The 54,721-nt window shown below is 56.6% G+C and carries 54 protein-coding genes and 3 tRNA genes; 35 read left to right on the top strand and 22 right to left on the bottom strand.

The annotated features are described in order from the left end of the window. Nucleotides 1-6,174, bottom strand: a 6,174-nt coding sequence (locus LN415_02875; protein ID MCJ2556034.1) for a DUF11 domain-containing protein, incomplete at its 3' end; no start/stop codon positions are given. Nucleotides 6,175-6,579: 405 nt separating this feature from the next. On the opposite strand from LN415_02875, the gene LN415_02870 reads away from it, so the two are divergent. The 8 genes from LN415_02870 to LN415_02835 all read left to right on the top strand — a co-directional run bounded on the left by LN415_02870 (nucleotide 6,580) and on the right by LN415_02835 (nucleotide 14,238). Beyond that, nucleotides 6,580-7,494, top strand: coding sequence for a dihydroorotate dehydrogenase (locus LN415_02870; GenBank protein ID MCJ2556033.1), 915 nt, complete (start codon nucleotides 6,580-6,582; stop codon nucleotides 7,492-7,494). Then, a complete protein-coding gene (locus tag LN415_02865) occupies nucleotides 7,481-8,263 on the top strand; it encodes a dihydroorotate dehydrogenase electron transfer subunit (protein MCJ2556032.1) in 783 nt (260 codons plus the stop codon). Before LN415_02870 ends, LN415_02865 begins: the two co-directional genes overlap by 14 nt. Beyond that, nucleotides 8,260-9,894: a DUF885 domain-containing protein gene (locus LN415_02860; GenBank protein ID MCJ2556031.1), complete on the top strand. Its 1,635-nt coding sequence runs from the start codon at nucleotides 8,260-8,262 to the stop codon at nucleotides 9,892-9,894. The genes LN415_02865 and LN415_02860 overlap by 4 nt, the downstream gene beginning before the upstream one ends. A 53-nt stretch (nucleotides 9,895-9,947) precedes the next feature. Next, on the top strand, nucleotides 9,948-10,544 hold the full coding sequence (locus tag LN415_02855; protein MCJ2556030.1) for an orotate phosphoribosyltransferase-like protein: 597 nt from the start codon (nucleotides 9,948-9,950) through the stop codon (nucleotides 10,542-10,544). Between the two features lie 4 nt (nucleotides 10,545-10,548). Beyond that, nucleotides 10,549-12,138 (top strand): lysine--tRNA ligase, encoded by a 1,590-nt coding sequence (lysS, locus tag LN415_02850; GenBank protein ID MCJ2556029.1) that lies wholly within the window; start codon nucleotides 10,549-10,551, stop codon nucleotides 12,136-12,138. Between the two features lie 73 nt (nucleotides 12,139-12,211). Continuing rightward, a tRNA-Gln gene (locus LN415_02845) sits at nucleotides 12,212-12,282 on the top strand. 81 nt (nucleotides 12,283-12,363) lie between these two features. Continuing rightward, entirely contained in the window at nucleotides 12,364-14,052 is a 1,689-nt protein-coding gene (locus tag LN415_02840) for a glutamine--tRNA ligase/YqeY domain fusion protein (protein ID MCJ2556028.1), read from the top strand. An 84-nt stretch (nucleotides 14,053-14,136) separates the two neighbouring features. Beyond that, nucleotides 14,137-14,238: transfer RNA gene (locus LN415_02835), tRNA-Gln, on the top strand. Nucleotides 14,239-14,290: 52 nt separating this feature from the next. Here the strand turns inward: LN415_02835 and LN415_02830 are convergent. The 4 genes from LN415_02830 to LN415_02815 are packed head-to-tail and all read right to left on the bottom strand — an operon-like array spanning nucleotide 14,291 to nucleotide 16,437. Next, nucleotides 14,291-14,617 (bottom strand): metalloregulator ArsR/SmtB family transcription factor, encoded by a 327-nt coding sequence (locus tag LN415_02830; protein ID MCJ2556027.1) that lies wholly within the window; start codon nucleotides 14,615-14,617, stop codon nucleotides 14,291-14,293. Further along, on the bottom strand, nucleotides 14,618-15,748 hold the full coding sequence (locus tag LN415_02825) for an NAD(P)/FAD-dependent oxidoreductase (GenBank protein MCJ2556026.1): 1,131 nt from the start codon (nucleotides 15,746-15,748) through the stop codon (nucleotides 14,618-14,620). Between the two features lie 24 nt (nucleotides 15,749-15,772). Continuing rightward, nucleotides 15,773-15,997: a sulfurtransferase TusA family protein gene (locus LN415_02820; protein ID MCJ2556025.1), complete on the bottom strand. Its 225-nt coding sequence runs from the start codon at nucleotides 15,995-15,997 to the stop codon at nucleotides 15,773-15,775. A 23-nt stretch (nucleotides 15,998-16,020) separates the two neighbouring features. After that, nucleotides 16,021-16,437, bottom strand: coding sequence for a DsrE/DsrF/DrsH-like family protein (locus LN415_02815; protein MCJ2556024.1), 417 nt, complete (start codon nucleotides 16,435-16,437; stop codon nucleotides 16,021-16,023). Nucleotides 16,438-16,544: 107 nt separating this feature from the next. Between LN415_02815 and LN415_02810 the strand changes: the two genes are divergently transcribed. After that, nucleotides 16,545-17,705 (top strand): formate--phosphoribosylaminoimidazolecarboxamide ligase family protein, encoded by a 1,161-nt coding sequence (locus LN415_02810; protein MCJ2556023.1) that lies wholly within the window; start codon nucleotides 16,545-16,547, stop codon nucleotides 17,703-17,705. On the opposite strand, the gene LN415_02805 is transcribed toward LN415_02810, so the two are convergent. The 3 genes from LN415_02805 to LN415_02795 all read right to left on the bottom strand — a co-directional run bounded on the left by LN415_02805 (nucleotide 17,702) and on the right by LN415_02795 (nucleotide 20,100). After that, nucleotides 17,702-18,433, bottom strand: a complete 732-nt coding sequence (locus LN415_02805; protein ID MCJ2556022.1) for an RDD family protein — start codon at nucleotides 18,431-18,433, stop codon at nucleotides 17,702-17,704. The two genes, LN415_02810 and LN415_02805, sit on opposite strands and share 4 nt — an antisense overlap. An 84-nt stretch (nucleotides 18,434-18,517) precedes the next feature. Beyond that, complete coding sequence (locus tag LN415_02800; GenBank protein ID MCJ2556021.1) at nucleotides 18,518-19,192, bottom strand: RNA 2'-phosphotransferase; 675 nt, start codon at nucleotides 19,190-19,192, stop codon at nucleotides 18,518-18,520. A 95-nt stretch (nucleotides 19,193-19,287) separates the two neighbouring features. Beyond that, on the bottom strand, nucleotides 19,288-20,100 hold the full coding sequence (locus tag LN415_02795) for a transposase (GenBank protein MCJ2556020.1): 813 nt from the start codon (nucleotides 20,098-20,100) through the stop codon (nucleotides 19,288-19,290). Nucleotides 20,101-20,260: 160 nt separating this feature from the next. Here LN415_02795 and LN415_02790 point away from each other — a divergent pair, with 160 nt between their 5' ends. Continuing rightward, nucleotides 20,261-20,743 carry a redoxin domain-containing protein gene (locus LN415_02790; protein ID MCJ2556019.1) on the top strand — a complete coding sequence of 161 codons (483 nt, stop codon included), beginning with the start codon at nucleotides 20,261-20,263 and terminating at the stop codon, nucleotides 20,741-20,743. Nucleotides 20,744-20,755: 12 nt separating this feature from the next. On the opposite strand, the gene LN415_02785 is transcribed toward LN415_02790, so the two are convergent. Both LN415_02785 and LN415_02780 read right to left on the bottom strand, forming a co-directional pair. Continuing rightward, entirely contained in the window at nucleotides 20,756-21,598 is an 843-nt protein-coding gene (locus tag LN415_02785) for a thiamine pyrophosphate-dependent enzyme (GenBank protein ID MCJ2556018.1), read from the bottom strand. Beyond that, nucleotides 21,595-23,259 (bottom strand): 2-oxoacid:acceptor oxidoreductase subunit alpha, encoded by a 1,665-nt coding sequence (locus tag LN415_02780; protein MCJ2556017.1) that lies wholly within the window; start codon nucleotides 23,257-23,259, stop codon nucleotides 21,595-21,597. Before LN415_02780 ends, LN415_02785 begins: the two co-directional genes overlap by 4 nt. Before the next feature lie 151 nt (nucleotides 23,260-23,410). Here LN415_02780 and LN415_02775 point away from each other — a divergent pair, with 151 nt between their 5' ends. From LN415_02775 to LN415_02720, 12 genes are all read left to right on the top strand, one after another. Continuing rightward, complete coding sequence (locus tag LN415_02775; protein ID MCJ2556016.1) at nucleotides 23,411-25,690, top strand: ABC transporter permease subunit; 2,280 nt, start codon at nucleotides 23,411-23,413, stop codon at nucleotides 25,688-25,690. Continuing rightward, nucleotides 25,683-26,792: an ABC transporter ATP-binding protein gene (locus LN415_02770; GenBank protein MCJ2556015.1), complete on the top strand. Its 1,110-nt coding sequence runs from the start codon at nucleotides 25,683-25,685 to the stop codon at nucleotides 26,790-26,792. The genes LN415_02775 and LN415_02770 overlap by 8 nt, the downstream gene beginning before the upstream one ends. Further along, a complete protein-coding gene (locus tag LN415_02765; protein MCJ2556014.1) occupies nucleotides 26,792-27,892 on the top strand; it encodes an ABC transporter ATP-binding protein in 1,101 nt (366 codons plus the stop codon). Before LN415_02770 ends, LN415_02765 begins: the two co-directional genes overlap by 1 nt. 7 nt (nucleotides 27,893-27,899) lie before the next feature. Beyond that, nucleotides 27,900-28,556 (top strand): DUF47 family protein, encoded by a 657-nt coding sequence (locus tag LN415_02760; protein ID MCJ2556013.1) that lies wholly within the window; start codon nucleotides 27,900-27,902, stop codon nucleotides 28,554-28,556. Between the two features lie 401 nt (nucleotides 28,557-28,957). Continuing rightward, entirely contained in the window at nucleotides 28,958-30,691 is a 1,734-nt protein-coding gene (gene polX, locus LN415_02755; protein ID MCJ2556012.1) for a DNA polymerase/3'-5' exonuclease PolX, read from the top strand. 41 nt (nucleotides 30,692-30,732) lie between these two features. Next, on the top strand, nucleotides 30,733-30,936 hold the full coding sequence (locus LN415_02750; GenBank protein ID MCJ2556011.1) for a dodecin family protein: 204 nt from the start codon (nucleotides 30,733-30,735) through the stop codon (nucleotides 30,934-30,936). A gap of 1 nt (nucleotide 30,937) precedes the next feature. Then, the gene (locus tag LN415_02745) at nucleotides 30,938-31,402 is read left to right on the top strand and encodes an Hsp20/alpha crystallin family protein (protein ID MCJ2556010.1); all 465 of its coding nucleotides are present in this window, start codon (nucleotides 30,938-30,940) and stop codon (nucleotides 31,400-31,402) included. Nucleotides 31,403-31,411: 9 nt separating this feature from the next. Then, nucleotides 31,412-32,407, top strand: a complete 996-nt coding sequence (locus tag LN415_02740) for an NUDIX domain-containing protein (protein MCJ2556009.1) — start codon at nucleotides 31,412-31,414, stop codon at nucleotides 32,405-32,407. Between the two features lie 133 nt (nucleotides 32,408-32,540). Further along, nucleotides 32,541-34,055 carry a hypothetical protein gene (locus tag LN415_02735; protein MCJ2556008.1) on the top strand — a complete coding sequence of 505 codons (1,515 nt, stop codon included), beginning with the start codon at nucleotides 32,541-32,543 and terminating at the stop codon, nucleotides 34,053-34,055. 81 nt (nucleotides 34,056-34,136) lie between these two features. Continuing rightward, nucleotides 34,137-34,478 carry a helix-turn-helix domain-containing protein gene (locus LN415_02730; protein ID MCJ2556007.1) on the top strand — a complete coding sequence of 114 codons (342 nt, stop codon included), beginning with the start codon at nucleotides 34,137-34,139 and terminating at the stop codon, nucleotides 34,476-34,478. A 127-nt stretch (nucleotides 34,479-34,605) separates the two neighbouring features. Then, nucleotides 34,606-34,950 carry a helix-turn-helix domain-containing protein gene (locus LN415_02725; protein ID MCJ2556006.1) on the top strand — a complete coding sequence of 115 codons (345 nt, stop codon included), beginning with the start codon at nucleotides 34,606-34,608 and terminating at the stop codon, nucleotides 34,948-34,950. A 72-nt stretch (nucleotides 34,951-35,022) separates the two neighbouring features. After that, nucleotides 35,023-35,361: a hypothetical protein gene (locus tag LN415_02720; GenBank protein MCJ2556005.1), complete on the top strand. Its 339-nt coding sequence runs from the start codon at nucleotides 35,023-35,025 to the stop codon at nucleotides 35,359-35,361. A 409-nt stretch (nucleotides 35,362-35,770) separates the two neighbouring features. Here the strand turns inward: LN415_02720 and LN415_02715 are convergent, their stop codons facing one another. The 5 genes from LN415_02715 to LN415_02695 all read right to left on the bottom strand — a co-directional run bounded on the left by LN415_02715 (nucleotide 35,771) and on the right by LN415_02695 (nucleotide 39,813). Continuing rightward, the gene (locus LN415_02715; GenBank protein ID MCJ2556004.1) at nucleotides 35,771-36,454 is read right to left on the bottom strand and encodes a KaiA-binding protein; all 684 of its coding nucleotides are present in this window, start codon (nucleotides 36,452-36,454) and stop codon (nucleotides 35,771-35,773) included. Next, entirely contained in the window at nucleotides 36,447-37,142 is a 696-nt protein-coding gene (locus tag LN415_02710; GenBank protein MCJ2556003.1) for a hypothetical protein, read from the bottom strand. The genes LN415_02715 and LN415_02710 overlap by 8 nt, the downstream gene beginning before the upstream one ends. A gap of 123 nt (nucleotides 37,143-37,265) precedes the next feature. After that, nucleotides 37,266-37,826 (bottom strand): purine phosphoribosyltransferase family protein, encoded by a 561-nt coding sequence (locus tag LN415_02705; protein MCJ2556002.1) that lies wholly within the window; start codon nucleotides 37,824-37,826, stop codon nucleotides 37,266-37,268. Nucleotides 37,827-37,837: 11 nt separating this feature from the next. Then, a complete protein-coding gene (locus LN415_02700) occupies nucleotides 37,838-39,094 on the bottom strand; it encodes an amidohydrolase (GenBank protein ID MCJ2556001.1) in 1,257 nt (418 codons plus the stop codon). Beyond that, a complete protein-coding gene (locus LN415_02695; GenBank protein ID MCJ2556000.1) occupies nucleotides 39,091-39,813 on the bottom strand; it encodes an MTAP family purine nucleoside phosphorylase in 723 nt (240 codons plus the stop codon). The genes LN415_02700 and LN415_02695 overlap by 4 nt, the downstream gene beginning before the upstream one ends. A gap of 605 nt (nucleotides 39,814-40,418) precedes the next feature. Here LN415_02695 and LN415_02690 point away from each other — a divergent pair. After that, nucleotides 40,419-40,895 carry a hypothetical protein gene (locus LN415_02690; GenBank protein ID MCJ2555999.1) on the top strand — a complete coding sequence of 159 codons (477 nt, stop codon included), beginning with the start codon at nucleotides 40,419-40,421 and terminating at the stop codon, nucleotides 40,893-40,895. On the opposite strand, the gene LN415_02685 is transcribed toward LN415_02690, so the two are convergent. After that, on the bottom strand, nucleotides 40,896-42,233 hold the full coding sequence (locus LN415_02685) for a tetratricopeptide repeat protein (protein MCJ2555998.1): 1,338 nt from the start codon (nucleotides 42,231-42,233) through the stop codon (nucleotides 40,896-40,898). It lies immediately after the preceding gene. Between the two features lie 147 nt (nucleotides 42,234-42,380). Between LN415_02685 and LN415_02680 the strand changes: the two genes are divergently transcribed. From LN415_02680 to LN415_02645, 8 genes are all read left to right on the top strand, one after another. Next, entirely contained in the window at nucleotides 42,381-42,917 is a 537-nt protein-coding gene (locus tag LN415_02680; protein MCJ2555997.1) for a DUF835 domain-containing protein, read from the top strand. Between the two features lie 93 nt (nucleotides 42,918-43,010). Then, nucleotides 43,011-43,358 (top strand): helix-turn-helix domain-containing protein, encoded by a 348-nt coding sequence (locus LN415_02675; protein ID MCJ2555996.1) that lies wholly within the window; start codon nucleotides 43,011-43,013, stop codon nucleotides 43,356-43,358. A gap of 151 nt (nucleotides 43,359-43,509) precedes the next feature. Beyond that, nucleotides 43,510-43,701: a hypothetical protein gene (locus tag LN415_02670; GenBank protein MCJ2555995.1), complete on the top strand. Its 192-nt coding sequence runs from the start codon at nucleotides 43,510-43,512 to the stop codon at nucleotides 43,699-43,701. Between the two features lie 54 nt (nucleotides 43,702-43,755). Continuing rightward, nucleotides 43,756-44,685, top strand: a complete 930-nt coding sequence (gene pyrB / locus LN415_02665) for an aspartate carbamoyltransferase (GenBank protein ID MCJ2555994.1) — start codon at nucleotides 43,756-43,758, stop codon at nucleotides 44,683-44,685. Then, nucleotides 44,682-45,140, top strand: coding sequence for an aspartate carbamoyltransferase regulatory subunit (pyrI, locus tag LN415_02660; protein MCJ2555993.1), 459 nt, complete (start codon nucleotides 44,682-44,684; stop codon nucleotides 45,138-45,140). Before pyrB ends, pyrI begins: the two co-directional genes overlap by 4 nt. A 48-nt stretch (nucleotides 45,141-45,188) precedes the next feature. Then, nucleotides 45,189-45,419: a hypothetical protein gene (locus LN415_02655; protein MCJ2555992.1), complete on the top strand. Its 231-nt coding sequence runs from the start codon at nucleotides 45,189-45,191 to the stop codon at nucleotides 45,417-45,419. 32 nt (nucleotides 45,420-45,451) lie between these two features. Beyond that, the gene (gene fen, locus LN415_02650) at nucleotides 45,452-46,462 is read left to right on the top strand and encodes a flap endonuclease-1 (protein MCJ2555991.1); all 1,011 of its coding nucleotides are present in this window, start codon (nucleotides 45,452-45,454) and stop codon (nucleotides 46,460-46,462) included. 138 nt (nucleotides 46,463-46,600) lie between these two features. After that, nucleotides 46,601-47,398: a DUF92 domain-containing protein gene (locus LN415_02645; GenBank protein MCJ2555990.1), complete on the top strand. Its 798-nt coding sequence runs from the start codon at nucleotides 46,601-46,603 to the stop codon at nucleotides 47,396-47,398. Here LN415_02645 and glmM read toward each other — a convergent pair. The 3 genes from glmM to LN415_02630 are packed head-to-tail and all read right to left on the bottom strand — an operon-like array spanning nucleotide 47,379 to nucleotide 50,021. Beyond that, nucleotides 47,379-48,749, bottom strand: a complete 1,371-nt coding sequence (glmM, locus tag LN415_02640; protein ID MCJ2555989.1) for a phosphoglucosamine mutase — start codon at nucleotides 48,747-48,749, stop codon at nucleotides 47,379-47,381. The genes LN415_02645 and glmM overlap by 20 nt on opposite strands. Continuing rightward, nucleotides 48,746-49,798, bottom strand: coding sequence for an NDP-sugar synthase (locus LN415_02635; GenBank protein MCJ2555988.1), 1,053 nt, complete (start codon nucleotides 49,796-49,798; stop codon nucleotides 48,746-48,748). The genes glmM and LN415_02635 overlap by 4 nt, the downstream gene beginning before the upstream one ends. Before the next feature lie 7 nt (nucleotides 49,799-49,805). Beyond that, the gene (locus LN415_02630; GenBank protein ID MCJ2555987.1) at nucleotides 49,806-50,021 is read right to left on the bottom strand and encodes an RNA-binding protein; all 216 of its coding nucleotides are present in this window, start codon (nucleotides 50,019-50,021) and stop codon (nucleotides 49,806-49,808) included. A gap of 258 nt (nucleotides 50,022-50,279) precedes the next feature. Between LN415_02630 and LN415_02625 the strand changes: the two genes are divergently transcribed. Together LN415_02625 and LN415_02620 are read left to right on the top strand one after the other, a co-directional pair. After that, a complete protein-coding gene (locus LN415_02625) occupies nucleotides 50,280-50,642 on the top strand; it encodes a hypothetical protein (protein ID MCJ2555986.1) in 363 nt (120 codons plus the stop codon). Nucleotides 50,643-50,682: 40 nt separating this feature from the next. Continuing rightward, the gene (locus LN415_02620) at nucleotides 50,683-50,943 is read left to right on the top strand and encodes a translation elongation factor-like protein (GenBank protein MCJ2555985.1); all 261 of its coding nucleotides are present in this window, start codon (nucleotides 50,683-50,685) and stop codon (nucleotides 50,941-50,943) included. A gap of 81 nt (nucleotides 50,944-51,024) precedes the next feature. Here LN415_02620 and LN415_02615 read toward each other — a convergent pair. The 3 genes from LN415_02615 to LN415_02605 form a co-directional block, all read right to left on the bottom strand. Beyond that, a tRNA-Met gene (locus LN415_02615) sits at nucleotides 51,025-51,126 on the bottom strand. A gap of 1 nt (nucleotide 51,127) precedes the next feature. Then, entirely contained in the window at nucleotides 51,128-52,024 is an 897-nt protein-coding gene (locus LN415_02610) for a 30S ribosomal protein S3ae (GenBank protein ID MCJ2555984.1), read from the bottom strand. 76 nt (nucleotides 52,025-52,100) lie between these two features. Next, entirely contained in the window at nucleotides 52,101-52,868 is a 768-nt protein-coding gene (locus tag LN415_02605) for a PAC2 family protein (protein MCJ2555983.1), read from the bottom strand. A gap of 97 nt (nucleotides 52,869-52,965) precedes the next feature. On the opposite strand from LN415_02605, the gene LN415_02600 reads away from it, so the two are divergent. After that, nucleotides 52,966-53,901 carry an ABC transporter ATP-binding protein gene (locus LN415_02600; protein MCJ2555982.1) on the top strand — a complete coding sequence of 312 codons (936 nt, stop codon included), beginning with the start codon at nucleotides 52,966-52,968 and terminating at the stop codon, nucleotides 53,899-53,901. Nucleotide 53,902: 1 nt separating this feature from the next. Next, a partial coding sequence (locus tag LN415_02595; protein MCJ2555981.1) for an ABC transporter permease occupies nucleotides 53,903-54,721 on the top strand: 819 nt, incomplete at its 3' end.

The following is a 54,721-nucleotide window of genomic DNA, read 5'->3' as shown; positions in this document are numbered from 1 at the left end:
TGTTCCGACATCGACCTCAACCACAATGGTAATCGTTATTGAAGTTCCGCTCTCGACGAGATCGTAGTGCCACATGTACGTGTCACCATCACTGGAATCGTAGGACGGTGTTGTGCTCACAAGAGTCGTATCCGAAGGAATCGTGTCATTTATCCAGACGTTCGTTGCGTTGCCCGTGCCAGTATTCTCGAACACAATCGTGTAGGTTATCTCATCGCCGGGATCGGCCGTGGATACATCCGCTGTCTTCGTGACATTCAGGATGGGTGCTGTGACCGTAACATCCGCATAATCCGAGAGCTGAGGATACGGGTTACCGTTCGCGTCATCGTAGTCGAGTGTGGCTTCGTTATGGAGCAGCGTTCCATCGTCCGTTCCAGCGTCCACGGTTACGGTTATCGTTACCGTTCCGCTCGAATAGGCTCCCACGATTCCGATGTTCCACGTGTAGGTGTCTCCGCTCACGTCGTCGTAGGCTGGATTGGAACTCACGAACGTTGTATCGGCGGGTATTGTATCTGTCACGACGGCGTCTGTCGCCACACCGCTTCCACTGTTGATGTACGTCAGAGTGTACACGATGGTGTCGCTGGGATCGGCTGAGGTGACATCCGCGGTCTTGCTGAATGTCATGACAGGAGCTGTGACAGTGACGTCCGCGTGATCAGTGAGCTGATCATATGGGTTACCGTTGGCGTCATCATAGTCGAAAGTGGCGGTGTTATGCAGGAGTGTTCCATCAGCAACGCCGACATCTACTGTGACCGTTACCGTGATGGTTCCGCTGGTGTAGGCTCCCAAGGTCCCGATGTTCCACGTGTAGGTGTCACCGGAGACGCTGTCATAGGACGGGTCGGAGCTGACGAACGTTGTGTCTGCTGGGATCGTGTCCGTGACGACAACATCCGTGGCGATACCGCTTCCCGCGTTCTCGTATTCGAGAGTGTACACGATGGTGTCGCTGGGATCGGCTGAGGTGACATCCGCGGTCTTGCTGAATGTCATCACTGGAGCAGTGCATGTCACATCGGCATAGTCAGTCTCCTCATCCTGAGGATTGCCATTTGTATCATCATAGTTCAGCGTCACAACATTGTGAAGAAGCGTGCCATCGGGAGTGCCCACGTCAACGGTCACTGTCAGTGTTATCGTTCCACTTGACTCCCCTGCTACGGTCCCAATGTTCCATGTGAAGACATCCCCGATCTGCTGATCAGGAGAGGGGCTCGCGCTAACGAACGTAGTGTCTGCAGGAATCGTATCCTGCACAACCACATCGGTAGCATCGCCGCTTCCAATGTTCTCATAGGTGATTGTGTAGACAATCGTATCGTCTGGGTCAGCACTTGTGACATCGGCGGACTTCTCGATTGTCATCACGGGCCCGGTGACTGTTGTTTCTGCATCGTCACTCAGCTGAGGATAGTAGTTACCGTTTGCATCCGCATAGTCGAGTGTCGCTGTGTTGAGAAGGGTTGTCCCGTCAGGAGTGTAGGCATCCACGGTCACGGTAATCGTTATCGTTCCGCTTGCTCCGGGGCCAAGGCTTCCAACATCCCACGAGTAGAGATCACCGTCGTTGTAATCGTAGCTTGGGTCAGAGCTGACAAAGGTTGTATCCTCGGGTATCGTGTCATTCACGACAATGCCGGTTGTCCAGCCAGTTCCGGTGTTCTCATACGAAAGCGTGTAGACGAGCGTGTCACCAGGATTCGCCTGGCTCTTGTCAACGGACTTGCTGAACGACACTATCGGAGCCGTTACAGTAACATCCACGGAGTCGCTTTCCTGCGGGTACGGGTTCCCATTGGCATCGTCGTAATCCAGCGTCACGCTGTTCGTGAGGACGGTGCCGTCAGCAGTTCCGACATCGACAGTTACAACAACGGTTATCGTTCCGCTGCTGTATGCGTCAACAATGCCGATGTTCCAGGTGTACGTGTCTCCACTCACCTCGTCGTAGGTTGGACTTGAACTGCTGAATGTCGTATCAGCAGGTATCGTGTCCTTGACCACAACACCTGTGGCCTGTCCGCTTCCAGTGTTCTCGTACTCTATCGTGTATGTAATGGAATCGCCTGGGTCGGCGGTACTGACATCCGCGGACTTGCTGATCGTCATTATCGGAGCCGTGACTGTGACATCTACGCTGTCAGACTCCTCCGGAATCGGGTTCCCATTGGCATCGTCATAGTTCATGACGACCGTGTTGGTCAAGACCGTGCCGTCAGCTGTTCCGACATCAACCTGAACGGTGACCGAAATGGTCCCGCTATCACCAGCTCCGACATCGCCGACCTCCCATGTGTAGGTGTCCCCGCTCTGAGACGTGTAGTCGGGATCCGAATCGATGAAGGTGGTCTCCGCCGGAATCGTGTCCACTATCGTCACGTCGGTGGCATCGCCTGTCCCTGTGTTCTCATACGTAATTGTGTACTCTATGTAATCACCGGGATCGGCCGTGGTCACATCCGCAACCTTGTCGATGGTCATGACGGGTGCAGTGACTGTCACGTCCACACTGTCGTCCTCTTCCGGTTGCTCATTGCTGTTGTTGTCCTCATAGTTCAGAACGACGAAGTTGGTCATCACGGTCTGATCTGGAGTTCCTGCGTCCACTGTCACGTTGATGTAGATGTGTCCAGTAACGCCTGGACCTACTGTTCCGATATCCCACGTGTACGTGTCTCCGCTCACGGATGTGTAGGTGGGATTGGAATTCTGGAATGTGGTCTCTGGCGGTATCGTATCCTCGATGACGACGTTGGTGGCAGATCCGGTCCCGGAGTTCGTGTACGTGATGGTGTACATGATGGTATCGCCGGGATCCGCGTATTCCACGTCGGCCACCTTCGTCACGGTCATGATCGGGGCCGTTGTGAACGTTACCGCATAGTCTGAGAGCTGGTCGTAAGGATTCCCGTTTGCGTCGTCATAGTCGAGCGTGACGGTGTTGTTGAGAACTGTCTCATCGGGTGTGAACGCATCAACGGTCACTGTCACTGTTATCGTTCCGCCTGAGTCGGCATCCACGATTCCCACATACCAAGTCAGAACATCGCCGTTCTCGTTATCCGGTGAGGGCGATGCGCTCTGGAAGGTGGTATCGGATGGAATCGTATCCACGATTGTCACATCGGTGGCGACACCAGTGCCATGGTTGTAGTAGGATATCGTGTAGACAATGCTGTCCCCTGGGTCGGCGTACTCCACGTCAGCCTCCTTGGAGAGTGACATTATCGGCGAGGTGACCGTGGTTTCGGCGGTATCGGTTAGTTGAGGCAGGGGGTTCCCATTTGCATCGTCGTAGTCCAGTGTGCCGGTGTTTGTGAGCACTGTCTCGTCAGCAGTTCCCGCATCGACCTCGACGACAAGGGTTATCGAACCTCCTGCACCGGGCTGAACGGTCCCGACGTTCCAAGTATACGTGCGATCACTCACCTGGTCGTAGGTCGGACTGGAGCTCACATAGGTAGTGTGCTCTGGGATCGTATCCGTGACGACGACATCCGTTGCCACGCCAGTCCCAACATTCTCATAGCTCAGAGTATACGTAATCTCGTCGCCTGGGTCCGCGTAGCCGATGTCGACAGTCTTGCTGAACGTCATCACTGGGGCGGTCACGGTGACCGTTGCACTGTCCTCCTCATCGGGCATATCGTTGCCATTGTTGTCCTGGTACTGGAGGAGCACGTAGTTCGTGAGTACGATCTCATCAGATGTTCCCGCATCGACCTCGACGGTGATGGTGACGGTGCCACTGGAACTCGGACCAACATCGCCTATCTCCCAGGTGTAGGTCCTGCCATCGACACTCGTGTACGCTGGGTTGGAACTGATGAATGTCACATGCTCGGGAATGGTGTCCTGTATCACCACATTTGTCGCCCATCCAGTCCCCGTGTTCTCGTAGAAGATCGAATAGACTATCTGGTCTCCCGGGTCAGCGAAGTCGACATTGGCCGTCTTTGTCACGGTCATGACTGGGGCAGTGACGAAGGTAGTCGTGCTATCGTCCAGCTGAGGCTGCGGGTTCCCGTTCGCGTCATCATAGTCCAGGGTTGCGTAGTTAGTGAGCTCAGTGCCATCTGCTGTTCCAGCGTCCACCTGAACCTGAACGGTTATCGTGCCTGAACCTCCAGAGGAGACATCTCCCACTAACCATGTGTACGTGTCACCATCATGCGATGTGTATGAAGGATCGGACGAGATGAACGTCGTGTCTGATGGTATAACATCCACGACCGTGACATCCGTCGCAAGTCCCGTTCCATCGTTCGAGTAGTTGAGCCAATACGTGATTGTGTCCCCCGGATCCGCGTAATCGGCATCGGTTTCCTTCGAGAACGACATAATCGGTGCGGTCACGACAACCGTTGCCGTGTCGCTCTCCATCGGATAGGGGTTACCATTCGCGTCATCGTAGTTGAGCATCACAAGGTTGGTAAGAACTGTCTCATCTGGCGTGAAGGCGTCGACAGTCACCGTTACAGTGATCGTTCCGCCTGAGCCTCCAGGGACTTCTCCGAGTAGCCAGGTAATCGTTGAACCATCGAAGTCGTCGTACATCGGATTGGTCTCAACAAGCGTGGTGTAGCTCGGTATGACGTCCTCGACGACGACATCCGTAGCAGTACCAGTCAGTGTGTTCTCATACGTTATCGTGTAGACGATCGTGTCGCCTGGGTCAGCATATTCCACATCGGCGACCTTCGATACAGTCATAAGTGGAGCGGTCACGGTTACGTTGGCATAGTCATCCAGCTGGTCCTGCGGATTGCCGTTCACGTCATCGAAGTCCATGGTAGCATAGTTGACGAGGAGCGTTCCGTTCTCGGTGTAGGCGTCCACTGTGACATCGATGTAGACATATCCAGTCGTGTACCCTGACCCGGTCCCGATATACCACGTGTATGTGTCTCCGTCCACTTCATCGTACATCGGAGTTGAGTCCACGAATGTGGTCTCTGACGGGATCATGTCGACGATCGTGACATCCGTGGCCGTCCCCGCCCCGACGTTCGAATATGTGAGCGTGTAGGTTATTGTGTCACCAGGATCCGCATACTCAACGTTGGCGGCCTTTGAGAACTCCATTGTGGGTCCCGTTACGAGGACATCCACGCTGTCCCAGACCTCGCCCACGTATCCGCCGGTCGAGTCCGTGAAGTTGAGATAGACATAGTTCGTGAGGATCGTGCCGTCACCTATGTCAGGACCGACCGTCACGTTCAGAAGGATGGTGTGGTTTCCGGGAAGAACGTCCTCGAAGTACCACCTGATGACGCTCCCATCGATTGAGTCCGGAGCAGGGTAGGCGCTCTCGTACGTCGTTCCCGCGGGAATGGTGTCGTTCACCCAGACGTACTTCGATAGGAAGTCTCCCGTGTTGTTGTAATACATAGTATAGTGAATAGTGTCACCCGGGGAGACTATCTCCTCCTGAGCGACCTTCGCAACCGTAAGGTTTGCCGGCTCCCCGAACACGAACTCTCCCATCCAGTCCTTCTGCAGAGGATTCGTCAGCGACGCAGAGGTGCTGAAGAACAGGAGGAAGTACGTATCTTTCCCCATGAGCGGGTCTCCATCGCCGGACTCGAAGGCTGTGACGGGTATCATGTACTCAATCCACCATTGATTATCATCAGGATCTCCGGTGCCATAATCGATGTCCGTGACCCGTGTGTAATGATTCGAGTTCCCACTGGCCTCCTCTCTCCAGATCCAGTCGTTATCCGGATCGTATCTATGCGTGTCCGAATTGTTGTAATAGGTTCCTACTGTGCCGAACTTATAGTGTCCGTTGCCCCCGTTGAGGTCGACGACAAGCTCCTTCCACTCGTCATAGTCGAACTCGAAGAGGATGTCCCAATGGTAGGCCTTGTAGGCGTATTTCCCACCGTGCGTGGGATCACCCGCGACCCGCATCCTGAGAAACATCCAGTCGTCGTCGATGTTTGTGAAGCCGTCGCTGTCACCATACTCATCATAGTAGTAGTACTGGACAGACGTGTACTCACCTGGATTGTTCTCGGGACCACCGCCCGTGGCGTCGACACCAGATGCGATATCCACCGCGTCTGGGTTGACATCAGCGGGACCATGTGTGGGATCTGTCTCGTAGGGTTTGTCCTCCCAATCACGGATCCTCTCTCCATCAAAGGTGTAGTTCACCCAATCGGCTACGTTCCAATTCGGTGGTGATTCCCCTTGCCCTTCCTCTTGTTGCTGTGCAGCCATTACCAGAGTGCCAAGAATAAGGACAACAACAATCGATATAGACCTGGCTCTCCTTGTCTGCTGTAGAATAGCAGTCCATTTCGTCAAACTAACCCACTCCTCTGCGTCGTTTCGTACCCCTTCCCCCCTTCCAAAGAAAAACCGCAATCCTGCAAGTTAGACTCTAGACGGTCCACTGGGGCCTTTAGCTGCAATTGACCTACTGGATATATAAGCGTTGCCGGAAAATCACCCGATTATGTACCATTCACCACACGGTCATACCATTCGTGGGCCAGAGAGTTGGGCTGAGCGCACTCGGAAAAGCCTTTTAACGCTGATAGGAGTTATGCCCGTGCAATGGCCGACCTGAGCGTGGAAATCGCGGGCCTGAGACTGAGGAATCCGGTCATGCTCGCTTCTGGCATTCTTGGGGAAACGGGGAGCTCACTCGTCCGGGTCGCCGAGGCGGGAGCCGGTGCCGTCGTCACCAAATCGATAGGCGCAGAGCCAAGGGAGGGGTATCCCAATCCGACCGTGGTGGAACTGGAGGCGGGGATTATCAACGCCGTGGGGCTTGCAAACCCTGGCATCGCGGCCTATGTGGACGAGCTCAAGGTGGCGGCACAGGCGGAAGTGCCCGTGATCGGGAGCGTTTTCGGAAAGAGCGAGGGGGAGATGAGCGAGATCGCCAGTCTCATGGAGGAGGCGGGAGCGTCGGCGATAGAGCTCAACCTCAGCTGTCCACATGCCCGCAATGTAGGGGCAGAGCTGGGAAAGGATCCTGAGATCGTGGGATCCGTGGTCTCCGCGGTGAAGAAGTCCGTCCATATACCGGTCTTCGCCAAAATCACTCCGAACGTCACGGACATCGTGGATGCCGCCCTGGCGGTGGCGAACTCGCGCGGGGATGGCATAGTCGCGATCAACACTGTGAAGGCGATGGCCATCTGTCCAGAAACTGGCAGACCGGTCCTGTCGAACAGAATCGGAGGTCTTAGCGGGCCCGCCATAAAGCCCATTGGCGTGAGATGCGTCTACGAGCTCTATGAGAGCGTCGATGTCCCTATCATAGGCGTCGGCGGGATTCTCACGGGAAAGGATGCCCTCGAATACCTCATGGCGGGTGCCAAGGCCGTTCAGATAGGAAGCGCCGCGTACTACCGAGGGATCGAGGTCTTCGGGAGAGTCGTGGAGGAGATCGGGGAGTTCTTGGACGAGTACGGGTACGAATCGGTTGGAGATGTTGTTGGGATAGCTCATGACGAGAACTAGGATCGTGAGGGTCGAGAGAACGGATGTCGAGTGCTCCCACACCGTGACCGTCCGCTTCCAGGACGAGAGCTTGGCGAGACCGGGACAGTTCGCCATGGTCTGGATTCCCGGGCTGGACGAGGTCCCTATGAGCTTCTCATACATCGGGGATCTGAAGGGCGTGACCGTTCACAACGTGGGTGAGGCGACTGCGGCCCTTCATGATGCGAGCAGGGGGGACAAGCTCGGCATCCGAGGACCCTTCGGCAGGGACTACAGAATCGAGGGCGAGAGCATCCTCTTCGTGTCGGGCGGAACTGGAGCTGCGTCCCTCATGCCAGCGCTTGAGGTCGCGGTGGGAAGCGGGATCGGATCAACGATCGTGATTGGGGCGAAGACGGCGTCAGAGCTGATCTTTGTAGACAGGGCGATAAGTCTTGGCGCGGACGTGAGGATATCGACGGATGACGGGAGCAAGGAGTACAAGGGATTCGCGTCCGACCTCGCGATGCAGGTTCTCCAGGAGGGTTCCTTCGATAGGGTCCTCACCTGCGGGCCCGAGAGAATGATGAAGACCGTCGTGACCGCCTGCCTGGAGAAAGGCATCCCCGTTCAAGTCTCGCTGGAGAGGTTCATGAGGTGTGGAATGGGAATATGTGATTCCTGTTCATTTGGGGGACTGCACGTCTGCGTGGACGGCCCCGTGTTCGACGGCAAGGACATCATCGAGATTGAGGATTTCGGAGTTTTCAGGCGGTCAGCAGACGGGAGCAAGGAGGTAATCCCGTGAAGTCAGATGCAGATAGGGAGCTAGAGGATATCGTGCAACAGGTCATCGATTGTATGCTTGAGATGTATCCCTCGTGGGGGACGAGTCTCGGTCTCCACGAGTACGACAGTCTCATGCCTGATGGGCGGCGGGAGACGATGCTCCAGCACATCGCGAAGCTTAAGGAATTCAGGGAGGCCTTCCAGTCACTTGATGAAGGCGGGCTTTCCGAGGTCCACAGGACTGACAGGCTTATTGCACTAGCGAGGTCTGACCTGAACATTTTCCAGCTGGAGAAGCTAAGGTTCTGGGAATCGGCGCCTTCGGGTGTGAGCATGGTCGGAAGCCACGTATTGTCCCTTTACATGCGCGATTTCGCGTCAATCGGAGTCCGTCTCAAGAACATCACGAACAGACTGAAGGCTGCCCCCATCTACCTGGAGCGAGTCAGGAGCTTCATAGTCGATCCTGTAAGGATCTGGACAGAGAATCAGATCGAATCGGCAGAGCGATTCCCTGGGTTTCTCAGCCTCGTATCATCGACAGGAGAGGAGGTCCTTGACGAGAACAACCTAAGCGCGCTTGAGGAAGCTATCGCCGCAACTGTAGAATCCGTGCAGGACTACACATCCTGGATGAAGAACCTACTTCCGGACGCGAGAGAGGACTTCGCCATCGGTCCGGAGAAGCTCGAGCGGCTCATGAAACTGTCAAGCATTGAGATGCCCGTCGAGGAAATATACTCCCTCGGCAAGAGATACCTCGAAGAGGAAAAGCGGAAGGTTGAGGGGATAGCGAAGGAGATCAGACCCGACGCGACCCTCGACGAGGTGAAGGAACTCGTCAAGGCAGACCACCCGAAGAACTTCGAGGAGGCCATGGAACTCTACAGGGAGTCGATCGAACAGGTGCGGGAATTCGTCGTGGACGGGGACATAGCGACGATGCCGATCTCCGAAACTCTCAAGATCATCGAAACGCCAGATTTCCTGAGGCACCTGATCCCGCACGCGGCGTATTCACCACCCGGGAAGTTCGAACGGGAGCAACAGGGCGTCTATCTCGTTACGCCGGTCGAGGAGAGAACCGAGATGCTCAAAGAACACAACTACGCGGTGATTGGGAACACGTCGGTCCACGAAGCGTATCCGGGCCATCATCTTCAGCTCGTCTGCTCAAACGCCAATCCCTCAGTCGTGAGAACGATCATTGGCGCGACTGAGACAGTTGAAGGATGGGCCCACTACTGCGAGGAGATGATGAAGGAGCACGGCTATCAGGACAGTCCAGAAGCCAGGTTCATGCAGTCCATCGATCTCATCTGGCGGGCCGCTAGAATCATCGTGGACATCGATCTCAGCACGGGCAAGATGAGTTTCGATGAGGCCGTGAAGTTCCTAATGGACGAGGTCGGAATGGAGGAGCCTTTCGCACTGGCGGAGGTGAAGAGATACACCCAGAGCCAAGGCTACCAGCTGTGCTATCTCCTGGGCAAACATCTGATCCTGGAGCTGAGGGATGAAGTCAAGGAGAGAATGGACGCAGAATATTCGGAGAGGTTCTTCCACGACACTATCCTCTATGCGGGAAGCATTCCCGTCAAGTTCCTCCGCTTGGAGTTCGACAGGCAACTAAAGGAATTGGGACTCTGAGCGTATCTTTATTAGCGAGTATCAAATTGAGGTTCAAATAGCGAGGGAGAGTAATGAAGAGGTTGGATGACCTAGTGAAGAAGGCCCTTGAGTTCAAGAAAAAGGGTCTCAATGAGAAAGAAATCGGGGACGAGCTCCACCTTTCCGTCAACACCGTGACGTGGCTTCTGACGAGAGGGATGAAGGGAGGAGAGCCTCCCAAGGACGTCAAGATCGGATGGAGATCTGTTGGGGTTTACGGCAGCAGGCTCGGTTTCGTGTCCGCAGCAATGGCAGACATCATACTCGAGGAGATGGAGAAGAGCGAGGGGGACTTCGATTCCGTGGCGGGCATCGCGATCAACGGCATCCCATATGCCACAATCATATCGGAGGACCTTGAGCGGGAGCTAATAGTCTACAGGCCCAGTCAGGAGAGGGAACGAGGCGGCGGAGCCTTCAGCTCGAACTACGCGGACCCGAGCGGGAAGAAGGTCGTCATAGTCGATGATGTTGTGAGCTCTGGCGACACCATAAGGTGCACCATAGACGACATACAGGATGCTGGCGGGACCACGGTCCTGTCCGTGGTCTTCGTGAACAAGACAGCCAATGATGATATCCATGGGGTCCCGCTCAGGGCGCTGGTCAGGGCCCGCACGATTGCGTGAAATCATGCACTGGCTTGATGTTCTTCTCCCTCAAATCGAAGAGTTCCTTCGAGGAAAGGATGTTGTTCACAGCTCTGCGGGTCTCTCCGTGAGCGGGCTCCAGCACGTCGGTAGGCTCAGGGGTGAGGTGGTCCTCACGAACTCGGTTTCGAGAGAGCTGAGGGCGGCGGGCAAGGATGTCACGCAGTACCTCGTGCTCTACACGCAGGACCCGTGGAAAGGTACGGAGGGGCAGCTCTCTCAGTTCACCGGAGACGAGGGTACGGATTACGTCAGCTGGCGGTTGAAGGACGTCCCCGATCCCTTCGGGTGTCACTCCTCCTGGGTCGAGCACTATTGGGAGGATTTCGGCGACTACATGGAAGAGTTCGCACCGGACGTGGAACTGGAGAGGACCGGAGATGTCTACGGCAAGAAGGAGATGCGCGAGATCGTCCTCGAACTGGTCAAGAAGAGCGAGACCGTGAGACCGCTGATAAACAAGTACAGAGGGGAGAGGAAGTACCCCGAGGGCTGGATACCCTTCGATGCGTTCTGCACGGAGTGCAACACGATCGGGACGGCCGAGACCACAGGGATGACAGAGGATGGAGACGTCCAATACAAATGCAGGGAAGGGCACGACGGTGTGTCCGGACTGGAGGAGGGGAAGCTGAACTGGCGGCTCGAATGGCCCGCCCTGTGGAGGCTCCTGGAAGTCGACATCGAGGCCTTCGGGAAGGATCACGCTACGCCAGGCGGTTCGAGGGACAGCTGCAAGGAGATCGCCCGTGAGGTCATGGATATGCTCCCTCCGTACGGGATACCCTACGAGTGGGTGGGGATGCAGAGCCAGGGCAAGGACTTGGGCGACATGAGCAGCTCAGGATTCCTCGGGTTCACTCCGAAGGAATGGCTTGAGGTGGGGGAGCCGGAGGTCCTGAGATATGTCTTCCTGTTCAACAGCACGTCAAAGAGGATCGTCCTGGACCTGTCCAAGGTGGACAGCTATCACGATCGATACGATGAGGCGGAAGGACTGTTCTTCGAGGACAAGGACGACGAGAGGGCAAGAGCCTACGAGCTTTCGCGGCTCGATGAAGCTCCCTCGTCCGTGCCATTCCGAGTCCCCTACAGGCATGCCTCCCTCCTAGCCCAGACCGCGCCTCCCGAGGACCCGGTCGATTGGGCCATCGAGAGACTTCGGGACACAGGTGTGCTCGGAACCGAGCTGAGCGACGATGAGAGGGAGCAGGTGGCCAGGAGGCTGACGCTCTCGAAGAACTGGACACGGACGCACGCCCCAGAGGACTTGAGAATCGACGTCTTGAAGGACATCGGCTCGATTGAGGACAGGCTCGAGCGCACGGACCGAGAGGCCCTTGGGATGTTCCGCGAATCGCTCTCTGACATTCGCTGGACCGAGGAGGAGCTGAAGAATGCGATGACCCGCTTGACGAAGAGCGGTGAGCTTCCCGTGAAGACCAGGAGGTTCTTCATGTCCCTGTACCTCGTCTTCCTGGGGAAGGAGAGGGGGCCCAGAGCGGCTCCGTTCCTCTCCGTTTTAGACAGGGACTTCGTCCTCGGGCGGCTCGAAGAGATCTCCTCCCGGTAGAGAACCGCCAGAACGTTTCCGGGAGACACTAGGGAAACAATTAATATCCAATCGTGGCTTATTTCTGCGCACTAGCCCCGTGGTGTAGCGGCAGCATAAGAGGCTCTGGACCTCTTGGCACCGGTTCAAATCCGGTCGGGGCTATCTCCCGCTCCAATCCCAATACATATAACTACACCACTCCCGATTAAGGAGTTCCCACGACAGGGACAGCAAAGGTGATGAATGATGCACTCTGGTGAACCTCCCGCTCGCGACTTCATCCGCCAGATGATCGACGAGGACAACAGAACCGGCAAGCACAAAGGTAGAGTGCATACTCGCTTCCCGCCTGAACCCAACGGCGACCTGCACATCGGACACGCGAAGTCCATCTGTCTCAACTTCGGCATCGCCGAGGAGTACGGGGGATTGTGCAACCTGCGTTTCGATGACACGAACCCGATGAAGGAGGAGGACAAGTACGTGAAGGCCATCATCGAGGACGTCAAGTGGCTCGGGTTCGACTGGGGGGATCGGCTGTACTTCGCCTCGGACTACTTCGACCAGATGTACGAGTACGCGGTGCAGCTCGTGAAGGATGGGAAGGCGTACGTGGACGACCTCTCGGCGGAGGAGATCAGCGAGTACCGGGGGACGCTCACCACACCGGGCAGGGAGAGCCCCCATCGGGACCGGTCCGCGGAGGAGAACCTCGACCTGCTGGAGCGCATGAAGGCAGGTGAGTTCGCGAACGGCGAGAAGGTGCTCCGGGCCAGGATCGACATGACCCACCGGAACATGAACATGAGGGACCCTGTCATGTACAGGATACTCCACGCGCCCCATCACAACACCGGCGACAGGTGGTGCATCTATGCAACGTACGACTGGGCGCACGGCCTTGAGGATTCGATTGAGCGTATAACGCACTCGATCTGCACTCTTGAGTTCGAAGACCACCGCCCGCTCTACGACTGGTACCTGGATGAGCTTGGCGCGTATCACCCGCAGCAAATCGAGTTCGCCCGCCTGAACCTCACCTACACGGTCATGAGCAAGCGGAAACTGCTCGAGCTGGTGGAGGACGGGTACGCGAAGGGATGGGACGACCCCCGGCTCCCCACGATAAGCGGGATGAGGAGGCGTGGCTATTCCCCGGCCGCCATAAGGAGCTTCTGCAAGCGCATAGGTGTTGCTAAGGTCCACAGCACGGTGGACTTCGAGTTCCTGGAGCATTGCATCCGAGAGGACCTGAACAAGACCGCTCCTCGGTTCATGGGCGTCCTTCGCCCGCTCAAGGTCGTACTCGATAACTATCCCGACGACAAGGCGGAGGAGATGGAGCTCATGAGGAACCCCGAGGAGCCCGAAGCGGGCACGAGGAAGGTGCCTTTCTCTCGGGTCGTCTACATCGAGCGGGACGACTTCATGGAGGAACCGCCAAAGAAATTCTACCGACTGGCTCCGGGCAGGGAGGTCCGGTTCCGGAACGCCTACTTGGTCACGTGCAAGGAGGCCGTCAAGGAGAACGGCGAGGTCGTGGAGCTGAGGTGCACCGTGGACCCGGAAACCTGCGGTGGTGATGCCCCGGACGGACGGAAGGTGAGGTCCACTCTCCACTGGGTATCAGCCGCGCACGCCATCGACGCGGAGGTCCGCCTGTACGACCGTTTGTTCACCGTGCCAGATCCCCTGGGCCAGAAGGGCACAGACTTCAAGGAGTTGATCAACCCCGATTCGTTGGTCGTCCTCCGCTCGTGCAAGGTGGAACCCGCCGTGGGGAATCTCGAGCCCTTCGATCAGTTCCAGTTCGAGCGTCTGGGCTATTTCTGCGTTGACCCGGACACAACAGGAGAGAGGCTAGTCCTCAACCGGACCGTTCAATTGCGGGACACTTGGGCCAAGATTCGGAAGCGTCAGGAAGCGAAGTGATCGTCCGCGCGGCTATGTGCTTCCCTTGAACACTCATCTGCGAGGAATACTCATCCAGGGGAGTGTCCTTTGCGGAGTGCGCGCAGCCCCGTAGTGTAGCGGTCAAAGGCCAGGCTCAAAGCCTCAGCCGGCCAATCATAAGAGGTTCTGGATCTCTAGACGGCAGTTCGAATCTGCCCGGGGATATACACTTCCCCGTACGGAGCCACTGCAGATGCCGTGACCGAGCACATATGGACTACGGGCCCTTCATCAGCTTCCCGAGCTCTTCGCTCTGCTCCCGCAGAATCTGTCTGACCAAAGAGCAGGCTTCGACTATCTTCGGGCTTGTCAGAGAGTACAGCATCGTCGTGCCTTCTCTGCGATTCTTGACTATCCCGTTCCCTCGGAGGACTGCCAGATGCTGCGACAGGTTGGACTGCTGCCTTCCCAGTTTCTCTTGCAGGTCGCTGACGCTCGTCTCCCCTTCCTTGAGAATGTCGATTATCATCAGCCTCACCGGATTCGAGAGAGCCTTGCACAGACTTGCCTGCAGTGTGTAAATCCTCTCATCGTTGAGCGGCATCTAGACCCTCGCCTTCGGGATGAGCATCCAGTAGAGCCTGTTTATCATCATCTTTCCGAGGTAATGCCTTCGATTCAGCGGTGGAGGCACTGGCGGGTTCTCGTAGTCGAAGGTCATCATTATCCCTTTGTGGAAGCCCGCATCACAGAAGCACGTGACCTTGCCATCGTAGTTGTCTGGCGGTGATTGTCCTTTCAGTCTGGCGGCGATGTTGTCGCCGACGACCAGGCCCTCGTAGTGAGCGGTCGCGCCTGCCTTTGAGATAGGTATGTCGGTTGCATCACCGACCACATAGATGTCGCCGTGCCCCTTCGCGAGAAGCGAGTGCCTGTCGGTTGGAATCCATCCGCCTCTGTCTCCTAATCCAGAGTCAATCACCACATCCGCCCCGCTGTGGGGTGGGATGGCTATCAGGAGATCGTAGCTGACCGTCTCGCCCTCGAGCGATTCCACCTTTTTGGACTTCGGATCTATCGATTCAATGTTGAAGAAGATCGTGGTCTCGACGTTCTTCTGCTTGAAGACCTCAGTGACCAAGGGATCCAAAGACTCCAGGGGAAAGACGCGGCCGAGAGGAGACAGGAACTTCAGGTTAACCTTGTCCCGGATTCCCCTCTTTGTGAAGTAGTAGTCCAAGAGGCATGCGGACTCGGCAGGGGCGGGAGGGCACTTGTAGGGAACGCCTCCAACGGCGATTACGACGTCCCCGCCGTTGAACTTCATCAGGGCGTTCCTGAGGCCTATCGAACCCTCCAGGCTGTAGAAATGGTGGGCACCTTCGAAGCCAGGGACCTGCTCAGGATGCAGAGTCGAGCCTGTCGCGATCACAAGGTAATCGTAGTCGAGCTTCTTACCGCCCGCGAGATGGACCGTTCTTTCCCCGGCGTCGATCCTCTCGGCCCTCGACGTGACCATGTCCACTCTTCTCTTGAGAAGCGTTCTCTCGTCCCTCATGAGCTTGGCGGGGTTCTGCTTCCCGAGGGTGACATAGAGGAATCCGGGCTGGTACACGTGCTTGCCGTCTTCATCTACCACGGTGATCTTGCAGTCCCCGCGCCTAGACTTCTTGGCAAGGTGATTGGCGACGACGCTTCCTCCGACTCCGCCACCAAGAACGACAACGTTCTGCATTTTTTCCGCCTCAGTATCCCGGGTCTATCTGAGCTTCTTGATCACGAACTCGTTGTACTCTTCCTTCTCGTTGACTGCAAGAAGCTCGTGACCTGCTTTTTCGATCCACAAAGGAATGTCTCTTTGCGAGCCGGCGTCCTTGGACCAAACCGCGATGACCTCTCCGACCTCTCCCTCTTTCACCGCTCGTATCAGTTCCATCAAGGGTCCTGGACAGAAAGTGTCCCTCGCGTCAACCGTCCTGTCGATTTCGTACAGACCTAACCCTCCAGCTACATGAACAGCGTTATCTCGGACTCCCTCGCGAACTCAACGTACTCCGCCACGCCGACGATGTCGTCAACCATCGGGTCGAGGTCCTCCTTCGTCATTCCCATCAGGTCCATGGTGGCCGCGCACGCATGTACCCTGATGGTCCCGAGCTCCTTTGCCTGCTTGAGGGTGTCGTACCAGGAAGGCATGTTCTTCTCCTTCATGAGCTGCATCATCATGGGAGCCATGTCCTCGTACTCCGCGCTCATCTTCGTCACTTGCTGGGGAGCGCCCTGCCTGAAGGCCTGAAGTCCCCAGAAGGTCAGATAGATCTCCACCTCCATCCCCATTGCCACAGCACCGCTTGCGAGTATCCCGACAGGCATGAGCTTGTCGACTGTGCCGGAGAATACTATCAGGGTCATCTTGTTCGCCATGATATCACTCTATATACGCATATTCGAATATAGTAATATACTTTACGATTCCTGTCCACAAATAGCTCTAAATACGCTTACTCCCTTCCCGCCAAAGAGGTGGGGAGTTGATAGAAAGGGAGAAGGTTTTCGAAGTTCTCAGCGGTTATGACAAGAGCAAGATGAAGATCGGATGCATCGCCTCGCACTCGGGCCTGGACGTCTACGATGGCGCGATCGAGGAAGGTTTTCCGACCGTGGCTGTCTGCGAGAAGGGCAGAGAGGAACCGTACACCCGCTACTTCAAGTCGAAACGGGATGCCAACGGGAACGTGATCAGAGGCGTGGTGGACGAGGCCCTCGTCCTCGATAAGTTCAAGGACGCGGTCAAGGCCGAGAACATGGAATGGCTGGCCAAGAACAACGTCATATTCATCCCGAACCGCTCGTTCTTCTCCTATGCGGGCATGGACGCGGTGGAGGACGATTTCGCCATCCCAATGATGGGGAGCCGTAATCTGCTCAGGTCAGAGGAGAGAGGGGACGTTGAGGAGGACTACTACTGGCTTCTGGAGAAGGTCAATCTTCCCGCTCCGGAGAAGATCGAATCGCCCGAAGATATCGATTCACTCGCACTCGTCAAGCTGAAGCACAAGGTCAAGAGACTGGAGAGGGGCTTCTTCACAGCCGCGAGCTACGCGGAGTACCAGGAGAAGTCGGAGGAGCTTCTCAAGAACGACGTTATCACGCAGGAGGACCTGCAGAACGCCAGGATAGAGAGGTACATCATCGGACCTGTCTTCAATTTCGACTTCTTCTACTCACCGCTGGAAAAGGACGAGGAGCCGATCGAGCTGCTCGGCATCGACTGGAGATTCGAGTCGTCCCTTGACGGGCACGTCCGCCTGCCTGCCGCGCAGCAGATGTCCCTCCTTGAGGAGCAGAGAACCCCAGAATACACTGTCTGCGGGCACAACTCGGCCACGCTGCGCGAATCGCTGCTCAGGAAGGTCTTCCCGCTGGCCGAGATCTACGTGAAGGGGACGCAGAAGTACTCGCCGCCAGGGATGATAGGCCCGTTCACGCTGCAGACGTGCGTGGACAAGGACATGAACTTCTTCATATACGACGTCTCGCCAAGAATCGGCGGCGGGACGAACGTCCATATGTCGGTGGGACATCCCTACGGAAACACGCTTTGGCGGTCGAGAGTTAGCACTGGCCGTAGGGTAGCGATGGAAATCAGAAGAGCCCTCGAGACCGATGAGCTCGAGAAGATAATCACCTAGTACATCGCGCCGCAACTGGGGCACTGCAATCTGCCGTCGGGCCTGACATTCAGCGGACCACCGCAGCTTTGACAGTACTTGGGCTGTGGTCCGGTCTGTTCCGGCTGTTCACCCCAGCCCCCGCCTGTCGCGGGTGGCTGCTGGTACGGTTGCTGCTGGGGCTGCTGCTGGGGTTGCTGCTGATATGGTTGCTGTTGGTAAGGCTGCTGCTGGGGTTGCTGCTGATAGGGCTGGTATCCGTGAGCGGGAGGTGGTCGGTAGAACTGAGCCACCCTGAACTGCTCCTCCATATAGGCCTTTTCATCCGTCCTCGCAACGGTGCAGCCAATCATCCTGTCGGTGTACTTCTGCCTCGGATCTCCAGGCGTGAGCATGCCGACGAGCCAATCGAGGATCAGCAGTAGGCCGAATATCTTGGAGACGTTCCTCACGAGGATCATCATTGGAGTCCGCTGCTCCTGTATGCCGACGACATGCAGGCTCATGAGTCTCTTCCCGATCGTTGCGCCCATGGAGATCTCGAGGACAACGCAGTAAAGGAAGAAGAAGACGGACTGGCCCAGCCATCCCCATGTCCAGATTCCGAAGAACCAGAAGAATGGAAAGAAGCTGAGGATGAAAAGAGGTATCCATACGATGATGTTGTCTATTATGATGGCAACGAATCTCCTCAGCCAATGCTCCTGCAAAGCCTTGTTCCCAAGCTGATTAAAACCAGTGGTACCCATCCCAATCACCTGCCTACTGAGTTAAAGTGTAATAAGAAGGTAGGCAATAAAACCTTTGGAAGAGATATCAGCAACGGGAACTTCCTACTCGCTGACTCCCATTTCCATCCCCTCTTCGATCTCTTCCGGGGCCAGTCTTCTCAGGCAGCCTGGGGGGACATCCTTTGTCGTGTAGACCGTCGTTCCGGCCTTGCCTATCTCGACTCCTTCATCCGAGGCCTTCTTCGTATCCACTTCGAGGATCACAGGGTCATTGACCCTCACCTGACCAGCCTCCATCGCCGAGGGAAGTGTCCCGCTCAAGTGAACCATCTTCCTGTCCGAGGGTTTCAGCCCAATCTCGAGCAAGATGCTGCACTCCTCCTCCGTCGTGGGGAAGAACAGTATCTCCGGGATGTCATCAGTCGGCAGATCTGGACTCACGTCACATGAGTGAGCGTACGTTGCCCTTATCTTTCCCTCCAGGAACTGATATCTCCCCTTGGGATCAGTATCGATGATCCCGAGCACGTGATGCGGCTTGAGGAACCTGAACTTCTTGTGCCTGATCTGAACGGCTGTCACGAAGTCCCTGAGGTCGACCCAACCGTGTTCGTCCATATCCAGACCGTAGCGCTCCGGGAAGTGCCTCAGGATGCCTGCCATCGTTCTTCCCAGCAGCTCCAGCTCCCTGTCGTTGAGCAGGAATTTCGATTCGTCACCACAGTTGGGACAGATTTCCCCGCGGAAGAAACCATGAGATCTGCACTCTTTGAGCAAACGTCTCCCCTCTGTGCGTGTATGCGCTCGGGGGATTATAGTTTTTGCTCTGCTAGGTCGTTCGTCGAGAGACCGTGCATCGGAGACCGCGAGAGTCAGTCTAGATCCCTGGTTCTGACCGTTCTGAGACCGCTCCGTTCACAGAGTTGAGACAACTCTCTCGCTCTGGGCTTGCTCATTGCCTTCCTGTGGAAGTAGACGTACCTGGCATCGGGACTCAGTTCGATGACCTGCTTGAGCATGGTCCTATCGAGATGGTCCAGGGCGTATGTCGGAACCATGTGGCCGAAGGAGACGTTCTTCTCAAGCGCGACGTCCGTGATCCTAGGCGTGTAGTGTCCGCCGCCAATCCCGACGGCCACAGGAAGCCTCTGCTCCTCCATGGACATGATCACCGACGCTATCGCCTTGGCAGGCGCTTCCTCGACCCACGCTCTCTCTTCGCTCCCGATCTCGATGTTGAACGCAGGCGTGTTCACGTGCGGGCCGTGATGCGTCACCTCAAAAGAAACGGGCGTGTCAAGGCCCGCGCTCCTGTTCTTGAGCAGCCTCAGAGCCATCGTCATCACGTTCGGGGACGTTGGAACGAGCGTCCTGGGATGCCCGCCGAACTCCGCCTTGTCGTAGTTGCCCAGGGGATGGACCGTGAGCGACCTGAGGCCGCTCTCGCTCTTGTGGCGGGACGCGAACACCATCACATCGAAGTCGATTCCCAAGCTCTCCCGTATCTCTGCATCGAGGCCGTCCCGAAAGAGAAACTCATCGTGGATCGTGACCAGCCGCCTGTTTCCATACTCCCTGGCGGGATTGCCTTCGAACTCGCCGAACTTGCGCCACCTGCCGATTCTGAGAAGGTGCTCAAGGATGTTCATTGAGGCCTTGTCGATCTCCGATGTGACTATCAGCATTCTCGTGACATCACCGCCCTTCCGGAATGACCACGGCGTTCTCTGAGACGTCCAGACTCGGCATTCAGGGGCTTCGTGAGAACCAACTTGGTAACGATATTTATAGATTGGTGGAGCGGCCCACAAAAGGCGCAAATACGGGACCTGCTTTCTTCGCCTGATGACTATGAACGGACCAGATGTTGGAGACAAGGCCCCTGGCTTCTCCTTGTTGGACACTGAAAGGAAACCTCGGACGCTTGACGAGTTTCTCGGCAAGAATCTGGTGGTTGCATTCTACCCGGGCGCGTTCACGTCCGTCTGCACGAAGGAGATGTGTGCCTTCAGAGACTCCATAGCGAGACTGGAGGAATTGGACTCGGGAGTCGCGGGGATCAGCGTCAACGATCCTTTTACGAACGCGGCCTTCGCGGAGAGGAACGCGATCAACTTCCCGCTACTGAGCGACTACAAGAGGGAGGCTGCCGAGGCTTTCGGCGTTTCCTTGGAGAGCTTTGCGGGAATGAACGGGTACACGGCTGCCAAGAGGTCCATCTTCATCGTGGACAAGCAAGGAATCGTGCGATACAAATGGGTTACAGAGGACCAGGGCGTCGAACCTGACTACGAGGAGATACAGGGAGTCCTGGCGGAGATCGGGTGAGGGGTCCTCGACCTATCTCTCGCTGATGATTTCTGATATGGCTGAGAGCGGAGGTGCTCGCGGCTCAGCCGGGACCAGGCCTTCGAGGAGCAGGTCATTGAAGGTCGGCCTCTCGACCTGATAGAGGAGACCTATCGGGATCCTCTCGGTCTCGCGAGCCTTGCCCCAGGCCGCTTGGAAGTCCGTCGCGTCGTGACCCTCATCCTCGAGGATGTACGTGCTCTCCCTGTAGCGCGAATACGTGTTGTTGAACGTGACGCAGGGCTGAAGCACGTTCACAAAAGAGAACCCCTTGTGGAGGAGCGCCTTCTTGAACAGTCCGACCAAGTGCTTCCTCTTCCCGACGAAGCCCCTCGCCACGAACGTCCCGCCTGAGGCAAGGACGAGCGCCAGCGGGTTCATTGGCTCCTCTATGCTTCCTCTGGGAGTGCTCTTCCCCTTGAACCCCTTTTCGCTGGTCGGTGTGAACTGGCCCGTCGTCAGCCCATAGACGCTGTTGTCGTGGACGAGAAGCGTGGCGTCTATGTTCCTCTTGGCGGAGAAGACCACGTGAGCTATCCCCTCTCCGAACGCGTCGCCGTCCCCTTGGAACGCGACCACGGTTAGATTCGGATTGGCGATCTTCATTCCGGAAACGCACGAGATCGCCCTTCCGTGGAGGGAATAGAAGCTGTTGAGGTTGAGGTAGTCCACGGTCTTGCCATGACAGCCTATCCCTGAGCTGATGACCATGTTCTCCGCCCTGAGCGCTCCCTCCTCGACGAGCTCGCTGACTGCGTCCTTGAAGGAGTTCAGAAGGCCGAAGTTCCCGCATCCCTTGCACCAAGTGTTCTCGGCGTAGGTCTCCAGGTTCATTGAATCGCCTCCCGCACGCGCGCTGCGAGTTCAGGCGGGTCGAATGCCCGCCCGTCATACTGCCTTATATGAGCCGAAACGTCGAAGCCTTCCGAGCGGAGGAGGTTCTCGAACTGACCGGATACGCTGAGCTCCGCGACGATGACCTCGGAATCCGAGAGCGCCTCCCAGAGCGCCCAGTCCGGGAACGGCCTGAGGTAGATGACCTGGACGACCTTCACGTCGTCCACGTTCTTCACCGCCTCCAGGGCGGACAGTGTCGTTGAGCCGTACGTCACAAGGGACGTGCTTCCCTCGCCGTGCGTGGTAATCGTTAACAGATCCCGCATCTCCTCCACGATCGCCTTCTCCTTCCGGTACCGCTTCTCCTGCATCTCCTCGATCTTCCCTGCCTCTTCGGTGGTGATGCCCTTCTGGTCATGCTCGTAGCTGCTTGCCTTGACAACGGTCCCCTTCGCGGGCGGGTAGAGCATCGGAGAGATGCCCGAATCGGTCTTCTCGTACCGCCCGTATTGCTCGAGAGGCCCGTCGTAGAGGATCGGTTTCGTGACCTTCACGCTCTCCGGGTCGATGATTGTCGTCATCCAGCTCTCTCCCAGATGCTTCTCGGTGAGCAGTATTCCGGGAACCTGGAACTTCCAGACGAGATTGAGCAGCTCGGCGGCCTTCTCGAATGCCTGGTTCGTTCCTGATGGCGACAGGACGATTCTCGGGAACTCGCCGTGGCCCACGTTGAGCGCGAAGTCCAGATCTCCCTGACCAGTGTAGGTCGGCACACCCGTCGACGGGCCCGGACGTGACGCTAGGATGACCATGAGAGGTGTCTCGCTCATCCCCGCCAGGCTGAAGGCCTCGTGCATCAGGGCAAAGCCTCCTCCGCTCGACCCGACCGCCGTCCTAGCCCCTGCATACGCTGACCCCAAGGCCATGTTGACAACCGCGATCTCGGTCTCGGGATGAACGACTGCTATCCCCAGCTTCTTGCTCAAAGCAGCCAGGTAGTGAAGGACTGTCGAAGCGGGTGTCATGGGATATGCGATGTAGACATCCAGACCCGCCGCTGCGGCACCAAGCGCAATCGCCTCGTTCCCCGCCAGCAGATGGCCCGGCGGGGTTTCCGCCGTAGCCAGCTCGAACTTGCCCTCGTCGTCCTTCATCCGCTCGTAGACCATCCTTGCCAGCTCGACGTTGGCTTCCAGACCGCGCGGATAGTTTGCCTTGAAGATCCTCTCAAGGAAGGAGAACTCGACGCCGCAAAGGGCGGACACGGCCGCGACCCCGATCGTTCCCGCCATCAGGGGAATGCCCTTGATGTCCTTGATCCACGTCTTCATCGGAAGGCCAGTCCCGGAATCCAATGTGACGGTGTCCGCGTTGTAGACAAGGGTGCCTCCGTCCTTCAGCCTGTCCTTGTGAATGTCGACGCTCCTCTTGTCCAAGCAGACGATGATGTCGGCTGACATGTAGTGGCTGTACACCGGAGATGTAGAAGAGGAGACAACCGAGAAGTTGTGACCTCCCCTGATCAGGGACTGATAGTCGTCCATCTCGAAGACGTATCTGCCGAGTTCGTTCATCAGTATGGATATCACATTGCCGCTCTTCTTGACGCCGTGACCTGCTTCCCCGCCCACAATCACTGTAAGAAAATCCTGAACCATTTCGTCCTCCTCCCTAGGCAAGAGGGTGATGTGACACCGCATATAATGACTTTCTCAGACCACCGGGGGGCCGAACCTGAGAGGGCTAAACTATAACTATCGAAGGAGAATATCCCCCAAAGGCTTAGGCCAACTTGTGAAGGTTGGAACTATGAACTTGGGGAGGAGAGCGCTGAACTTCGTTTCAGGGCGGTCCGTCTCCAAGGCTTGGTATGCCTTCATCATTCTCTTCTTTCTCCTGATCGTTCTACTCCCCACGCTTTACGTCATGTCCTACGCCTTCACGGGGTGGGACGATATCCAGACCCAGGTGTTCGGGAACAAGAAGACCACGAACCTCTACTGGGAGAAGAACAACGATCCGGACTTCGCCAGATACGAGGTGCACTTCTCAACGACAAGCGGATTCGCTCCCAACAGCTCAACGCTCGTTCTGACCATAGACACCAAGGGAGGAGATGTCAGCCTCGAGAAGGCAAGGTCGAGCACCTTCACCATGGTCTCGGGGATACCGGCCGGTGATCGGTACTACGCCAGGATACGGGTAGTCGATTCGAGCGGGCTGTGGACGGACTCGAACCAGCTGTCGGACAACATGGACGCGCAATACTCATCGCCCGAGCCCGTCGAGCTCCTCTCGCTCTGGGTTCAGGGTGACATCGTCACATTGAACTGGACCGTCTCAGAGGACGACGACTTCTCCAGCTACGAAGTGTACGCGTCCAATGATTCGCAATTCGTTCCTGGAAGCGCCACGCTCGTGGACACTATATCAATCCCCACCAATAACTCAACCGTCGTCACCGTCGCTCTCAATGATGTACACTACTTCAGGGTCAGGGTTGTCGAGGACTCTGGCCTGTGGACGGATTCCAATCTCAAAGGGATCGGCGTCAATGTGTCCGACCCGGCAGATGGCTCCTCGCCGGCACCGATGGTCCTCACGAGATCGTTCTCGAGGGAGGTGCTCTCCCAAGTCACCGGGGCGCTGACGCTGTCCTTCGTCGTTGCGATAATCGCGACCCTCATCGATCTCGTGGTGGGTCTCCCAATCGCCTGGGTCCTGGTGAGGAAGGAGTTCAGAGGGAAGTCGTACGTCAACACTCTGATCGACATGCCGCTCGCGATCCCGACGGCGGCCATGGGATTCTCGGCTGCCCTCTTCTGGGGGATAACGCCGGGAATAGACAAGCCCTGGGGTGCGATAAGCTTCACAAACTCCGCCTTCGTCCTGCTTCTCCTCCTACAGATCGTATTCTCCTTCCCGTACATGGTCAGGTCCCTTGCGGCAATACTCGAGGAGATCGACATCAACTACGAGGTGGCAGCGAGGGCCTGCGGTGCGAGCAGACTTACTGCCGCGAGGACCGTCACTTTGCCCCTCTTCAGGTCCGGCATCGTGACAGGTGCCATACTCTGCCTGGCGAAGACGCTGAGCGAAACGGGCGGCGTCATGGCGGCACTGTCGACGATTCAAAGCAGGGAATACAATGCCACGGCTCTGATCGGAACGATGAAATCGGCCTCGCTCTTCAATGACGCTCTCGTTCCCGCCCTCGCCTTCGTGAGCATTGTGCTCATCGTCATCTCGATCATCCTGCTCATCATCGTGAAGCTAATAGTCACGAAAGTCAAGCTGCCGATGAGAAAGGTCTGGACGAATCTGGAGAAGAAACTGAGTAAAGGGGCCTTCCCCAAACTGAAGGACGCGGGGGCCTTCTTCTTCCTCACGTTCGTGGTCCTAGTCCCAGCGTTCTTCATCTTCGGCTTCGTGGCGACTGCAGAGCCCTCTCAGACGGCAGATTGGGGAGCGTTCTGGAGCAGCCTTGGCCTCTCGTTCGCGATCGCGGGCGTGGTGACCACGATAGTCCTTCTTCTCGGGATCCCGATGGGGATTCTCATCGCACGCTCACGTAAGAAGAAGGCGGCGGGCATCCTCGATGTTCTGGTGAACATACCGTTCATCGTTCCGACCGCCGCATTGGGGTTCTCCCTTGGACTCTTCTGGACGACCCAGCCCTTCCTGCCGGTCACTGCTGACGTCTTTCTCATCGTAATGGCCCATGTGGCCTTCACCTATCCCTTTGTTGTCAGAAATGTGGTCGGAGCCCTTGAGAGTTTGGACACGACATACGAAGATACCGCGAGAACACTCGGTGCGAAACCCCTGCAAGTCTTCAAGCGGGTGATGTTCCCCATGATGAAGGCCTCAGTCCTAGCTGGTGCGATAATGACCTTCACCAGGAGCTTGGGAGAGACAGGTGCGACGCTGGCGGTATCCCCCAAAGCGATCACCGCCCCGGTCTACATCGTGGAACTCATCAGATCGGGAAGCTTCTACCAGGCGGGGCTTGCCAGCATTCTATTGATAATGGTCTCGTTCATAATCGTCCTCGTCATGAGAAGGTTGACAACGAGAGGAGGTGCCTAGAATTCCCTCGATAAGGCTCGAAGGCCTCAGCAAGAGGTTCGATGGCATAGTCGCTGCGGATGACATCAGTCTCGAAGTCAAGGACGGAGAGTACATCGTAATCCTCGGACCGACGGGAGCGGGAAAGACGACGCTCCTGAAGATGATAGCCGGTCTGACGCCTCCTGACAGCGGGAAGATATTCGTGGACGGCGAGCGGGTGGACAACCTCCCGCCAGAGGACAGGGGAATGGTCTACCTTTCTCAGACATATGCGCTGTTCCGCCACATGACGGTCTGGGATAACACGAAGTTCGGCCCCACAGTCAAGAACTGGGATGAGTCGAAATGCGATATGCTCGCCCGGGAGATGCTGAACCTCGTCAGGCTCTATGACAGGAGGACCGCCCGCCCCGACGAGCTAAGCGGCGGGATGAAGCAGAGGAATGCGCTCGCCCGGGCGCTGGCAACTGACGTCAAGATCCTGCTGTTGGATGAGCCACTGCGGGCCCTCGACGCCCGCCTGAGGATCGAGCTCAGGTACGAGCTCGCGCGTTTGACCTCCGACCTCGGTATCACCGCCCTGCACGTCACCCATGACCAGGAAATCGCGATGACGATGGCGGACAGGGTAGCCGTGCTGAGAAAGGGAAAGATAGAGCAAGTGGGTGGACCTGAGGAGATATATGACAATCCCGCGAGACCTTTCATCTGCCATTTCGTCGGCGAGGCCAACTTCTTCGAGGGCACCGTGCATTCCGTGAGCGAGGACCACAGTGAGCTCGAGGGGGAGGGCCACGTCCTCCGTGCCCGCCCGACGGACCTGCCGCGGGGCTCGGAGGCTTGTGTTGGAATAAAGACGGAGAACGTCAGGCTGCTCGACGGGGTCGTGGAGGGGCAGAACCACATTCCCGCCAAAGTCGTGAGGAAGCTCTTCCTCGGCAGGCTGGTGAGCATAGTGATTGAGACGGACGATGGAAAGATGCTCCATGTCAAGACGCCATCATCCATCGGCGTCAGATTCAGCAAGGGCATGGAGGTAACGGCACACCTGGAACCACCGAAGTGCATCATCTTTCCCATACCCGAGAAGGGTCTGAAGGAAGAACTGGAGGTGGAGTAGTGCCTCGGATCGAGCTCAAGGGGATTACGAAGCGGTTCGGCGAGATCGTTGCCGTGAAGGACGTGAACCTCACGATCGAGGACAAGGAATACGTCACCCTCCTCGGACCCAGCGGTTGCGGAAAGACGACGCTCGTCAAAATAATCTCAGGGATCTGGGAGCCGACGGAGGGAGAGGTTCTCATAGACGGGAAGAGAATGAACGAGGTCCCCGTGGAGGACAGGGACCTAGGCTACGTGTTCCAGAACATCGCCCTCTTTCCCCATATGACGGTCCTCTCGAACGCAACATATGCACCGATCGTGAAGGACTTCCCGGTCGAGGAGAGGGACAGGATCGCCCAGGAGGTTCTGGACCTCGTCGGCCTGCTGGACCGCAAGAAGTTCTTTCCAGGAGAGCTGAGCACGGGCACACAACAGAAGGCTGGCCTTGCGAGGGCGTTGGCATCGCAGGCGAAGCTGTTGATTCTGGACGAGCCGATGTCAGCGTTGGATGCCAGGGTCAGAGTCGACCTGAGATACGAGCTCAGAAGACTCGTCAAGGACCTCGGCCTGACAGCGGTCCACGTCACGCATGATCAGGAGGAAGCGAGCTCCGTCTCCGACAGAATAGTGGTGATGAGGGCGGGGAGGATAGTGGAAATCGACTCCCCGGAGAACCTCTACAACAACCCGAAGAGCATCTTCACGGCGAATTTCGTGGGCGAGATGAACTTCCTCCAGGGAGCGATTAACAAGCTCAGAGACTACTGGGCGATCATAGAGCTGAGGAATCACGAGTACTTGACGCTGAGCAATCGCGACTTCCGGAAGGGTGCCGCGATAATCCTGGCGATGAGGCCGGAGAATCTGAGAGTTGAGGAGTTGAGGGGAACGAGACTTGGAAATGCGATCCCCGGAAGAATCAAGAGCATTAGGTTCATGGGGTCCTACCTGAGGTACGAAGTGCTCCTCGCAAGCGACGACCACGTCTTCGTGGACAGCTTCGCGGGAGAGGAGTTCAAGGAGGGCGAGCAGGTGGCAGTCTCTTTCGATGAGACGAACATCCTCACCTTCCCGGCACCGAGGGAGGGCCTTTCGGAGGTGATAAAACTTGAGTGACAGCGGAATGCTCAGCTGGTTCCGCAGAAGAAGAGAATCTAGAGCGATGCAACAAACCCGAGAGTTGGCAAAGAAGGTCGAAGATGCACTTGTTGAGCTGGACAATGCCATTGCGGCAATGATAGCCGGCAGGAGACCCCAGGCCCTGGAGGCCATCAAGCGTCTTGACATAAACGAAACGGCAGCAGACAGCATAGAGGACGACATCTTCGAGGAAGTCTCGAAAGGGGACATGGACCCCTCCGCAAGAGGAGACCTGATGCGGCTGATAAGAAGAGTGGATTCGGCCGCGGACTGGGCAAAGGCAGGATCGCGAAACCTGGAGATCCTCATAGACACGAGGGTCCGCATCAAACCCATCCTGTGGATGGGGTTCAAGGAAGTGACCAAACTCAACGTCGATAGCGGAAGGGCTCTCAGACGAAGCTTGGACGCCCTGGGTGTGAACGATGCGCGTGTCCTCAAGGGACGAAAGGAAGTCGACCGGTTCGAGAGGCAGGTGGATCGGCTCTACTACGACCTCAAGAGGGATATGCTCAGGACGGTCGATGACGCCAAGGCCGTGGTCGTGCTGAACGACTTCCTCACCGCGCTGGAGAACGCCTCGGATTCCTGTGCTGCAGCAGCCGAGATGCTCTTCATAATGGTGGCATCCGGAGTATAGTCGAATTTCGACAACGAACGGGTGTTCTTCGTATCCCCGGTCCCAGCCTGGGCTTTTGCTCATTTGAGTCGGACGGATTCTGAGCGCACAATCGTCTGCCAGAGAATCAGCCATGATAGGCCGGACGTAACATTTAAGTCCTGCAAAACAAATCAAGAGAGTTCATGGCAAAGGGAGCGAGATGAAGACCGCAAGAATGACTCCTGATGGGAAGTACGAGATTCTGAGTCTCAGATTCAAGGATTTCGATGACCTGCCGAGGTCCCTTCTCATATGGCGCGAGCAGGAAGTGGGCTTCGGTTTCGAGGAATAGACCGCGCTCGGTCGGTTTGAGAGCCCTTCTTCTAGGTGGACGGATGAATCGCGAGAAGGTTTTTATGACCTGTTTCATTTGAGACCATGTGAAGAACAGGGAGCTCGCGAGAATCCTAGGCCAGATTGGCGATCTCGAGGTTATGAAGGACGAGCCGTTCAAGGCGAATGCCTACAGGCGGGCGGCGAGGATTGTGGAGGGGCTCAGGGAGGATGTTGCTGGAATCGCTGAGAGGAGGGAGCTGCAAGACCTCCAGGGAATCGGAAAGGCATTGGCCAAGAAGATCGAGGAGTATGTCAAGACCGGGAAGATAGCTTACCTGGAGAAGCTCAGAGCCGAATTCCCGCCAGGTCTTCTGGAACTCCTTCACATCCCTGGCGTTGGCCCGAAGACCGTCAAGGTCCTGTACCAGCAGCTCGGAGTGACGAGCGTCGAGGAACTTGAGCGGGCCGCAAGGAAAGGCAGAATCAGGAAGCTAAGAGGGTTCAGCAAGAAGAGCGAGGAGAACATTCTCAACGGTCTCCGCACGTTCTCCGGAGCAGGGAAGAGAGCACTCTTGGGATTGGGTCTCCCACTTGCTGAAGAGCTGATCGAAGAGCTGAGGACAAAGTGCCACATCGACAGAATATCCGTGGCGGGCTCGTCCCGGAGGATGCGGGAAACGGTGGGTGACCTCGACATTCTGGTGGCCTCAGACGAACCAGAAGGAGTGATGGAGGCCTTTGTTGCGCTCCCAGGCGTTGAAGAGGTCATCGTGAGCGGGCCTACGAAGACAAGCGTGATTGTGGAGAGAAGGAATGTTGAGCTTCAGACGACCGTAAGACTGCAGACGGACCTCCGGGTCGTTGACGCCCAGAGCTTCGGTTCCGCGCTCCAGTACTTCACCGGGTCCAAGGACCACAACATCCGTCTGAGGAGAATCGCCCAGACCAAGAACTGGAAGCTGAACGAGTACGGTCTCTTCGAGGGAGAGAAACGGATCGCGGGAGAGACCGAGGAGGGCATCTATGAAGCACTGGGGATGGACTTCGTCGCACCCGAGCTGAGGGAGGACAGAGGGGAGATCGAAGCTGCCCAGTCGGACTGCCTGCCCGGGTTGATAGGACTCGACGACGTCAAAGGAGACCTCCACATCCACACGGAGTGGAGCGATGGGACGGAATCCATCGAGAGGATGGTGGAGGAATCCAAGACGCTTGGCTACTCCTACGTCAGCATCGCCGATCACTCAAGGGGAATCAAAATCGCCGGTGGACTGGATGATGATGTCCTGCTCGAGCAAGTCGACGCTATCAAGGAACTGAACAAGAGGGAGAAGGGGTTCAAGATCTTCTCGAGCAATGAGGTGAACATCAAAGCGAGCGGTGAGCTGGACTACGATGACGAGATACTCCAGGAGCTGGACATAGTGATCGGTGCGGTGCACTCCCAGTTCAAGATGGAGAAGGAGAGGATGACGGACAGGATAGTGACGGCAATGGAGAACGAGCACGTCGATTTCATCTCACATCCCACTGGGCGGCTCATCGGCAAAAGGGAGCCTTACGAAGTGGACATGGACAGGATAATGGATGCTGCGCTGGAGACGAACACGGCTCTCGAGATCAACTCGTGGATCGACAGGCTCGACCTGAACGACAGGGACGCGAGATTGGCAAAGGAGCGGGGAGTCAAGCTGGTTCTCGGGACGGACGCGCACACGTTGGGGCAAATGCACTTCATGAGGTACGGAATCGGCACGGCCAGGCGAGGCTGGCTTGAGCCAGAGGACGTTCTAAACACTCTGCCCGCCAAAGAACTCCTGGCGTGGTTCAAGTCCTAAGAATCTTATACCACGACGCGATTCTGAACCGGGGAGGTTACATGACAACTGCAAAAGTAATCGAGCTTGTTGGCTGCTCAAACAAGAACTTCGAGGATGCTATCCTCAACGCCTTCACCGACGCGAAGAAGACCACGAGAGGTATCAGTGGCATCGATGTGGTCAAGTTCTCCGCCAAAGTAAGGGATGACGAGATCGTTGAGTTCAGGGCGAATGTGAAGGTATCGTTCCTGGTAGAAAGATAGAATGGACGAGGAGCCAGAAGACGAATTCGCAATGATGCGTCGCCTCATGCGAAGGATGTTCAACCAGCTATCGCTATCTCAGCTAGATTCGCTGAGAGACGAGTCCTTCGTATACGGGTTCTCCTTGCGAACAGGTCCCGACGGCAAGACAGAGATCTCGGATTTCGGCAACACCAGGTATCTCGAAGAGAGAAAGGGCTTGGAAGAGAGGCAACCGCTCACGGACGTAATCCAGGGAAAGGACGATATCTTCGTCACAATGGAACTTCCGGGAGCTTCGGAAGAGGATGTGGAGGTCGAGGCGAAGGGCTCCAAACTGACAGTCCGAGTGGGAGGAGAGAGGAAGTACTACGCGGAAGTGGACCTGCCCACGACCGTCCTTGGAAACGACATGAGATGGACTCTGCGAAACGGCGTGCTCGACATCGTTCTGAAGAGGGAAGTCGTCAGGGGCGTGGAGATCTAGAGGCCTGGGATGAGTCTGGAGACACTCGCGAGGCAGGTAAGGCGATGCAGGAAGTGCAGGCTGTGGAAGACACGCGAGAGGGCGGTTCCAGGTGAGGGAGACAGGAACGCGCGCATCTTCCTTGTAGGGGAGGCCCCTGGGAGAGAGGAGGACAAGCAAGGTCGCCCCTTCGTCGGAGCGGCGGGAAAGATCCTGAACGAATCGCTCGAGAAGGCGGGTCTGAAGCGGGATGGCGTTTTCATCACGAGCGTACTCAGGTGCCGTCCGCCGAGGAATCGGAATCCCAGAAAGGACGAGATAGAGAAATGTCGACCCAATCTGGAAGCGTACATCGATGCGGTGGATCCCTACGCAGTCGTGGCGCTGGGATCGTTCGCGCACAGGGTCCTGGCGGGCAGGTCGGCGAAGGTGTCCGAGGCTCGGCTCGAAACTGGGGAATACAGAGGAAGGCCATTGATCTCGACCTATCACCCCGCGGCGGTCCTCTACAACAGACGACTACTAAAGCATCTGACGTCAGATCTGAAGAGGGCGAAGGAGTTCGTAGAATCCGAGGACACTAGGGTCATTAGTGGGCCCGCTAGGAGGGGGAAGAGAGATGTCTCCATCCGGGCCGCCGGAGGCGTCATCCACAGGAGGGGAAGGGTCCTTCTCATCCGCAAGAAGAGCGAGAGACTCTGGTGTCTCCCGAAGGGTCACGTTGAGACAGGTGAGAGCCTGGAACACGCTGCCTTGAGAGAGATGAAGGAGGAGACGGGGCTCTGGTCGATAAGAATCGAGCAGGAGCTGTGCGACATCGAGTACTCCTACTACTGGCCCCAGGACGATATCAACAACCGGAAGAAGGTCACCTACTTCCTCGCGCGTGCTCCCAAGGGAAAGCCAGAGCCGGAGTTCAGGTTTGACAGGTACAAGTGGTGCACGGAGGCCGAGGCAGCGGAACTCCTCTTCCATCAGAACGACGTGAACGTTGCGCGGAAGGCCTTCGAGGCCATCAGGAAGTGATCGTTCTCGGCGGGCGGCGCGCCCAGGAAAAGCCTCCGCAGGCGGCGATCTCCACGAGCCGGGCGTTCTCACTCGTGATAACGAAGAGAAAAACATCTAAAAGGGATTCGCCCTTACTGACGCAGGGTGTTACATGAAAGAAGAGAAGGGTATTCCTGATGCACTGCTAGACTTCTTCAAAGGGCCAGGCGGACATTCCTTGATAGTCAAGGGTGCTGCGGGAACGGGCAAGACGACATTCGCCCTGCAGCTGACAGAGGAGCTGGGGAGCGTCGAGAACTCGTACTACATGTCAATCAGGGTGAGCGATCATTCCCTGTACAACCAGTTCCCCTGGCTCAAGGACAGAATCGAGTTCAAGAAGCGAATCGCCCCGACGAGGCTCACTCAGAAGCGTGAGGAAGAGGAGGGCAAGGTCGACAGAACGGAGCTCAAGAAGCTCGAGGGCCGGATAGAGATGGGTGAGGAGGACGAGAGCAGCATTTACGACAAGATTAGCGAGGGAGAGGTAAATGAGACTGGTCTCATCCTGGACCTTGGATCGGACCTCCCCGAGATCGACATGGCATATGACGTGGTCGAGAACACCCTCCCAGAGAAGAGCCTCATACTGATAGACAGCATCAACGCACTGGCAGAGAGATACGGGATTCACCCCTCGAAGTTGATGAACACGCTCCAGAAGGACCTGGTCGAGACCTCCTCCTCCGACGTCCTGTATGTGCTGGAGAGCCCTGGGGAGACGCGGCTCGACTATCTTGGGGATGGGGTCATCACGTTCACGAGCGAGGAATACGAAGGCAGACGGCTGAGAATAATGAAGATTGAGAAGCTTCGCGGCACGGAGATTAGGCAGCACAAATGTGTCTACAGTCTGGACGGGGGGAGAATCAAGACCTTTGGCTTCGAGAAGATCGAGATTCCGCGTGAGAAGTCGAGTTGGGAGCCCATGCCCGACATATCGGAGAACTGGATCTCGACGGGAAGCGAGCAACTCGACGCTCTGATAGGCGGATTCAAGAAGGGTACGATAGTCGCTGTGGAGATAGGCGGGAATGTCGACACGCTGTACTCTGACCTCATCAAGACCTCGCTCTTGTCGAACTTCATCTCGCTTGGCAGGGGAGTTGCGTTCGTCCCCGAGAAGAAGGCCTCCTCGGAGATGGTAAGGGACGAGATCATGCCTTTTGTCGGCCAGGAAGCGTTCGAGAGGTGCATGCGCGTGTTCGAACCGTCCGCCACAACTTCTGTGGAGGGTTCCAAGATAGCACTCCCGATGGAGGGTTCTGACATCGACAACGAGCTGAAATGGAGCAACATCGAGTATCATCTCTCGCAGACGGAGCGTCCAATCCTGTCCCTGATGGGGTTCGACACCCTGGAGGCGGTCTTCGGCCACGAAGTGATAGAGGACATGGCAGGTCACATGTCGTCAATCAGAAAGGCGAAGGACATCTTCATAGGAATCGTTACGTCAACGACCTCTTCTACAGCACCGCTCGCGAATCTCGCCCATACTCACCTGAAGATCGAGAACATAGACGGTTCAGTTGTGCTCTTCGGCGAGAAACCCTACACCGAGCTCCACGCCCTTTCCTTCGATCACTCGAAGGGCTATCCGCAGACGGTGCTAATACCGATAATCTAGCCCCCCAGAGCGGGCGTATGGGTATCATCGTTGATAATTGCATAGAAATGTGCTTAAATCAAGTAGAGAATGAGTATCGCAATGCGGGAGAAGGCAATTTCTAGACTACTGACTGATGATTACGCAGAGAGGATTCTTGTTGCGACGTACTTCTACCCGCGGTCAGTTCAGGAAATCAGCGACAAGTACGATATCCCCATAGCCGCTTGCTACCGCAAGATGCATGATCTCGAGGACGCTGGATTGGTCGAGGTCGAGAAGATCGTCACGACCTCCAAGGGAAAGAACATGAAGCTCTACAAGTCACAGCTCAAGAGCGCCTGCATCATGTTCCAGGAAGGGCATTTCAGAATCAGACTCGAGTTCAACTACGACGAAGACATCAACAACACGTGGATCAAGATCCCCATCCCGACCAGGTAGCTATCAGTCCTGATAATTGTGTTTTCCTTGCTGATAATCCCAAGGAAGTCTTTAAATACAAAGAGTTATAAGAACTATATCCATACCTGAGTACTTCTCACTGAGGGGGTATCAGGGAGGGTATGAAATGACACCGCTAGAAGCCTCTCAATTACTGACGGATGAATACACTGCGAAGATCCTCTTGGCGACCTTCAAGAGGAAGTTGAGCGCCCAAGAGATAAGCAGGAAATACGGGATACCCATTGCTGCCTGCTATCGAAAAATCAGGGCCCTTGAGGACATAGGGCTCTTGGAATGCGTGGAGCGTATTCTGACGCAGAAGGGGAAGAGGAAGAACCTCTATACCTCGAGGCTCAAGAACGCCTATGTTTTCTTCGAAGGCGGGAGGCTCAGGGTCCGCTTCCACTTGACCACCGGTGTGATCAAGGACTTCGGCGGGGACTGGACGGGAGTCGATTCAAAGGAGTAGTATCCGTTCTGATTCTCTCTCTTGATAAAATCGTCGAAAGTGCCATCATTTGTCACGCTAATACGTTCTCTGATGAACATCCATCAGAAGCTGAAACTGCTGCGCGATGATGACGTGAAGCACATCCTTGTTGCGACGTTTCTGTCACCGAGATCTGCGTACGAGCTTTGCGGGAAGTACTCGATCCCGATCGCCTCGTGCTACAGGAAGATAAACCTGCTGTTGAAGGCGGGGCTCTTGTCGGTGAGGAAGAGAGTCGTTACCCGGCGAGGGAGAGTCGTGAGGCTCTTCGAGGCGAATCTCAACAAGGGGCACATTCACATCGAGGACAACGGCATCCAGCTCAAGTTCGTTCTCACTCTGGACGAGCAGGCAGTGACGCAGGACTGGGAGACGATTGAGATTCTGTGATGATAATCACGCTCGATAACCGTGAGACTGAGTTTAAATAAGCCGGCCCTCTACGATTAACTGATAGGATGAAACTAAGATTCCACAAAATCCTTCCCAACGGGAAGAGCGTGATTTTTCCAAAGGAGGAGGACGAAGAGAAAGAGGTCATAAGCCTCAACGTCATCGTTTTCAAGGACACGAGGAAAAAGGATCTCGAGTAGCTCCTTAACCCATCCTCACCCGTTGCACAGAAAAAAAAAGGGGGGTGAGGAAAGCAAAGGTCCCAAGAAAATGGGCCTCCGTCTTTCCTCGGAGGAGGGGTCATCGTTATCTGTTGGCTCTTTGAAACAGCAGGCGCAGAGTATAAGCATCTTGTTTTCCAATTATCACGTGTGATAATGACCCTCTGGCCCACTCTCCAGGCATACTAGAACTTCGATTTGAGGACGACTATGCCCTCTTCGGTTGTGATGTCTATTGACTGCTTTCCGGTGACGTGGTTCGTTCCCCTCATCTTGAGGACCTCGATGTACTTGCGTCTCTCCTCGCCTTCATGGGTGTACATGAGCAGGACGATCCCATCCACTGCATGGGCGATCTCCGGCGGATAAAGCTGACCGGGAGCGACCTCGCCCGTCAGGACCGTCACGCAATCCCAGTTCTTCAGCCTGGTGACCAGATCGAACAGGAATGTCCTGTAGTTGTTCTCGATGAGGTCGCAAACGATGGTGATCGGATCGATGACTATCCTCTGTGGCATTATTGCGGCGATCTTCTCGTCCAGGATATCGAGGATCTCATGAGGGCCGCTCTCCCTTATGTCGTGCCCTATGTCGATATAGATTATTTCCCTGCCGAAGTACTCTGGATCGACGAACTCGAACTGGGAGGAGAATCTCAGCATCCACTGGGTGGGCTCGCTGAGCGTCGTGAAGAATATGCACTGCTCTCCGTTCTTGGCACCCTCGAAGAGGAACTTCTGAGCGAAGGTCGTCTTTCCCGTCCCGGCACTCCCAGCGACGAGGAGAACCGAGGGGAAGGGAAAACCTCCAGATATCATCTCATCCAGGCCAGGCGTTCCGCTGGACCGCCTTATTATCGCATTATTCATGGATCATCCCTCCCTCGCCATCTGACGGGCGTGCCATGGGGGCGTGCTCTTCCTGGAGCTCCCTGGGAACCTCCATGAAGGCTGCGTTGCCCATGTCCACCAATCTGTCGGAGCTATCGGCCAGGAACTCGTAGACATCCCTCTGGGTCTCCCGGTCAATCGCGAACGCAGTGAAGGACTTCGGATTGGACGCGACAGCATCGAGGAACTCCTTCAGGAAGCGCTTTCCGGTTCCCAGCTCGTTGTAGTGGAAGATCGCGGAAATGTCGTCTATCATCACGAAGTCGCCCTCGATGATCTTGATGATGGACGTAGAGCCGTCCGGGGTCTTCCCGATTAGCTGCAGGTCCTCGAATATCTTGGGAATCTGGAATGGGCTGTCCAAGAACGTGGTCTGCTTCCAATCCATCTTCCTCTCCCCAGATATCTTGGAGACGGCGTCGATGAAGAGCATCTCTTCGTAGTCGACCTTGTGGATCCTCAGCAGGTGGGCCATGTAGTGATAGGGCCGGTTGATGGACAAGAAAATCCCTCTGGGCCCTCTCTCCTCTAGAAGGGACTTAAGCGTGATGAGGTTGGTTTTCGCCAAGTAGACCCTGTCAGTGTTCACTAGGAGCCTGTTCTGCGAGGTCTTCATCATTTGGGATATGACGTCCCTCATGGCGATTACTTCAGTTTCGTATACCATTAGGACCCAGCCTAATCAAAAGAATTGAGCCACGCTATTAAGTGGATTTCGCACTGATTATCAGAACTGATAAGTTCGAAGTGAGCTGGCAAATGCACAGAAAGGCATTTTCAGGGGGGATTCTTAGCCCTGAGTGAACACGACCTTTCCGTCCATCACACGAACGTCAAGAAGCGTCTTGATTCTCATATCCAACTCCTTCTCGAGTTTCTCCTTGTCCGGGTTCTTGTTGAACACTATCACGACGTCGATCAGAACCGCCTTGAGAGTCCTCAACGCCTGGACTATCGCCCTTAGGGTCCCGCCGGTGCTCAGGACATCGTCAACGAAGACGACCCTGTCTCCTTCGTCGATGGAGTTGATGAACATATCCGAGCCCGAGTATCCAGTGATCTGCTTGACTGAAATCTCACCGGGAAGCCCGTATTCCCTCTTCCTGATGAAGACATATGGGATGCCCGTTGCCAGAGAGAGCGACGCTGCCAGGGGAAAGCCCATCGACTCCGCTGTGACTATCTTGTCGCAGTCGAGATCCGCCACACTAATCATGGCCTCCGTCACTTCCTCCAGGACCTCAGGGTCCCCGAGCGGAATGCCATCCGTTATGGGGTGTACGAAGTACTCATAGTCACCGAACTTCACGACCAGGCACTCATCCATGGATTCCTTCAGCTTCTCCAGCATGCGATCGCTTCCTACTCATTCCCAACCAGGTCCAGGGCCGCTTCGTTTGCCCTTTCGAGTATCTCATTCTCCCCCTCGACCTTTCTGTTCTGCATCAGTATCTTCCCGTCGCATATCACGGTGTCAACGCACGATCCGTTCGCAGCGTACGCCAGATCCGACACGAGGTTGTGACCAGGATGAAGCTGCGACGCCCTCAGATCGACCAGGACGATGTCCGCCAGCTTTCCGGGAGCTATTCTCCCTGCATCGATTCCAAGGGCTCTGGCACCGTTCTCCGTCGCCAGGGCGACCGCCTCTTGGGCGGGAAGGATTGTCGGATCCCCCGTGTACGCCTTCTGATAGAGCGCCGCGAACTTCACGGTCTCGAACATGTCCAGCGTGTTGTTCGACGCGCAACCATCGGTCCCCAGAGATACGAGAAGCCCCGCTTCCTTCATCTCCCTGTAGGGTATGGCCTTCCCAACCGCGAGCTTCATGTTTGAAACGGGATTATGGGACACCTTGACATCGTGTTTACTGAGGAGGTCGATCTCCTCCTTGTTCAGCCAGATAGAGTGAGCGGCAACAAGACGAGGGTTCAGGAATCCTATCTCCTCAAGGAATTCAACTGGCCTCTTCCCATGCTCCTCGATGCACGCGTTCACCTCATCCTCCGTCTCGGATAGGTGGAAGTGGACTAGAAGGTCCTCCTTCTCCGCGTATTCTGAAATCATCTGAAGGCTCTCCGGAGACACCGTATACATCGCATGGGGCCCGAGGGCGGGGACGATCCTATCGTTCCTCATCGACCGAATCGACTCGACCAGGGAGATGGAGCTCTGGAATCTCTCCTTTCCCGCGTCGGGATCCAGTAGATCCGTGAATCCTTCGCTCAGAACGGCCCTGATGCCCATCTCCTCGACGGCCCTGGCGGCCTCCTGCATGAAGAAGTACATATCATTGAAGCAGGTCGTGCCAGACTTGATCATCTCCAGGCACGCGAGCTTGGTTCCCCAGTATATGTGCTCAGGTTTCAGGTGCCGTTCGAGAGGCCATATCTTGTTGCTCAGCCAGTCCTGGAGAAGCATGTCGTCGGCATATCCACGAAAAAGGCTCATGGCCGCGTGCGTGTGGGTGTTCACCAACCCGGGGATGGCGGCCTTTCCCTTTCCATGGATCACCGTGTCGGCGGCCTCATCCGAATCCAAGGAGGCGATTCGGTTCCCCTCCACGCGTATGTTCTTGCGATATCCATCGAGAAGGACGTCCTCGATGAGAATGCTCAAGCAAGCACCTCGATGACCCTCGCGATGATGTTGAACAGCCTCTCGGCATTCCTCTTCTGATGCTCGAGAATCACGTCGTAGGAGAGGTCCTCGTCCGCCATGCCATGGCAGTAGTTGTCAACGCAGCATATGCTCGCGTAGGCGATGCCCTTCTCCACCGCCAGAGTGGCTTCGGACGGCATCGTCATGCCCACCAGGTCTCCGAACTCCTTGAAGATGCGAATCTCGGCCTTGGTCTCGAGCCTGGGTCCAGTTGTTTGGATGTAAACGCCGCCATCATGGGCGGTGTACCCCAGATCCCTGATGCAATCGACGAGGCTCTTCCTGAGTTCCGGATCGAGAACGGGAGTGACGTGAACGACATTCTCGTCGTGGAATGTTGGGATGTTCCAGAAGCTCACGAAGTCCGAAGGAATGACGAAATCCATGGGCCGTATGTCCTGCCTCATGCTGCCGACTGAAGATGCACCGATGATCCTCGTGACGCCCGCGTCCGAGAGGGCATGTATGTTCGCGTGATGGTTCACCCTGTGCGGAGGATGCCTGTGTCCTTCTCCGTGTCGGTACAGGAAGGCAACCTCCTTCCCCTTGATCAGACCTATCTGAACAGACGAAGAGGGATCGCCAAAGGGCGTGCCGACCCTTTCATCCCTGGTCCCTTCCAGGATCCGGGATATCTCCATTTCAGAACCCGTGATAATACCCAGGCGGGCGGTCATCGTGCGAGGTTAAACTCTCGCGAGAAATAAACGTTTGCTAGACAGGTCGGCAAGGACGCAAAACACTGAGGGGTCCGGTTTGGGTGAGATTCAGTCGGCCATCCTGGGGATGCAATCACCAGTCAGGGCGGGGATCAAACACACAGATTGGAGGGTAAAGGCGCCCGAATCCGATTCACTCCCACTGGATTGGTAGGGTCTTCGACCCTCTGCGTCCAAAAAAGCGGGTGTTTTCGCGGGAGCGACCGAAGGAGTCGTCACCGACTCCCTCAAGGATTGCAAGCTTGTTGGCCGAGTTCTCATCATACGAGGCATCTACCGGACCCCTCTCCTATCTTGCGGCTTCCTCGCAAAGACTTGAACCTCCGAAGCCGCAACATCCATGAATCTCGTGCACATTATAAAAGGTTATCGTTTTTCGGTATACGGAATAATAGCACGGACATAAAACGGTAGGATGAGGCTAATGTCCAGTCCACTCATGATCTTCTCGCGCGACTGCACTTCGACTGCGCAGACAAGCAGGATCATGTGTCGGAGGCCCTGGGGAACTCGTGTCCGAACCTCGATATCTATAAATACCGCCTCAAACATAGAAAAGGGTGATGAGGGCGAGGAAGAGAGAGCTAGCAACTGCACTCGTTGTACTATCGATTGCTCTAGCGTTACAACCCACAGCGTCCGGCGGGACCTGGACAGCCGTTCCCACTGACAACGTCGAGAACGGGAACGCCGGCATGGTAATCCAGGACATTCACGAGGAGTATGTCACGATCGACCTGTCGACGTCGGACCCGGGTGCCATACATATCCCTGTCATTGTGATGCCAGATGGGGCCAAGGCCGCAAGAGGTCTGCTGCGAGCGGCATCGCAGGAAGAAGAGGTTCTGATGCCCTTGGCCCTTGATACGTCGCAGGAGGAGGACCGATATGTTCTGGTCCTCGACCAGGACTGGCCTCAGGGTTGGGACGAGCTCATCATCGAGCTGAGCGACCAGGATTGGCCTCACTACAAGGAGGTCATAATACCACTGGCCTTCCAGGATTGGCCTCAGTCGTGGCTCCCGGTGGACCTCGTCTAGCTAGAGACCGTTTCTCAGACCGGCCACCTTCTCCATCATGCTCTTGTTTCCGATCTTCTCGAAGATCTCGTGCGCCTTGGAGAGGTGTTCCGCGGCGTTGTCCTGCTCACCCTTCTCCTTGTACATAACACCGAACTTGTAGTGGGCATCGGCCATGTTGTAGGGTAGATTGAGCTCTTCCAGTAGGGCAATGCTCTTGCTGAAGTACTCCTCCGACTTCTTCCATTCCTCTCTGAGTCGATGGGCCTGGCCGTAGTGGGAGTACACGGACGAAATCATCATCCTCTCGTTGAGCTTCTCGAAGATGCGGAGCGCCCTCTCAAGGTACTCAAAAGCCTTCTTCGTGTCGCCCTTCAGCGCGTAGGCCTCGGCCGCGTTGGAAAGGCCATATCCGATCCCCGTCGCATCCCCCAGCTTCTCGGCGGTCCGTATGCACTTCTCGTGGTACTCTATCGTCTTGTCCATGTCGTCCAGGTAGAACCACGTGGCCCCCATTCCGGTGCAGACCTTGGCCAGCTCGCTCAGGTCACCGATCTTCTCGAGCATCCCGATGGACTTCTCCATGTACGCAATGGACTTCTTGTAGTTCCCCCTCTGAGCCTCCACGCGACCGAAGGCGTAGAGAGCTCTTGCCAGATTCCAGTCATTCTTGGCGTCTTGTGATGCTTGCCTTGACTTGTCAAAGAACTCCAACGCTCGGCCGTACTCTCCATTCCTCTCGTGGATGGCCCCCAGGTCATAGAATATGCTGGCCATGGCGGACATATCGCCCGTCTCCCTCGCCAACCCAAGACCGCTCTCGAAGTTCTTCCGGGCCGCGGCCCACTCGTTTCTCCTCTCGTGTATCCACCCAATGTCCCTGAAGACCTTCAGCTGCGCGGCCTTGTCATCTAACCTCTGCGCGAGGTCCAGCGACTTCCCGCAGTACTCCATGCAGGAATCCCACTCGCCGGTCGCGAAGCAGACATCCTGGATCTTGAGCATCATCTCGAGCCTGGCAGCAAGGTTCTCGGGAGCCTCAGGCGCTGCCTCCAGCTCCTCGAGCCTGTGATAGTAGCCGTATACCGTGTCGGTCAGCGTTTCCTCTATGGACGACAGCTTCTCCGCGATCTGCTCCCCCTTGCTTGTGAGCAAGTAGAACTTCCTGAAGGGGAACTTGCCCTCCTCCTTCTCGTAGATCAGGCCCAGCTGCAGGAGATTCCTCAGGGCGGAATAGGCGGATTCCTGGTTTATCCCGACCTTTCTGTAGAAGTCAGAGATAGTCCCGCGTTCGTTCTGATGGACGTACGCGAGGATTCTCAAGGTGCCCGTCGGCTTCTCCAAGGCGGTGAGCATCATAAGGGTCGTATCAGTCGCCTTTGATTTAGTGTTTTCGCATGCTCGCGGCTCGAATCCAGAACATGACCAGAGTATCATTCCTGATATTGATTGCAGAATGTATAAGAACCCATGAGAGGTAATCCAAGAAGCGAGGATTGATTGGGAATGCTGCCCTTGCTAATGATGAGCATAGACAACGCGACGGACGAGCTCTTCCGAAACATATTCCTGGGCAAAGGGCAGGAGGTCCTCAAGGAGGGGCACTCGTACTTCCTCCACGAGCGGAGGCACGAGAGAGCGCTCGAGTACCTCACCCAGCTGATGGATGATGGCTACGCGGGCCTCTACATCACAAGGAGGCATCCGGACCACATACCGAGGAAGCGCGGGCGGGATGGGATGAAGGTGATATGGCTCTCCACCACGCTCGGCAGGGACTATGTCGACCCCCACAACCTCGGGAGCCTCACGAACCTCATTAGCAACTTCATGGACAAGGGTGGCAAGTCAGCCATTCTCCTCGACGGGCTCGAGTATCTGATGATCAACAACGACTTCCCGAGGATCCTGAAGTTCATAGAGTACGTGAACGAGATCGTGATGCAGAAGGAGGCCCTGTTCCTCGTCTCGATAGACTCGCGGGCCTTTGAATCGAAGGAGCTAGCTCTTCTGGAGAGAAACGCGGACGTAATAGGCGGCTGATTATTACGATTGAGAATCAGCCATGATACTCGTCCCGTTGCGTTATATATACCGTCGTGGGGGATTGGAATATTGAGGTCAGGAGGAAAGAAGATGGATCCTTTGGAAGCATCACGACTGATAACCGACGAATACGCAGCAAGAATCCTTGTTGCGACGTTCAAGAAACCCAAGAGCGCGATTGATCTCAGCAGGGAGTACGGGATTCCAATCGCTGCTACGTACCGAAGAATCCACATGCTGGAGAAAGCCGGACTGATAAAGTGTGTTGAAAGGGCCCTCACGCAGAGAGGGAAGCGGATCAGTCTCTATCTTTCGCAACTCAGGAACGCCTACATCTTCTTCGAGAATGGCAGGCTTCGAGTCAGGTTCCAGCTGTCCTCAGGCATCACCAAGGACTTCGGAGGCGACTGGAAAGCCGTCGACGTCCTATCAAGATAACCCCTCCTCCACAACCCACGGGCAGTTCTGGGAAACCGGAATTGCCCACCCCCTTTTTTACGCTCACCCCCTCCTCCCCAAGGACCGGGCCCGAAAGGACCTGGGCCTTCCCCCTTTTTTATATACCTGAACGAGGCCTATTATTATTGAGATGGACAAGAGGGAAAGGATTAAGTATCTGCTCAAGAGCGTTCTGGGAGTGGACGTGGATGCGATAGCGGCCAAGACGATAGCATCCTTGGCCGTGGAGAGAGCCAAGCACGTCCCAGACTTGACAAGAGCGTGGTTGAGCATGAAGGACAAGAAGGAATGGGTGACCTACGCTCTTCTCGGGAAGAAGTGACCTTTGCCCTCGGTAGCTTTATTATTCATAGATTCATTCTGAGCAAGGATGAGCATGAAGTTCGAGGGGAGGGACATACTATCCATCAAGGACTTTTCCGTGAAGGAGATCATGCATATTCTGAAGACCGCGAAGAAGATGGTTCCGGCGGCAAAGGGCGAAAGGAGGGACGAGTCCCTGAGGGGCAAGGTCCTCGCCACGATCTTCTTCGAGCCCAGCACTAGGACCCGCCTCTCCTTCGAGAGCGCGATGAGCAGGCTTGGCGGCAGGGCCATCGGAATGGCGGACCCCGAGGCGAGCTCTCTGAAGAAGGGGGAGACGCTGGCGGACACGATAAAGATGGCCGAGTCCTACGCGGATGTGACCGTCCTGAGACACCACCACATGGGAGCGGCAAGACTCGCTGCGAATTTCTCCGCGAAGCCCATCATAAACGGCGGGGACGGTGCCGGCCAGCATCCGACCCAGACGATGCTTGACCTGTTCACTATATGGACGGAGAAGGGCAAGATAGAGGGGCAGAAGGTCGCCCTCGTCGGTGACCTCAAGTACGGAAGGACGGCGCACTCGCTCTCCTACGCGCTTTCCCTCTTCGGGGCGAAGCTATACTTCGTCGCGCCCCCGACGTTGCAGATGCCCAAGGAGGTCGTGGATGATGCGAAGGTGGGCAGGGTGCGGCCCAAGCTGACGGACGACCTGAACGACGTGATCGGAAAGGTCGATGTCCTCTACGTCACGCGGATCCAGAAGGAGAGGTTCCCTGACCCGCAGGAGTACCAGAGGGTGGCCGGTCTGTACAAGGTGGACGTCGGGCTGCTCGAGGAGGCGAAGAAGGACTTGATCGTGATGCACCCTCTGCCGAGGGTCAACGAGATACACCCATCCGTCGACGGCACGCACCACGCCAGGTACTTCGAGCAGGCGTTCAACGGTGTCCCCGTGAGGATGGCCCTTCTCGCGCTCATACTGGGGGCGGTCGAATGAGGGAGCTCAGGGTCACGCCGATCAAGAACGGCACCGTGATCGACCACATACCTGCGGGAATGGCGCTCAAGGTCCTCAAGATACTCGGGATAACGGAGGAGAGCTCCGACTCGACTGTCAGCGTGGCGATGCGCGTGACGAGCAAGAAGAGCACGCTCAAGGACATCGTCAAGGTGGAGGACAGAGAGCTGCTGGAAAAGGAGGTCGACAAGATTGCCCTTGTTGCACCTAATGCGACGATAAACATCATCCAGAACTTCAACGTGAAGCAGAAGCACAAGGTGGAGCTCCCGGAGGTCGCGAAGGGGATCCTGAAATGCGGGAACCCCAACTGCATCACGAATCTCAGGGAGCCCGTGGAGACGGAGTTCGTTGTCGTCTCCAAGAGCCCGGTCCGGTTGAGATGCGTCTACTGCGAGAGAGACCTCGAGAACATCGTGGACGCCATAACCTGAACCGACAAGGTTTTTATCTGCGAAGACCATTTCCAGGCGGGTGATGAGATGCACTCGAAAAAGGATTTGGAACTAAGGGAATTAAGCGAGATGGTTCTCCAACTCGTCGAGAATCAGAGAGCGATGGAGAGGGAGATCGGATTCCTCAAGGACAACCTGAAGGCCCAGAACAGTCTTTCCAAGGAGATGCTCAAGATACACAAGATCCACAGGGACCTGGCCACGAAGAACACTGAGCAGCTGGGCCGGATAGAGACCCTGCTGAAGGATCAACCCTAGGTGTTTTTAGGCGGTCGACCCATTCGGAAGCGATGGGAGTCGACATAGCGGACATCATACCGGCGAAGCAGATCAAACTGGAGGACCTCGGGGGTAGGACCGTTGCCATCGACGCTTTCAATGCGATCTACCAGTTCCTCGCGATAATACGCCAGCCGGACGGCACTCCTTTGAGGGACTCGAAAGGAAGGACAACGTCCCATCTCTCGGGGCTCGTGTACAGGAACGCCAACCTGCTGCAGATGGGCATCAAGCCCGTGTATGTTTTCGACGGAGAACCGCCGAAGCTGAAGTCGGAGACGATCGCCGCAAGGAGCGCCATCAGGAGAGAGGCCGAGAAGGAGTGGAAGAAGGCGCTCGCAGCGGGAGACACGGAGAAGGCCAGGATCAAGGCATCTCAGTCCTCCCGATTGAACAAGGAGATGGTGGACCAGTCCAAGGAGCTCTTGGAGCTCCTCGGAATACCATGCATCCAGGCGCCCGGCGAGGGAGAGGCCCAGGCAAGCGACATGACGAGGAAGGGGGAGGTCTGGGCGACGGCCTCCCAGGACTTCGACTCGCTCCTCTTTGGCGCAGACAGACTAGTGCGCAACCTCACCGTTTCCGGGCGGAGACGGGGACGGGGGGGCGGTCCCGCCATTCCGGAGCTTGTCCTTCTCGATTCGGCGTTGGAGGCGCTCGAGGTCACGAGGGAGCAGCTCGTGGACATGGCGATGCTGGTGGGGACGGATTTCAACGAGGGCGTCCGAGGCATCGGCCCGAAGAAGGCCCTTCACATGATCAAGAAGCACGGCGACATCGAGACAGTGTGCGAGAAGGAGGGGTTCGACGTTGAGAACGTGCAACGCATCAGGGAGATCTTCCTCGAGCCGCTCGTCTCTGTGGACTTCTCCTTGGAATGGTCCGAGCCCGATGAGGACGGGACAGTCGCGTATCTCAGGGACGGATTCGACTTCTCCGAGGATCGGGTGAGAAAGGCCCTCTGCAAGATGGGGGAGGGCAGATCGTTGATGAAGCAGAAGAGCCTCGACCAGTGGTTCTGAGACCGTCCCCACGCGGAGGTTTCCGTTTCGGCGTTCGGGACCGCCAACGCGCTTCCTCGATATCCGCGTGCTTGACCCTCGCAGCGATGGCTTGGAAGACCGCATCCTTTTTATATCACGAGAAATTCATTGCCGCTCGTGTTGGACTGGCCAATCGAGGTCGCAATTCCGACGGTCGCGATCGTCTGCGGGGTCCTGAGCTTCCTGGCCTACCGCAAGGAAGTGCTCAACAAGGAGGGCGCCGCCACGGCCTTCGGAGTGGGCTTCGTCATAGGTGTCTTTGGTCACATAGCGTGGCTCATCCTCCTTCTGATATTCCTCCTGACCAGCTTCGCGGCAACGCGCTACAAGTTCGCGCTCAAGGAGAAGAAGGGCGTCCAGGAAGGCGTGAAGGGCGAGCGGGGAGGGGCGAATGTCGTCGCGAACGGGCTTGTACCGGCAGCGATAGCCTTTCTGCCGTTCATAGCCCAGAGCATGGCGGTCGAGCCCTTTCCCCTGGAGCATACTGGCATTATCTTCGTGTCGGCCATAGCGGTGGCCGCAGCGGATACTCTTGCGAGCGAGATCGGTGTCCTGAGCGACAGGACCTATCTGATCACAACGCTCAAGAGGGTCCCACCGGGGACGAACGGTGGCGTGTCAAGGCTCGGGAATCTCTCCGCGCTGGCCGCGTCAGCCTACACGGCGGTCATGGGCTGGGTGTTCCTCGCACTCCTCACGGACACGATGCCCATGAATCCGCTCGTGATCGTCATCCCGCTCGTGATCGGCTTCGTCGGCTGTCAGATCGATAGCGTGTTCGGGGCGACGCTGGAGACGAGGGGCTGGCTTACGAAAAAGACCAACAACCTCCTCACGGTGTCCATCGGGGCAGTTCTGACCTGGTTCGTGCTGCACTCCAACTTCTTCAATTGGCTTATGAGCCTTTCAGTCTAGACTCGATCAGTTCGGTGATTATTCTCACTCCTTCGTCCGCGAGCTCCTTCGCTCTTCCCTGTGATTTCGATTCCGCGAACACTCTGAAGAGCGGCTCGGTCCCCGATGGCCTCACGAGAATCCAACCGTCCGGGTAGAGTACCTTCACACCGTCGGTCGTGTCGATCTCCTTTCCTTCGAACTCGCTGGAGAGCCCTTCGAGGACCTCGGACTTGATCTCGTTGGGGCAGTGGATCTTCTTCTTCAAGTTGTGATAGACGGGCACTTCCTGCAGAAGGCTCGACAGCCGCTCTCCGGAGAGAGCCATAAGCTCGATGACCTTCGCCGCTGCCATGCCTCCGTCCCTGCAGTACTGATGCTCTGGAAAGATCAGACCGCCGTTCTCCTCCCCGCCAAAGACGGCGCCCGTCGCTTTCATCACCCTCGCGACTATCGGAGAACCCACGGCCGTGTACCTGATCTCCCCGCCAGACTTCGTCACGGCCTCTTCGACACAGCTCGATGAGCTCACTGGCGTGACAACGAGCCCGCCTGATTTCTCCTCCACTGTCCTCTTCGCGATCAGCGCCAGGCTCTTGTCCCCGGGGACGTAGTTGCCATTCTCGTCGACGAACACGGACCTGTCCGCGTCGCCATCGTGCGCGATCCCGAGGACCGCATCGGAGTCCGCAACGACTTCCATCAGCTCGGCGAGGTTCTCCTGGATCGGCTCCGAATCGTGACCGGGGAATGTGCCGTCCGGGACCTCGTTCAGCAGCACCGTCTCGCATCCCAGGCGTTCGAGTAGCCGAGGAGAGGAGAGGTATGCGGCGCCGTTCGCGCAGTCGAGGACGACCTTAGGTTTCGCCCGCTTGACGGACTCCACGTCCACGTTCCCCAGTATGGACGAGATGTAATTGTTAACGGCGTCGACCTTCTCCTCGCGGTTCCTGTAGTCCTCCCATCCAACAGTGAGAAATCGCTTCGAGAAGTAGATGTCCTCGATGGCCTCCTCGCCCGCCTTGTCCATCTCCATACCCTCGGCATCGACGCACTTGATTCCGTTGAACTCGGGAGGATTGTGCGAGGCGGTGATTATGATCCCGCCGGAATAGTCGCCGTTCTTCACCTCCAGCTGCAACGTCGGGGACGGCACGATGGAGAGGTCGATCACGGAGCAGCCAGCCGAGAGGAGGCCGGATACGGACGCGGACTTGAGCATGTCCGCTGATGTTCTCGTGTCGCAGCCGATGGCGACATTGCCCCCGCCAAAAAACGTACCGATGGCCCTGCTCAGGTCGGTCGCGAGGCCAATCGTCATCATCTCGTTCACTACACCCCTGACGCCGTTCGTCCCGAAGAGCCTGGTCATCTCATACCGACCTTCCGGCCCATGACCTTCTCGCCCTTCTCCAGCTCGTAGTCGTCGGCGATCACGGACCTCTCGATGACGCACTTGTCGGGGACCACGCAGTGCTTTCCGATTATGGACGAGGTCACCGTCACGTCCTTGCCGATCGTCGTCGAGTCCATGATCACGCTCTCCGACAGCGACGCACCTTTGACCTCCACGTCATTGCCCAGACAGACTCGCGGTCCGATTTGTCCGCCAGAGACTTTCGACCCCTGACCGATGACGATGGGGTGCTCCTCCTTCACGTTCTTCCCCAGAAGGGCCTCCTTAGACACGTCCGTGCCGAAGTAGTCCATCAGCATACCGCTGGCAGACAGGAAGTTCTCCGTTGTCCCGCAGTCGACCCAGTAACCCTCGAAGCCGAAGCCGAAGAGCCCCTCCCTGACCTGCTCCGGGAAGACCTCCCGCTCGAGGGAGACGACCTTCTCTGCCGGAATGTCGTTCAGGACGCTCTCGTTGAGCACGTAGATGCCCGCGTTCGCCTTGTGCGAGACTATCTCGCTCCCTCTGGGCTTCTCCTTGAACAACGTTATCCGGTCATCCTCGTCCATCTGCACGATCCCGAAGGCCTCGGGATTCTCGACATCCCAGAGCGCGATGGTCCCGACACCTTCTTTCTCCCTGTGGAAGTCGATGAGGGACTTGATGTCGATCGAGCTGACGATGTCACCGTTGAACACAAGAAAATCATCCGTCAGGTGATCGGCCACATTGGCCAGCGCCCCTCCCGTCCCGAGGGGCTCGACCTCGTGAACGACGACGTAGTTCCTGCCGTCATGGAGCGAGTTGAAGTAGTCCCGCATCCGCCGCGACATGTAGCTCACGGGCACGATCACCTCGTTGACGAAATCGGGAAGCAGGTCCAAGAGGTAGGAGACCATGGGCCGGTTCAGCAATGGCAGAAGAGGCTTCGGTCTGGAATACGTCAGAGGCCTGAGCCTCGTTCCAAGACCGCCAACAAGAAGGACCGCCTGCATCGCCCGGACAAGGGTCTTGGGATTTATCAACCTTTGTTCACTTGGGGCTTATCGTGACGACGTTGTTCCCGCGGAGAACAACGGTCCCGAGCCTTCGGACCTGCTCCTCCTTCGTCTCCTCGGTATCCTCCAGCACGAGGTTCATGTACTCGTCGAAACCCACCAGCTTCCCTTCGAGCACTCTGCTGTCTTTCAAAACTAGAAGTATCTCCCTATTGAGCGCATTCTCCAATACCTTCGTGGGCAAAACCATGATAGTCCCCTTCCCAGGCATGTAATGAGCGCGCCGATTTAAAGATTTGCCCCGCCAACGCCTTGCCTACCGAGGCTCTCATGTGCATACGATAGTGATCTTCGTCTGGACCATCCACAAGATCCCCTGGAGGGGACGTAGTCTCCTCACGGTGCGGGCGACTCCTCGTTCTCGGTTACAGGTACAGCCGAAGCATGTGGATGAAAGCGACACAAGCCAAGAGTAGTATTAAGAAGCCCGAAGCAATCCGTCTCTTGAATGCCCATTCGAAGGCGTCTCAGCCTGGTCCAGAGGATCTTGCTGGTGGGCGCTGTTCTCTGCGTCATACTGGGAGTCCTCATGTTGTGGCTGCGCGACATATGCATGGACACCTACTTTGCGGAGACAATCGGGTGCAAGAACACGCTCTACGACGTCGGCATCTACGCGATGAACCTCGTGGGCGCCCTCATCATGACATCCCTCGTCTTTCTCGACAGGCACCCGCGCGTCGTGGGCATCTCCGCCATCGCGCTGGGGATCGTGCTCATCTGGGTCGGCGACACGGGAAGCTTCTTCGGCGGACTCCTCTCGCTCTCCGCGGGCCTCCTATCCCTCACGTCCCTCCCCTCGGAACGATGACTTTTTATCGTTCAAACCGATGTTGTTCTCGGTTGGTTACATGGAGAAGATGAAAGTCGGGAGGGTGTTCAAGTACTTCGCGAAGCCCATGGTCGCCGCCATCCAGATCGAGGAGGGCACCCTGAAGGTAGGGGACGAGATAGCCATACAGGGTGCGACGACCGACCTCACTCTGACCGTGGAGTCCATGGAGATCGACAGGAACCCAATCCAGGAGGCAACTCCAGGTCAGTCGGTGGGCATCAAGGTCGCCGAGAGGGTCCGTCCCAACGATTTCGTGTACAAGGTCATCGAGGACTGATCCGCTGGCGCATGTGCGGTTCGCGGGAGGACGCATCTAGTCAGTTGCGAGAGCGCGGGCACTGTCTTTTCTCAGAATAGGTGTCGGGGGCGGGCTTTGAACCCGCGACCTCCAGATTTCCAAGGAGCGCTCTTCGAACGAACCCTATGAGTCTGGCGCTCCACCAGGCTGAGCCACCCCGACACTAGGACTCGGCGGGTTCCTCTTCCTCGACATCTTCCGCGGGCTCGACCGTTTCCTCGGAGGCTTCCACCGGCTCTTCCGGAACCTCGGGCTCCTCTGGAGCCTCTTCCGGGGCTTCTTCCGGAGTCTCTTCAGGCGCCTCTTCCGCTACATCGGATTCCTCGGGGGCGGTCTCCGGCGTCTCTTCCGCGGCCTCAGGCTCCTCGGGAGTCTCTTCAGCGGGCTCCTCGCCCTCCTCCGGCTCTTCGGTGGCGGGTGGCTCCTCAGGCTCCTCCTCCGGCGCCTTCTCGGGGATGTCGGGAAGCTTGGATATCCTCAACAGTTCAGACTTGCGAATCTCGACCCTCTGCAACGGCTGGATGCTCCTGCACGCCACGGCGATCTTCTTGGACATCTCTCCCATGATCATCACCCGGACCAGCTCGCTGAGGATCTTCCCGGAGGCTTCGGACCTCACTATGCCCTCCATCTTCTTCCTGATGGCTGACTGCTTCGAGGACTGTATCCTCCTTTCCGCGATCGCCATGGGCTTGATCCTGATGAGGTTGTCATCCTTGGTCATCACGTCGAACGTCCCGTCCGTTCTCGACTTCTTCCTGCGAGTGAGCCTTCGGATGTAGTCGCTCGTCATGTCGTGACCGATGAAGTACGTGTAGGCGTCGCCTCCCCTCACGTCGTGGACCTTGAACCTGAGCTTGATATGCATCTTGCTGAAGTCGCCTGTGATGTCCTGCACTGTCACCTCCGTCACGCGATTGATCAGCTTCTCGGGCGAGTCCGCTGGGGTCTCGCCGAGGATGCGGCTGTCGAACATCTCGGGCGCAATGATGTTGTACCACGTCTTGGACTTCCATTTGTCCTTGACTTTCCGTGCAGCTGTTCGGGACTTCTTTGCCATTCAGATTCTCCGGGTCGCACTCATAATTGGGACGATATAAATAACTTTGCGGACTGGCTTCGGACCTCTGACGGGCCTATCCGTACATCGATGACGGCATCTCGGGGCTCGTCGGGGATGATGGCTTGGCGTTCTCTATCGACTCGAGTATCTGCTGCTCGATGAGCTCCGCTTCCTTCAGCAGGGGCTCCGGATCGATCTCCAGGTTGGGTACCATCCTCCCGAGTACTTCGAGCATCCGCGCGGCCGCCCTCGCATCCGGGAAATCGGGTCTCGTCTCCGACAGGAGCGCTAGAACACCCTGGTCCTTCATCGCCGCCAGGTATAACAGCACGCCCGGGAACCCGCTGACCATGCCATCCTTGAGCGGTTCCAGACCGTACTCCTTGATCAGCTTCTGCGTCCGCGCCGTGCTTCCGACGCCGAAGACCTTCGGGTCCCCGACGAGAGGGACGGGCGAGTTCACGCCCTCGAGCGAAACGAAGAAGCCCACGTCCTTCTCCACCGCCCAGTTCAGGACCTTGACCGCGAGAGGCTCGATGGCATCGGCCCTGGGCATGAACTCCGAGAGCAGCACCGTCAGCTGGTCGCACTCATTGTCCGGCCCGCACTTCTGCGAGGTGGAGTACATCCTGAAGGCGGGGGACACCTTCCCCTCGTGTATTATCGCAACGGGCGGTAGCCTGCTGGAGATAATCGCGCCCACGAGCTCCATCTTGAGCGTCTTCACGAGAAAACTCCCGGCTATCGTGCTGACGAGCCCGATCGTGGGGAAACTCGTCAGGACCAAGGAATTGGAGAAGTCCCACTTCTTGTACTCATGGAATCTTATGTCGTCCTCCATCGTATCTCCCTTTGCTGGAAGACCTCCGCGAGACTTAACGTTTTCGAGAGGACCGCGCAATCAAGCTTAAAATACTGTCCCTGCTTTTGTGTGGTCAATGCGAGAGGTCATCAAGACCGTCGGCTTGACGAAAATGTACAACGGGTTCCCCGCCTTGGAGAAGCTGACCTTGACGATAGGGCCAGATGTGTGCGTGGGCTTCATAGGTCCCAATGGCGCGGGGAAGACGACCACGATAAAGATACTCACGAGCCTGATAAGATCAACCGCCGGGGAGGCTTACTTGGAGGGGATTGACATCCGAGAGAGCCCGAAGTCCGCACTCATGAACGTCGGTTCCGTTGTCGAGACACCGGAGTTCTATCCATATCTCACACCGATCGAGACGCTGGACTACCTCGGAAAACTGCGTGGCATGGGTGAGGAGTACATCAGAGATCGTTCGAAACGCGTCCTGGAACAGGTCCACATGGAAGAGTGGACGACGACGAGGATAGGGAAGTTCTCCAAGGGCATGAAGCAGAGGCTCGGAATCGCCCAGGCTTTACTTCACGAGCCCACCGTCCTGATACTGGACGAGCCGACGAGCGGGCTCGACCCGCGCGGAATGATCGAGGTCCGAGAAATAATCAAGGACCTCAAGAAGGAGAAGCGAACGATCTTCATGAGTTCTCATCTTCTGTACGAGGCACAAGAGGTCTGCGACTGGGTCGCCATGGTGGACAAGGGGAGGCTCATCTACTTCGACGAAGTCGAGAACATAGGCAAGCTCATGGGCCCGAAGAAGATTGAGCTGCAGACTGTCGAGGACCTCACGGAAAGCCACCTTGACACATTGAGAGCGTCCGAAGGCGTTGTCGAGGCCGAGGCCGTCCAGCCAAAGGTCGTTCTTCTGCGATTCGACGGAAGCAACGAGGAGAGGGCGGAGATACTGGCGAAGCTGGTGGGCGAAGGGGTTGGAGTTATTTCGTTCAAGTCCTCAGGAATGGAGCTCGAAGACCTCTACATGAGCATGATAGAGGGAGGGTCATAGCGTGGACCAGAAGACCATGGCTCCAACGGACTTCGAGCAGCTCGTCACCGTCGTGAGGTATGAGATCTTCAGGTATATCAGGAGGAGGAGGCTCTGGGCGATGCTCGCTATCGTGTTCTTGATATTCTTCTTGATCCTTCTCGTCCCTCCCGCGTACGGTGTCGACTACCCGCCCGAGTTCGGGATGTACTCCCAGATATACCTCAGTTTCACGTGGATCCTCATCCTGTTGTGCGCGACCTTCTTCGGAAGTGATGCTCTCGTGTCGGAATTCCAGCATAAGACCGGATTCGTGATATTCCCCAACCCGGTCAAGAGGTCGACAATCGCTCTGGGCAAGTTCAGCGCGAGCATGATTGCCTCGATCTTGGTGATATGCATCTACTACGGTCTCATCGCCCTCTTTGTAGGTGGAATCTACAAAGCAATCGATGTGGAGTTCGCATACTCGTTCCTCCTGGCTCTTCTCTATCTCTCGTCTGCGATGGGGGTCGCATATCTCATAAGTTCGGTGATGAAGGGCACTATGGGCTCCACCGTACTGACGTTCTTCCTCTTTTTCCTCATCCTGCCGATGATAGGGCAAATCCTCTCCTTCGTCGGCGTGAAGCCGTGGTTCTTCATCACCTTCGCGGGAGATACGATCTCTTACATCGGGAACGTCCCATATCCGCAGGATGGCTCCTTTGAGGTGACCATGAGTGGCCAGACGATGACGATCCACGAGTTCTATCCTGACGTCTGGGTAAGCGTAGCTGTCATGGTAGGGTATCTGGTCGTCTGTCTGATACTGGCCGTCCTCAGGTTCAACCGAAGGGAA

Source organism: Candidatus Thermoplasmatota archaeon (genome assembly GCA_022848865.1).
Lineage (GTDB): Archaea > Thermoplasmatota > Thermoplasmata > RBG-16-68-12 > JAGMCJ01 > JAGMCJ01.
The sequence above is the reverse complement of the archived record's forward strand: the minus strand, read 5'-3'. Positions and strand labels throughout refer to the sequence as shown.

What these genes read in the sequence shown, in the direction of transcription:
- LN415_02870 (MCJ2556033.1), top strand. Translation starts at nt 6,580, where the DNA reads ATGGCCGACCTGAGCGTGGAAATCGCGGGCCTGAGACTGAGGAATCCG.
- LN415_02865 (MCJ2556032.1), top strand. Translation starts at nt 7,481, where the DNA reads ATGACGAGAACTAGGATCGTGAGGGTCGAGAGAACGGATGTCGAGTGC.
- LN415_02855 (MCJ2556030.1), top strand. Translation starts at nt 9,948, where the DNA reads ATGAAGAGGTTGGATGACCTAGTGAAGAAGGCCCTTGAGTTCAAGAAA.
- lysS (MCJ2556029.1), top strand. Translation starts at nt 10,549, where the DNA reads ATGCACTGGCTTGATGTTCTTCTCCCTCAAATCGAAGAGTTCCTTCGA.
- LN415_02840 (MCJ2556028.1), top strand. Translation starts at nt 12,364, where the DNA reads ATGATGCACTCTGGTGAACCTCCCGCTCGCGACTTCATCCGCCAGATG.
- LN415_02830 (MCJ2556027.1), bottom strand. Translation starts at nt 14,617, where the DNA reads ATGCCGCTCAACGATGAGAGGATTTACACACTGCAGGCAAGTCTGTGC.
- LN415_02825 (MCJ2556026.1), bottom strand. Translation starts at nt 15,748, where the DNA reads ATGCAGAACGTTGTCGTTCTTGGTGGCGGAGTCGGAGGAAGCGTCGTC.
- LN415_02815 (MCJ2556024.1), bottom strand. Translation starts at nt 16,437, where the DNA reads ATGGCGAACAAGATGACCCTGATAGTATTCTCCGGCACAGTCGACAAG.
- LN415_02805 (MCJ2556022.1), bottom strand. Translation starts at nt 18,433, where the DNA reads ATGGGTACCACTGGTTTTAATCAGCTTGGGAACAAGGCTTTGCAGGAG.
- LN415_02795 (MCJ2556020.1), bottom strand. Translation starts at nt 20,100, where the DNA reads ATGCTGATAGTCACATCGGAGATCGACAAGGCCTCAATGAACATCCTT.
- LN415_02790 (MCJ2556019.1), top strand. Translation starts at nt 20,261, where the DNA reads ATGACTATGAACGGACCAGATGTTGGAGACAAGGCCCCTGGCTTCTCC.
- LN415_02785 (MCJ2556018.1), bottom strand. Translation starts at nt 21,598, where the DNA reads ATGAACCTGGAGACCTACGCCGAGAACACTTGGTGCAAGGGATGCGGG.
- LN415_02780 (MCJ2556017.1), bottom strand. Translation starts at nt 23,259, where the DNA reads ATGGTTCAGGATTTTCTTACAGTGATTGTGGGCGGGGAAGCAGGTCAC.
- LN415_02775 (MCJ2556016.1), top strand. Translation starts at nt 23,411, where the DNA reads ATGAACTTGGGGAGGAGAGCGCTGAACTTCGTTTCAGGGCGGTCCGTC.
- LN415_02760 (MCJ2556013.1), top strand. Translation starts at nt 27,900, where the DNA reads ATGCTCAGCTGGTTCCGCAGAAGAAGAGAATCTAGAGCGATGCAACAA.
- LN415_02750 (MCJ2556011.1), top strand. Translation starts at nt 30,733, where the DNA reads ATGACAACTGCAAAAGTAATCGAGCTTGTTGGCTGCTCAAACAAGAAC.
- LN415_02745 (MCJ2556010.1), top strand. Translation starts at nt 30,938, where the DNA reads ATGGACGAGGAGCCAGAAGACGAATTCGCAATGATGCGTCGCCTCATG.
- LN415_02740 (MCJ2556009.1), top strand. Translation starts at nt 31,412, where the DNA reads ATGAGTCTGGAGACACTCGCGAGGCAGGTAAGGCGATGCAGGAAGTGC.
- LN415_02735 (MCJ2556008.1), top strand. Translation starts at nt 32,541, where the DNA reads ATGAAAGAAGAGAAGGGTATTCCTGATGCACTGCTAGACTTCTTCAAA.
- LN415_02730 (MCJ2556007.1), top strand. Translation starts at nt 34,137, where the DNA reads ATGCGGGAGAAGGCAATTTCTAGACTACTGACTGATGATTACGCAGAG.
- LN415_02725 (MCJ2556006.1), top strand. Translation starts at nt 34,606, where the DNA reads ATGACACCGCTAGAAGCCTCTCAATTACTGACGGATGAATACACTGCG.
- LN415_02720 (MCJ2556005.1), top strand. Translation starts at nt 35,023, where the DNA reads ATGAACATCCATCAGAAGCTGAAACTGCTGCGCGATGATGACGTGAAG.
- LN415_02715 (MCJ2556004.1), bottom strand. Translation starts at nt 36,454, where the DNA reads ATGAATAATGCGATAATAAGGCGGTCCAGCGGAACGCCTGGCCTGGAT.
- LN415_02710 (MCJ2556003.1), bottom strand. Translation starts at nt 37,142, where the DNA reads ATGGTATACGAAACTGAAGTAATCGCCATGAGGGACGTCATATCCCAA.
- LN415_02705 (MCJ2556002.1), bottom strand. Translation starts at nt 37,826, where the DNA reads ATGCTGGAGAAGCTGAAGGAATCCATGGATGAGTGCCTGGTCGTGAAG.
- LN415_02695 (MCJ2556000.1), bottom strand. Translation starts at nt 39,813, where the DNA reads ATGACCGCCCGCCTGGGTATTATCACGGGTTCTGAAATGGAGATATCC.
- LN415_02690 (MCJ2555999.1), top strand. Translation starts at nt 40,419, where the DNA reads ATGAGGGCGAGGAAGAGAGAGCTAGCAACTGCACTCGTTGTACTATCG.
- LN415_02685 (MCJ2555998.1), bottom strand. Translation starts at nt 42,233, where the DNA reads ATGATGCTCACCGCCTTGGAGAAGCCGACGGGCACCTTGAGAATCCTC.
- LN415_02680 (MCJ2555997.1), top strand. Translation starts at nt 42,381, where the DNA reads ATGCTGCCCTTGCTAATGATGAGCATAGACAACGCGACGGACGAGCTC.
- LN415_02675 (MCJ2555996.1), top strand. Translation starts at nt 43,011, where the DNA reads ATGGATCCTTTGGAAGCATCACGACTGATAACCGACGAATACGCAGCA.
- LN415_02670 (MCJ2555995.1), top strand. Translation starts at nt 43,510, where the DNA reads ATGGACAAGAGGGAAAGGATTAAGTATCTGCTCAAGAGCGTTCTGGGA.
- pyrB (MCJ2555994.1), top strand. Translation starts at nt 43,756, where the DNA reads ATGAAGTTCGAGGGGAGGGACATACTATCCATCAAGGACTTTTCCGTG.
- pyrI (MCJ2555993.1), top strand. Translation starts at nt 44,682, where the DNA reads ATGAGGGAGCTCAGGGTCACGCCGATCAAGAACGGCACCGTGATCGAC.
- LN415_02655 (MCJ2555992.1), top strand. Translation starts at nt 45,189, where the DNA reads ATGCACTCGAAAAAGGATTTGGAACTAAGGGAATTAAGCGAGATGGTT.
- fen (MCJ2555991.1), top strand. Translation starts at nt 45,452, where the DNA reads ATGGGAGTCGACATAGCGGACATCATACCGGCGAAGCAGATCAAACTG.
- glmM (MCJ2555989.1), bottom strand. Translation starts at nt 48,749, where the DNA reads ATGACCAGGCTCTTCGGGACGAACGGCGTCAGGGGTGTAGTGAACGAG.
- LN415_02630 (MCJ2555987.1), bottom strand. Translation starts at nt 50,021, where the DNA reads ATGGTTTTGCCCACGAAGGTATTGGAGAATGCGCTCAATAGGGAGATA.
- LN415_02625 (MCJ2555986.1), top strand. Translation starts at nt 50,280, where the DNA reads ATGCCCATTCGAAGGCGTCTCAGCCTGGTCCAGAGGATCTTGCTGGTG.
- LN415_02620 (MCJ2555985.1), top strand. Translation starts at nt 50,683, where the DNA reads ATGGAGAAGATGAAAGTCGGGAGGGTGTTCAAGTACTTCGCGAAGCCC.
- LN415_02610 (MCJ2555984.1), bottom strand. Translation starts at nt 52,024, where the DNA reads ATGGCAAAGAAGTCCCGAACAGCTGCACGGAAAGTCAAGGACAAATGG.
- LN415_02605 (MCJ2555983.1), bottom strand. Translation starts at nt 52,868, where the DNA reads ATGGAGGACGACATAAGATTCCATGAGTACAAGAAGTGGGACTTCTCC.
- LN415_02600 (MCJ2555982.1), top strand. Translation starts at nt 52,966, where the DNA reads ATGCGAGAGGTCATCAAGACCGTCGGCTTGACGAAAATGTACAACGGG.